The following is a 46,133-nucleotide window of genomic DNA, read 5'->3' on the forward strand; positions in this document are numbered from 1 at the left end:
TTGGTCCGCTTCAACAATGACTTTTTCCATGATAAGAGCGCCCAGCGCTTTCACCATCCGAAAGATCTCTTGCTCCAATTGGATGAAATTGATCTTGCCCTCAACGATTTGTTGCGCTAGACTGGAAATGTAATTGAATAATTCCATCGAAAAGAGACCTCCTTTGCTGAAGGGTGTGACAGGTCTCTTTTCGCTTTTTATAAGCGATTTTCCTGCCTGCTAGCCAATGATTATTTTACTCTAACCGATCACAATTCTTATCTTCTGAAAAGCGATCGTTTTCATTGCGGTTTTGAAAAGTGGCCGGCTTGCTTATTCCACCGTCAGGCTCTTCGCCAGGTTCCGCGGGCGGTCAACGTCGTATCCGCGTACAGAACCAGCATAATAAGCCAGCAATTGCAACGGAATCGCCGCAAGAACCGGCATCAAAAAACGATGCGCCTTCGGAATATACAACACCCCGTCCACCACGTCACCCACATCATCGTCACCAACGGTGGTAATGCCGACGACAAATGCGTCGCGCGCCTTGATTTCCTTGATGTTGCTAATCGTCTTGTCCTTCACCGCTTCCTGTGTCACGAGGGCGATGACGGGAACGCCTGGAGTGATCAGCGCCATCGTCCCGTGCTTCATCTCCCCTGCCGCATAGGCGTCGGCGTGAAGGTAAGCCACTTCCTGCAGTTTGAGCGCCCCCTCCAGCGCCAACACGTAATCCAGCCCGCGTCCGATCAAAAAGAGATGCTTTTGATCATCGGTCACTTGCGCGAATTCATCAATCGCATCATGGGTCATGACGAGCGTCTTCTCCACATCCTCCGGCAACCGGCGCAAAGCTGTCAAAAGATCCGCAATCATTGCCATGCCCGGACCTTTCCGCTTTTCTGTCAACCAGATCGCCAGCAAGATGAGTGCCGTGATTTGCGTTGTGTAAGCTTTGGTTGCAGCCACCGCCAGTTCGGGTCCCGCTTCCGTGTAAATCGTACAATCCGCTTTGCGCGAAACGTTGCTCTGCCTCTTGTTGGTAATCGCGATGACGGGACACCCGTTTGCCTTTGCTTCCTTTAACGCCGACAAGGTGTCTGCCGATTCTCCCGATTGACTCAAGACGATCACAAGATGACGGTCGTCCAGCGGACCGTGGCCGTACCGAAACTCGGAAGAAATGGATGCTTCCGCGGGGATCCCGACCATTTGTTCAATGATTTTCTTCCCGATCATCCCGGAATGATAGGAAGTGCCGCTGCCGACAATTTCAATCTTGTACATATGGTTTAACTTTTCCTCATCGAAAAACGCATCCAACTCCGGCATGCGGACGCCATTTTCCGTCAGGCGCCCCGCGAGTGTCTTTTCGATCGCCTTGGGCTGTTCAAATATCTCTTTCAACATATAATGAGGGTAATCTTGCAAGAATACATCCTCTTCATTCCATTCCACACGCGTACGTTGTGGTTGAACCGTTTCCCCTTCCAACGTCTCCACCCTGATTTTTCCTGGCGTCAAAATGACAATCTCCCCGTTTTTAATCGGGTGGATCTCACGGGTGTAGGGAACGAGCGCCGGAATGTCAGAAGCAAGAAATGCTTCGCCTTTGCCAAATCCCAAGACGAGCGGATTGTCCTGGGACACCGCGATGATCGTGTCCGGCTGCTCCCGGGACATGATGGCCAGGGCAAACGATCCCTTTAACATCGGCAACACTTTGCGCACGGTCTCTGCAAAATCGCCGGTGTCGTAATGGGATAAAAGATGGGGGATCACCTCTGTATCCGTTTCCGTTTGAAATGTGTGCCCTGCGGCCATCAGTTGCTTCCGCAGCTGTGGATAATTTTCAATGATCCCATTGTGCACCACAAAAAATCGTCCCTTTTCGTCGCTTAACGGATGGGAATTGACAGCGGTCGGCTTGCCGTGGGTCGCCCAACGTGTATGTCCGATCCCGAGGCATCCGTCCGTGATCGGTTCCAGCATCAGCAAAGCTTGCAGATCCTCAATCCGGCCTTTTTCCTTGCGCACTTCGATGGTCCGCAAATTTGAAATCGCTACCCCGGCAGAATCATAACCGCGGTAATCGAGACGCATCAGACAATCCAAAAGGATAGGCAACGCATTGCGCTTGCCGATATAACCTACAATACCGCTCATCCCACACACACCTCACTGTCGCGCATGACACCGGCCAATGGTTCATCCCGCAACGCCGCTGCCGGTGTCATGTGGATGCCTTATCGGTGTCATGATGGTACCTAAGTCGTCATCCAAAACAAACAGAAAACCCCTGTGAGAAAGAACTATCCCACAGGGGCACCGTTGCCTAGAAATATACTACGTTACAGTGCCAAGCGTGTCAATAGCGCCCGATCGCTCGATCGCCTTACCGAAAAGGATACGGAATCACCAAGGCTATGGATTCACTCACGTCAAAAATCTTGCCGGGGGGATGCAAAGCCCCATCTCCTGCAAGACACGCAGCAACATGACCTGCATATGCAGCGGCAAAGCGCCGATTTCATCCGGGAAAATGGTGCCGCCATCCGCCAATCGTAATAGATTTGAACAACTTTGAACAAGGATGTCATGGAATCATCCGGCTCACCGGCATTATGATATAATCGATACAATCAATCTATAAAAATCGTTTCAACGCAGGAGGATCAGATGGCTGTCTCCATTTCTGCAAGTGACATCGCGGAACTGGTGGATTTTTTAAAAAAATTGCCCGACACGACGGAACGGGCTTTTGAAGAAAGAATCGGGAAAAAAATCTCGCAGAGCGGACCAGGCATCAAAGAACAGCTCCAATATATTCTAAACCATGAAAACGATCCCGAGATCCGGTTTCGCGCCTTTTTCGGCTTGACTTTTTACCTGCGAAGACAAAACAACTTCAGCGAATTTAAACGAACGGTGGATCAGTACTTAGATGAATTTACCCATTTCAAGCTTCACTTACATATCCTGGCATTGTTGCACAAATCCATGGGGGATGAAAACTCCCTCAAACAGGCTATCGAGTATTCAAGACAAGCGATTGAAGCGCTCCCGGATCATATCGGCGTCCTGCACTGCTTTTGCGACTGCGTGGTGACGGCGCAAGAAGAGGGAATCGAAATCAACGAGCAGTATATTCGGGAAGCCAGCCGCTTCATCGACAAAATCCTGGCCAAATCACCCGATTACGCCAAGTTTTACTGCACCAAAGGAAGAATCTGCGCCCAAAACGGCAATTTTTCAGACGCCAAAAAATACATCATGAAGGCCATTGATATGGAAAACGACCAAACCAACGATTACTCCATCCGCATCAGCGATTATAAAAACTACCTGGCCCAGATCAAGTCGTTTGAATTGTTCAAAAAAGTGGAAGAGGGAATCAAGAAGACGGAAGAGACATTGAAAGCCGCACAGCATAAGATTGAGGACCAGGCGGAACAGACCACCCAAAAGCTGGAAGACCTCAAGACGCAAAACCTGCAAATTCTGGGCTTTTTCACAGCCCTGATCAGTTTTATCCTGACATCCATCAACATCCTCGGCAATCATTCGTTTGCCGAGGCGGCACAATTAATCCTGATCCTGAATGGTTCTATGATATTGGCATATGTAGCGTTCAGCATTCTCTTTATCCATATCGAAAAAATACTGAAGAAGTTGATCGTGGCCAGTATCTTCGGACTCGCCATGATTGCTGCCGGATTGATCTCCCACATGACGCTCTCTTAGGAGGAAAAGCATGAAGATAGACATCGTGTATCTGAAAGGTGTCAATGAAGTCAATGAAGATGCCTACGTAGCGGATGAACAAAAAGGCGTCTATGCGGTCATTGACGGCGCAACCGGCCTGGACGGCTTATCCGGGAAGCTGGCGGCAGAGACGATCCAAAACGCTTTGCAAAAGATGTGCGCAACTGACTCATTGCTCGAATCGGTTCTAAAGGGAAATCAAACGTTGGGCGCGCTTGCAGCCAACGAATACGGTGTTTCTTCCATCAGCGAAATCCCAAAAGAGAAAAGAAGTTCTTGTGGCATGGCAGCCATCCGAATAAGGGACGGGAGGATGGATTATGTCCATGCCGGCGATTGCATGTTGTTCCTCCAATATGAAGACGGCACGATTCGCCATTTGACCCACGACCATCTTTTCCGCTTGGATGCCTGTTCGATTGCCGAATTGAAAAAACGCTGGGACAGCAAGCTGCAACCAGGGGAAAATCCTAATCATTGGGAACCCGAAAAAATGAGCAGCGCATTTAAAAAAATTCGCGAAGAGATTAAACCCGTTTTGAAAGAAAACCGGAACAAACTGAACACCCCGCAGGGCTACTGTGCGTTGGACGGCAGTGACGAGGTGCCGCGCCATATTGAATACGGATCTGTCAATCTGTTCCACGTAAAAAAGATCTTGCTTTTATCTGACGGGCTTCAACTGATCCACATTGAAGGAAGCGGGTTCAAGGTTTGGGATGAAACGGCACGGTTTGCGTTTCAACACGGACTCCGCCAGCTGGAAAAGACAGTGACAGCCATGGAACTGGACGATCCGGCCTGTTTTACCTACCCGCGGCTTAAGCCTGCGGACGATAAAACCGGCATCTTGATTCATTTTCATGACGATGAAACAGCCCACAAATGAAAAACCTCGCCTCCGGCATTCTGGAGATCCAGAATCCCATCGGCGAGGTTTCCTGACTGCCTGCCGCCACATGGCGGAAGGCGGCATGCTTCATGCCAGGACTTTTGCCAGTTTTTCCTTCGATTGCACCCCGACAAAACGCTCTTTCTCTTCCCCGTTCTCAAACAGGATGAGCGTTGGAATGCTCATCACGCCGAAACGGCTGGCCAGTGTCGCTTCTTCATCCACGTTGACCTTGGCGATGGTGACCTCCTGCAGTTCATTCGACAATTCCTCCAGGATCGGCAACTGCATCCGGCAAGGTCCACACCATGGCGCCCAAAAATCGACCAATACCTTTCCCTCACGGATGGCATCGTCAAAGGTTTGCGTAGTTAACTCCTTCATGAACAGCCCCTCCTTTTCTCCTTATTATCAATAATATCGATACCGACTTATGCTTGCAATGCGGGTTCTCCCGGTTTCCAGTTGGCACCGCACAGATGGGTCGCCGGTTGCCGTGAAGATAGAAATGGTGCAGGAACTTCTGCCAAAAGCTCCTGCACTTGGGTATTGGCGTTGACACCCTCATCATATTTGAATAACGAAAAATAATCAAGATCATAAGGTTTTTTTATAAGCATCCCCGCAAAAGAAAAAAATATCCCGCTCACCGCGGGAAAAAATCCTTCCGGATCACTGCTGGTAAACCGGATCACTGCCGGTAAAGATGGAAAAACTCGGTGCCGTCGGCCTGGCGCACATAAATGGCCTGAGGCTGGTTCAACGAACGGATGTACAGGTTCACCTGCGTTTGATTGGGGATCACATCAGGAAGCTTGGCAATCACAAACTGCGCCAACTGGGTAATTTGTTCCTGGGAATCGTACTCGGCATTGATCTCCACTGTCAACTCAACCAGCTGCTGTTTTTGGAAGCGGGCCATTCCAGACACGCTCGCAAAACGCGGGAAATAGTCCTCGATTTGTTCTTGCAGCTGCTTAAACGAAGTATTGATGGCTGTCTGGTGATCCCCTGAACCGCCCCGCGGATGTGGGAGCAACATCCATTCCTCCGCCACCTCATTCCACTGGGTGACCTTTTGGCTCCCTTCTTTGGCAACACTTTCCATCAGCATGCCGCCAGGTACAAAAGCTTCGTCAGGATCATGGAGCACGATCAAGACGACAATCGGCGCATTGGCTTTCTGGCGAAGACGGCCGACCAAATCGTCAGCTACGGTTTGACTCATTTGCCGGATTTGATTTTCGGAAAAACGAACCGGCGACTGGGGAGCCCCTTTGACCACCGGCGTGTAACCGCTCGTCACGGCAACGCCAAGCACCATCCCCCCCAACTCTCCCTGTTCGGTCAAATAATCATGCTCCAGAAAGCCGAGCACAAACGGATGTCCCAGCATCCTTTCCCATTCCTTCAGCCAGGATGAGCCCTCCTCCCGGCTGATGAGCTGCCCCTCCTGAAAAAGGTACTTATCCGGCGGGAAATGGGCGGTGGCTCTCGTCATCATCGTCCGCTCAAGCTGGGATTTTTGCAAATCATTCAATTTGGATAACCCGGCAAAGGCGACCGGGGTGTAGGGCAACACGCCGCGATAGGCAATTTCATTGACATTGGCAGCCGGTGAAATGATCCGGGGAGTAGCTTCAGGCTCTTCTGCCTCATTCGGCAAGAGGTTGACCTGGCACCCTGTCAAAAGCGATAAGCACCAGAAAAAAACGGCGAACGGAATAAGGCGTCTGCGCAAGCTATTCATCGCTCTTCTTCCTTCATTACTCGTCTTCTTTTTTCGCATAACCAATCGTTTTCAGGAATGTTTCCTCATCCATCAAGGGGATGCCCAGCTCCTGGGCGCGTTGCAGCTTTGAGCCGGCCTGCTCGCCGTAGATCACCCAATCCGTCTTGCGGCTGACCGAACCGCTCACCTTCCCCCCCAACGACTCGATGAGACGGGTCGCTTCCTGACGCGTCAACGAGGAAAGCGTACCGGTCAGGACGACCGTCTTGCCGGCCAGCGGACTCTCTTCGGCGCTGGGCTGGACTGTCTGCGGCTGCCGCATGTTGACGCCGGCCGCGCGCAATTTTTCCAGCATTTCCTGCACACTGGGCTGCGAGAAATAGGAACAAATGCTTTGCGCAATCTTGGGGCCGATCTCCTCGAGCGCGAGCAGCTCCTCCTCACTGGCCTGCTGCAGCCGCTCCATCGTGCCGAAATGCTCGGCCAAAGTCCGGGCGGCTTTCTCGCCCACGTGCCTAATCCCGAGCGCAAAGATGAGGCGGGAGAGCGGATTGGATTTGCTGCGTTCGATCGCCGCCAGGAGATTGGCCACGGACTTTTTGCCCATGCGCTCCAGTTTGAGAAGCTCTTCCTCCTTCAGCGTGTACAGGTCGGCGGGCGAGCGCAAGAGTCCGGCATCGAACAACTGGGTGATCACCTTCTCACCCAATCCGCCAATATCCATCGCATTCCGCGAGGCAAAGTGGATCAACCCCTCCCGCAGGTGGGCGTGGCATTCGGGGTTGATACACCGCCAGGCCACTTCTCCTTCCAGTTTCACCAGCGGGCTGCGACACTCCGGACAATGGCTGGGCATGCGGAAGGGCCTTTCTTCTCCCGTCCGCTTCTCCGGCACCGAACGCACCACTTCCGGGATGATGTCGCCCGCTTTCTTGACCACCACCACGTCGCCAATCCGGATATCTTTTTCACGAATCAAATCTTCATTGTGCAGGCTGGCCCGGCGGACGGTCGTGCCCGCCAGTTTGACGGGCTCCAGAATGGCTGTTGGCGTCACCACTCCGGTGCGGCCGACATTCAGCTCAATCTCGACGAGCCGCGTCATCGCTTCCTCTTCCGGGAACTTGTAGGCAATGGCCCACCTGGGGCTGCGGGCGGTCCAACCCAGCCGCTCCTGCCAGTCGAGACGGTCCACCTTAACGACCATGCCGTCAATCTCATAGGGCAACTCGTGGCGCCTTCCCGTCCATTCCTGGACATAACGCAGGACCTCATCGATGCCGCGGCACAACCGCCGCTCCCGGTTGACGCGGAAGCCCAACCGCTGCAGCTCCTCTAGGGACTGGCTGTGACGGGACAAGGTGGATCCTTCCCAATATCCAACCCCGTAAATGAAACAGTCCAGCGATCGTTTGGCGGTAATCCGCGGATCCAGCTGACGCACGGAACCGGCCGCCGCGTTTCGCGGATTGGCAAACAGCGGTTCACCGAGGCTTTCCCTTTCCTCGTTCAGCCGCAAAAACTCGTGCTTAGGCAGGTACACCTCTCCGCGGACCTCCAGGCTGACGGGCTCTGTCAAGCGCAGCGGGATGGAGCGGATGGTGCGCAAGTTTAGCGTAATATCCTCCCCCACCATCCCGTCGCCACGGGTCGCCCCCTGAATGAACACGCCCTCCTCGTAACGAAGGGAGATGGCCAGGCCGTCCACTTTCAACTCCACCATATAATCGATCTCGGGCTCATGCAGCAGGTTCCGGACACGCCGGTCAAAATCCCGCAACTCCGCCTCCTGAAAGGCATTGCTCAGGCTGAGCATCGGCGTCCGGTGCGTGACCTTGGCGAATCCGCTGAGCGGGGCCGCACCGACCCGTTGCGTGGGGGAATCAGGGGTGATCAGTTCCGGATACTTCTGTTCCAGCTCCAGCAGTTCCTGCATCAGCGCATCATACGCCTGATCGCTGATCTGGGGATTGTCGTGGACGTAGTAGTGAATGTTGTGTTTGTGTATTTCCTCGCGCAACTGGTTGATTCGTTCTGCCGCCATCTCTCGATTCATGGTTCATCGCTCCCGCACCGCATCTTCAGACTTGACCTTTTGCAAGGGGGCATATCGGGCCATCAGCCGCTTCATGCCGATCGGCTCCCCGAACACCACCATCAGTTCCGTATCCTCCCCTTCACCGTGGACGGAAACGACAAGTCCCTGACCCCACTTGTGATGGATCACCTTCTCCCCGGCCCGCCAATTCTCCCCTGCGCCGCTTTCGCCTCCCTGCCGGACAGAAAGACCAGGTGCGACCCGGGACCGAAAGCGGGCGGACGGCTCCGCTTTTGAGCGGCCATCATCCGAACGATCATGCAGCAAATGGGCCGGGATCTCCGCAAAAAAGCGGGAAGGCAGATGGTGCATGACCTGCCCGTAGATCATCCGCCTGCGGGCGGCGGTCAGGTAGAGCCGTTCTTCCGCCCGTGTAATGCCGACATAAGCCAGGCGCCGTTCCTCTTCCAGTTCCTCCTCGTCATCCAGCGCCCGCTTGTGGGGAAAGATCCCTTCTTCCATGCCGCAGAGAAAAACGACCGGAAACTCCAGTCCCTTTGCGCTGTGGAGCGTCATCAAGACGACAGCGTCCTGCACATCCTGTTCCTCCAGCGTGTCCAGATCGGTCATGAGCGACAGTTCCGTGAGAAAATCAAGCAACGTTCGCGTTTCGTTACGGGCCTCAAACTCCACAGCCACCGAGATAAATTCCTGGATATTCTCCAGCCGTCCTTCCGCCTCAATGGTGTTTTGCTGCGCGAGACTTTCCCGGTATCCGCTTCGCGCAAGCACTTCCTCGATCATCTCGGAGGCGCTCAAATACTCGGACATCTGCCGCCATTCGGCGATCAAAGCGGCGAACTGGGCTGCCGCGCGGGCAGCCTTTCCGCTTAAACCCGCCCGCTCCGGTTCCTTTAACGCTTCGTACAAGGAGACCTGACGCTCCGCTGCATACGACTTCAACCGCTCCAGGCTGGTAGCGCCGATCCCCCGTTTCGGAACGTTGATCACCCGTTCCAGACTCCACTCATCCTCAGGATTGACCACCAGGCGAAGATAGGCGATCAGGTCTTTGATCTCCATTCGTTCATAAAACCGCATCCCGCCCACCATCCGGTACGGCAGCCCTTCCCGCATCAGCGTCTCCTCGAGGACGCGCGATTGGGCATTGGTCCGGTAAAGGACGGCAAAATCGCCGTATTTCCGGCCCGCGCCCACCTGCCGCCTGATCTCCTCGACGATAAACGAAGCCTCCTGATGTTCATCTTCTGCAATGAGCCGATGGATCAATTCTCCCTTGGGATTGGCCGTCCAGAGCCGCTTCTCCTGGCGCTGGCGGTTGTTGGCGATGACATGGTTGGCCGCATCCAGGATGTGCTGTGTCGAACGGTAGTTTTGCTCCAGCTTGATCACAGTGGCCTGCGGGTAGTCTTCCTGGAAGTTGAGGATGTTGCCCATATCCGCCCCGCGCCAGCGGTAGATGGACTGATCGGCATCTCCCACCACACAAATATTCTGATGCCGCTCGGCCAGCATTCGCACCAGCAGGTACTGGGCCCGGTTGGTATCCTGGTATTCATCGATATGGATGTACTGGAAGCGGCGCTGGTACGCCTCCAGCACCTCAGGATTTTCCTGGAAAAGGCGGACCGTCAGCAAAATCAGGTCGTCAAAGTCCATCGCCTGGTTTGCTGCCAGGCGGCGTTGGTACAACTGGTATACACGGGAAACCGTTTTTTGAAAAAGGTTGCCTGCCTGCGCCTCATAACGTTCCGCCGTCAGCAGCTCGTTTTTGGCATGGCTGATCGCCGCCAGGAGGCTTCGCGGCTCGAAACGGTTGGGATCCAGGTTCAGTTCCCGCAGGACTTGTTTGACCACCGCAAGCTGGTCCTGGGTGTCAAGAATGGAAAAGGCAGGAGCATACCCCAGATGGTGGCTTTCGCGGCGCAAAATCCGCACACACACACTGTGGAACGTCCCAATCCACATCTCCTCAGCCATGGGGCCCACCAGCTGTCCGACCCTTTCGCGCATCTCGCGCGCCGCCTTGTTCGTAAAGGTAACGGCCAGGATATTCCAAGGCAGGATCTTCTTCACTTCCATGAGGTAGGCCACCCGGTGAGTGAGCACGCGCGTCTTGCCACTGCCGGCACCTGCCAGGACCAGCAAAGGGCCTTCCGTCGTCTGGACCGCCTGCCGCTGCTCCTCGTTCAACCCTTGCAACAGCCGGTGCATCTTTCCATCCTGATCAGCAGAGCCGCGCTCTTCTGCCTGAGATCGTTGCCTCATCTCACCCTTCTTCCTTTCCAGCAATCCCTTTCAGTACTATGCTACCTCTTGAAAGGCCGCAGTGTCGACAGGGCTGCTTGAAGATCATCATAAATGGCGTTGCCGACCACAATCGTGTCGGCCCACTGAGCCAATCGCGCCGCCGCCTCTGCCGTGCGTATTCCGCCGCCATAAAACAGGCGGCTCCGCCGCAAAATGGGCCGGGCGGCTTCCAGCCAGGCCTGACTGCCCAATTTCCCGCTGAACTCGATGTAAAAAACCGGCAATTGGAACAGGTGTTCGGCCAGCCTGGCATACGCCTGAACTTCCTCAGGCGAGAGGGCGGTTCGGCTTTCCGTCAACCGCCCTACCGCCGAGTCCGGATTGCCGACGAGATACCCCTCCACCACCACCAAATCCCAAGGAATGAGACTTCCATACTTTTTCAAGCCAGCCAGGTGAGCGTCAATGAGCCAATGACGGTCACCGGCATTGAGAACCATCGGCAGCAGGTATAGATCAAAACCGGGAACGACCGCTTCGCTGGAGGAAACCTCCAGAACGCAAGGGATTTCATACCGGCGGACCCGGGCAAGCAATTCCACCGTATTCTCATAAGTGACATTCTGGGTGCCGCCGACAATCACGGCATCCGTACCCGAGGTACAAATCGCATCCAACGCTTCCTCTGAGAGGAAACGGTCCGGATCCAACTTGAACACGTGCCGCCACGACTGGATCATCTGTTTCAACCGCTCCGACGCCCCAATCTACTTCCCGATTCGTTCCAGTACCAATTTATACCCGTCATTTCCGTAATTCAGGCACCGTTTCACGCGGGAGATGGTGGCAGTACTGGCTCCCGTTTCCCGTTCTATCTGATTATAAGTATGTCCTTTGCGCAACATGCGAGCCACTTCCAGGCGCTGTGCCAGAGATTTCAATTCATTCACGGTGCAGAGATCATCAAAAAAGAGATAACATTCCTCCAGGTTTTTCAATGTGAGAACCGATTGGAACAACTGATCGATCAATGGGTCTTTCAATTTCTCGAGTGGCATGCGAGATCCCTCCTAAGACGGAGTGCTTTGATCCATTATAACATCACTGCGTTAAATTTTCGCTGCCATCCACAATGTTAACCGACGCCTGCATGCCGGGCTTGTCTGGAATGATGTTGACCCAAGTATTTCCAGGAAGAAGCCGGATCGGTTCTCCAGCTGCATCGGTGAAGACAAAAAACTCTCCCTGCTTCCTGTGCCACTGGATCGGGGTGGCCATTCCGCGCTGAAACAGCATCCCCTCCCCCTGGCCGGTCAGGATGACCTCGCGCCGTCCTTCCTTGTCCACGATCCGATGCGGCGCTTCCATCACAATCAGATTGGTGACCGCCAATTGCTCCTCTGTCTCCATGTCACGGTGCGGTTTTCCCTTTGTCTCCCGCATGTACTGACGACGCCCGGAATCATATGCGTAAGCTAGATCATAAGTGCGATGGTAGGTGATCTCTACGCGGGTTGCAGGCTGCCCATCCCGAACCTCCTCATCTTGGAGAAAATGGAACTGTGGCAGCGCGCCTGCCTTGGTTTCCCATCCCTTGTCTGCAATCGCCTCGCGCAAGCGGGTCATGTCGGTGTATAAATTGTGCGGCATACGGCGAAACTTTTCCCGCCAGAAGTAGCGTCCCGCATTATAAATCTCATCCAGGTGCTCGTAATTGGTCTGCTTCAACCGTGCCAGCGCTTCTGTTGAACCGCCCGCATGAACCAACACCGCATTCATTCCCTCGGCGATGTCAATAAAATAGGGGCGTACGCTCCGAACCGGTCCCAACCGTTCCGGCTTCTGGCTCTGATAGATGGCGACAAAACGCGTGATCCATCCTTCGGCCAGGACCTCAAATACCCAATCCGCCTTGTCCAACCCGGATTGCGGCCGGGCCTGGTTATGGTTTTCGATCATCACCGCCACCACCCGTTCATCGACCGGCGCATCGGCCGGCAGACCCGTTAGCGGCGCGGTGATGGGCTGCTCTTGCGGACTCTTGTCTTCCGGCAGGGGTGCCGGGGGCGGCGTTTTCGGTTCCGGCTGCACATACCCGCAACCTGCCGTCAAAGCGATGAGGAACGCTATCATGCCCCATTTCAGGCAGCGGACGATCCGCTCATTCCCATTACAAATCATCGTTCTCACCTTCATGGTCAAGAGAAATGGACGGGTACAGAACCTGCCGTTCCTTCACCGAATAGATGCCTTGCGGCGTCAGCCGCACATAGGGGAGATGGGTGGCCGGCAGGAACATCAAGGAATACACCGGGTCGAGATGGACATACCCGGCCTCGCGCAAGTGCCGGTACAACTGGCCTGCCGCCGCTGCAATCACGTCATACGGTTCCGGACTCATCGAGGAATAAATCGGCAGCTGGATTTCAAAGCTCACCTGCTGGCGATCCACCAGGACGACGCCGCCCTTCAGTTCCAGCAGGCGGCGGAGGGCCTTGGCCATGGCTGCTGTATCCTGGCCGAGCACCAGCAAATCGCCGCCCACTGCCACGGAAGCGGCCAGGCCGTCCAGTTGGCGGGCAAATCCCCGCAATAAGCCGTTGCAGACCCAACGGCCTTGCCGGTCAATGAGACTGGCCAGGACGAGCCCTTCATTGGACGTCCAATCCAGCTGGCCAGACCGGACCGGAAAAGTTTCCATGTGAACGGTGGTGATTACGGCATCGCGAAGCTGAATGACCGGAAATTCCATCTGTTCCTGAGCCGTCCGGACAGGCAATCGGAACAGGGACTCCTCCACCTTCCTTGGGCCATATTTCCCGCTGCTGGCGACACGGATAACTTCCGGCAACAGAAGTTCCACGTTGAGTTTGTCCGACTCGGCGACCATCTTCCCTTCTGCCATGACCTTTTGCGGCCGCGGCTGGCGGAGATCCCGAAGAAACAGAATGTCAGCCAACCGGCCGGGGGCAATGCCGCCCAACTCGCCGTCCAATCCATAATACGTGGCCGGATTGAGCGTGACAAGCCGGTACGCAGTAATGGGTTCCAGGCCGGCCTCCATCGCCTCCCGCAACAGATAATCCGTCAGCCCTTTTTCAAGCATCGGCGGTGTCGGGCCATCCGTGGTCATCATCAGCCGGTTGCTCCAGCAAATGTTCTCCTTCAACAGCCCCTTAACCAATTCGGGCAAATCGGGCCGGATGGGACTGAGCCGCAGCGTGGCATACATCCCCAAACGCAGCCGTTGAATGACGTCATCGCTCCGGATGCTTTCGTGACAGGCCCGTACCCCTGCGGCCGCAGCTGCATTCAAGGTCCCCCCGGAGGCGCCGGGAAAATGTCCTTCCACCCGCTTCCCGAACGATTGGGCCGAAAGGACATTTTCAATCATCTGTTCATCCCCGGCAAGCAGCCTGGGCCAATCGGTCAGCTCGCCCACCTGCAGGACGAAGGGGTGAGCAAGCAGCCGCCTGATCCTTTCAGGGGCAAAACGCCGAACCATTTCATCGTTGGCCGTCTGGGCATCCAGACGGGCTCCCCAGAACATTTTTACAGGGAATTTGGCGAATGCATCAAGGGCTTCAAGATACTGCTCCTCATCGAGGCGCATGAACAGCTCCAGATTGTCATGCACAATCGCCGTCGTCCCATGCCTGAGCGCCTTCTCGGCAAAGGTTGCCGGATTGAAGAACAGGGTGGAATGTGCATGCGGCTCAAAATAACCGGGACTCAAGACATACCCCCGGCCGTCAATGACCAACGTATGGTCTGAACAGGGAGGCAGCTCGCTTCCCACATAGGCGATATGCTTGCCGCTGATGGCAATATGGGCCTCCATCAGTTCATTGGTATAGACGTTGATCAAGGTGGCGTGTTGAATCACCACATCCCCCGCCTGTTCCCGCTTGGCTACCGCGATCAGTTTTTGCATCTCGGATCCGCTCAATGGCCGAATCTGCTGTGTCAATCGGGAACCCTCCTGTCATCCACTGTTTCTTATTTTCTGGTTTCAATCATCTTACCACAGGATTTTACGGTCCGTATAGACAACCTTCCGCCGTGTCGGACGGCAATAGAAACGTATAAAGCGGATATACTAAAGCTTGTCATTGTTCCGCTCCTGCCGCCTATGACATTTTGCCGATGACATTTTCATATGGAAAGAGGTGATATGGCTTGAGAAAAAACGTCGGCACCTGGGATGCCCTGTTTCGGATCACCTTGGGCCTGGCCGGGCTTGCCTGGTCGATCAGCCGGATGGCCCGCTTGCCGTACCGATCCAGCGGCTTTACCCGCTTCATTCTCTGGATGAGCGCCATGAAAGTGGCCGAGGGCATAACCCGTTTCTGCCCGATGCTGTTCGCCTTCAACATGAATTCGGAGGGAATCACCATCCGCTGGAAAAATCCCGGAAAACAGCAGGCCTCGTTGCTGTTCGGCGAAGAGGTTCAAGAAGAACAGCGCCAATCTGCGCAACACCAGGGTGCGCCTCGCCCCCTCGGGCACAGCGCCGGCAAGTCGATTCGGGCAAGACAACTTGGAAAACCACGCCCATTGCAATGAACGGCCCTTCCGCGAAAAAAAACACCCCGGCCAGGTCGGCACGGGGTGTTCGTTCATCTCAACTGATAAACCACACGGATCTGGGTCTCGTATTCCAACTCACCCGCCGGCACAGGGGTTGCCGCATCGCTGGCCGGCTGCTGCGCCATCTCGTACTTAGCCATCTCTCGATAGACGACCGGCGGCTTTTGTCCCGGTTCCTCATCCACCGCCAGCACTTTTCCCAGTTTGCCTCCGGCACGTTCCGCCAGCAATTGCGCTTTTGCGCCTGCCTGGCTCAGGGCTTTCTCCAGCGCTTGTTGTGCCACAACCTTTTCTTTCTCCCCGCTCATGCGAAAAAGAACGCCTCCCGCCTCATTGGCGCCTGCCCGGGTGGCCGCGTCAATCACCGCCCCCACCCGATCCGCCTGCCTGACCACCACCTTCAGGCGGTTGACGGCCGCATATCCATTGGGACGGGGATTACCCTCTTTTGGATAATCAAACTCTTGCTGAATCTCGTAACCCTGCGTCTGGATATCGGCCGGGGCAATGCCTTGCTTTTTGAGCGCCTCGATCACCGCCTGCATTTTCCGGGCATTCTCCTTCACCGCTTGATCGGCAGAAGAGGCGCGGGTCCGCACCCCGATCGTGAAAACAGCCTCGTCCGGTACCGCCGTCACCTTGCCCGTCCCGATCACCCGAATAAAAGGCTGATCCAGCAGTTGCTCTTCCGCCGCCTCCACATGGCTTACATCCCTCTTGCCGCTCCATAAACCCGTCAACGACAGACTGGCCAGGAACATGGCAAGGATTCCCAGAAAAAGGACAGGCCACCTGATTTTGAATCTTTCGTCCATCCTGTTCATCCTTTCTCAAATCGTGGATTTCTCCGAAAAGTCGATATCCATATCTGCCAAATTAGACGATAGGTTGCATCCCAGGGTTTCTGACAAAAATAAGTTTCCCGCCTCCGGAAAATGGGTCTCTATACGATTTCACAGCTCAGTGACCGTCATACAATGAAGGTACAACCATCAGAAAGGAGGGAAATATAATGTCGGATTACAGTGGCGGCTACGGTGGTGGCTTTTTCAAAAGCAATATCGGGATAATTCTCGTGATTTTCGTGTTGCTGGTTATCATCGCCGAGCATCGTTTTTGGTGGTAACCCTCGCCAGACAGCATCCCGTACGGGGCGTCAAAGCACCAAGTGTTTGGCGCCCTGATTTTTTGTAAAAATGCTCGAAAAAGTAAACCGATCGTAAGAACAGCCTCGTCAGGTACCGCCGTCACCTTGCCCGTCCCGATAACACGAATAAAAGGCTGATCCAGCAGCTTCTCTTCCGCCGCCTCCACATGGCTCACATCCCTCTTGCCGCTCCATAAACCCGTCAACGACAGACTGGCCATGAACATGGAAAGGATTCCCAGAAAAGAACGGGCCACCTGATTTTGAATTTATCTTTCATCCTGTTCATCCTTTTTCAAATCGTGGATACCTTTCTCAAATTGCGGATATCTCTGAGACGATGGGATGCATCCCAGGGTTTCTAATAAAATAAGTTTGCCGCCTTCGGCAAATGGGTATCTATACGATTCCACAGCTCACTGACCGGCATACAATGAAGATACAACCATCAGAAAGGAGGGAAACACAAATGTCGGATTACAGTGGTGGCCATTGTGGTGGCTTTTTCAGAAGCAATATCGGGATAATTCTCGTGATTTTCGTGTTGCTGGTTGTCATCGCCGAGCATCGTCCATGGTAACCCTTGCCAGATAGCATCCCGTACGGGGTGTCAGCACCAAGTGTTTGGCGTCCTGTTTTTTTGTAAAAATGCTCGAAAAAGTAAACAGTTTTTTAAGAAGAACTACGCAACAGGATGTTTCCGTGATATGATCGTCATGAAACAGCGCACATGGCAAAGAAAGGAGAAGTTGGACGTGTACCAAACGGTGCAGGGACATCCTGTTTTTTGCGAAGTTCGCCACGCGGAAGCAAACGCCACCCCGGCGGTTTTTGTCCACGGAGCAGGCGGATCACACCAGATCTGGCGACATCAGTTTGATCTTTTGAAGGATCGTCCGGCATATTTCGTGGATCTTCCAGGTCATGGACAATCAGGCGGCCAAGCGTTGACAAGCGTCAAGGAGATGGCCGATTGGTTGAGCGAGTGGTTAAAGCAAGCGGTGGGTGAGAAACCCGTCATTCTCGTCGGCCACTCCATGGGCGGTGCCATCGCCCAGTGGATGGCGCTCCACTATCCGCAGCAGATCAAGGCCATCATCCTGGTCACCACCGGTTCCCGTCTGAAGGTCAATCCCCAATTCCTGCAAGATCTGGAACAAGGCATCTACGATCCGTCCAGCATGCGCCGCTCCTTCTCTCCACATACGGACGCGGAGCTTATCGAGGCGGAAATCGAACGACGGAAAGGGAACATCTCCGTCGAAGTAATCCGGAACGACTATCTTGCGTGCAACGCTTTTGACCTGAGAAACGACATCCATCAGATCTCTTGTCCGGCGTTGATCATTGCGGGCGAGGATGATCAATCCACTCCGCCTTTCTATTCCACGTACATGGCAGAGCAGATCCCTGGCGCCCAACTGGTCATTTTGCCCAAGGCGGGACATTACGTGATGCTGGAACAGACCGATCGTTTCAATCAGGAGCTGCTATCCTTTATCAACCGGTACTGACCACCCAAGTTGCTTTACCCAAGCCGCCATGAGCTGTCAACCAGCCGTCATCCTCTTCATGTCATCCCCCTTCATTAACGGGTGCGAAAAAACCCGTGGACGCCGCTTTAACGGTTCCCACGGGGTTTTTCTTCCAAATCAGCCTTGCGATCAGACTTGCGGCAACGCCTCAAGGCTTTTCTTTAGTTCCTCTTCCGGATAGGCAATATCTTTCAGTTCGCCTGTCAGGTAATCTTCATAAGCAGCCAGATCGAAGTGGCCGTGGCCGCTCAGTCCGAAAAGAATCGTCTTCGCCTCGCCAGACTCCTTACAGCGCAGCGCTTCGTCAATGGCGGCGCGGATGGCATGGCTGGACTCAGGAGCCGGCAGAAGTCCTTCCGTTTGCGCAAACTGCAGGGCTGCGCTGAACACCTCATTCTGTCCGTAAGCCCGCGCTTCGATCAGCCCCTCCTTATACAGGTGGCTGACCAGCGGCGCCATTCCGTGATAGCGCAACCCGCCCGCATGAATGCCCGGCGGCATGAAATCCTTGCCCAGCGTATACATCGGCAACAAAGGCGTAAGGCCCGCCACATCGCCAAAATCATAGGCAAACGCGCCGCGCGTCAGTGTCGGGCAAGCTGCCGGTTCGACTGCGATGAACCGCACAGGCTTTCCTTCCACCAATTTGTCATGGAGAAAAGGAAAACTCAGGCCTGCAAAGTTGCTGCCCCCGCCTGAACAGCCGATCACCACGTCCGGATAAGCATCCGCCTTCTCCAACTGCTTGCGGGCCTCGAGCCCGATGATCGTCTGGTGCAGGCATACGTGATTCAGCACACTGCCCAGCGCATAATTGGTATCCTCATGCGTGGCTGCATCCTCCACCGCCTCGCTGATGGCAATCCCCAGGCTGCCCAGAGAATCCGGATTGGCCTTGAGCACCGCACGCCCTGCCTCCGTCCGGTCACTGGGGCTGGCGATCACCTGGCCGCCAAAGCTATTCATCAGGATGCGCCGGTATGGTTTTTGCTGGTAACTGACTTTTACCATGTACACCGTGCATTCCAGACCAAAAAATTTGCAGGCCATGCTCAAGGCACTGCCCCATTGTCCGGCTCCCGTCTCGGTGGCGATACGCCGAATCCCGGCTTCACGGTTGTAATACACCTGGGGAATGGCGGTATTCAGTTTATGGCTGCCCGCCGGGCTGGTCCCCTCATACTTGTAGTAAATCCTGGCCGGCGTATCCAGCAGCTTCTCCAGGCGGCGGGCCCGATACAACGGGCTGGGACGCCACAACCGGTAAAGCTCCCGCACTTCGTCCGGGATTTCAATCCAGCGCTCCCGGCTGGCCTCCTGCTCAATCAGGGCCATCGGGAAGATAGCCTGCAGATCGGAAGGCTCAAGCGGCCGTTTGGTCGCAGGATGCAAGGGCGGCTGAAGATTCTTCAAATCAGCCTGAATATTGTACCAATGCGTAGGTATCTCCGCCTCGCTCAGCAAAATCTTGTTTTCCTCAAAACTCATCTCTTCTCATCTCCTTTGCAATCTCCTGGCACTGCCTTACAAGCTTATCTTACAGGGCATCCCGCAGCTTGTCCACATCTTCCCTTAGCCCAGAAATTGTTCCACTACCTGGCAAAACTTCTCCGGAAACTGGCCGGTGAAGCCGTGACCACCCCCTGGAAAAATCTCCAACCTCGCACCCGGGATCCGTTCGGCCAGAATTTCCGAATTCCTCGGTGGTACCAGGATATCCTCACTTCCCGTCATGACGAGAGTCGGAGACGTGATCCGGTCAAGGCGATCATATGTCCCAAACCGCTGAATCGCCCCCAGCTGTCTCTGAAACGCCTCCAATGGGATCGGCGCTCGGCTGACTCTCTCCCAAAATCGTTCCACTTTGTCCGGTTGTTCAGCGACAAAACTGTCCGGAAACAAGAGCTTCAGCTGACGCTGCTTCAATTCATCCGGCGAGACGTTGCGATTGGCCAGCCATCCCAGCACCTCCGGCGAGGCAGGGACGGACTGCGCGCCGCCGCAATTGGTGCAGACGAGCACCAGCTTGTCGACTCGCTCAGGATAATGAAGCGCAAATTCTTGGGCGATCATCCCGCCCATGGAGACACCGAGAATATGCGCCTTCTCTATCCCGACCTGGCTCATCAGAGCAGCCGTATCTTGCGCAAACATGGGAATCGAATATTCCACGGCCGGCTTTTCCGTCCGTCCCGCTCCCCGGTTGTCAAACAATAGAAGGCGGTAACGTTTGGACAATCGTTCGATCATTTCAGGTTCCCACCAGTCCAGGTTGGCCGACAGACCCATGATCATGACCAGCGGTGTCCCTTGTCCGTGAATCTCGTAGTACATCTCGATACCATTGGCTTGAATGGTAGGCATGACCTATCCTCTCCTTGCAATATTTATTGTTTTGAATATATTGATATATTTACCGATTGAATCTCCTTCTGTCAATCTCTGCTTTTAAAAGTAGGGCAGCCATACGCATTTGTGAAACGAAACATCAACACAAAAGGATCGGGATGTCCATGCCCCCCGATCTCTGAACCCGGTCGCCCCTATGGCGGTTTAGTCATCATCCAACGGGATGCCGTATTTCTTTGCCAGATCGAGAAATCGTTGGTTTTCCGGGTAATCTTCTTCTGATGTGGCTAATCCCTGCTGCAGGGCGTGTTTCGCTTTTTCCGCCTGTCCAGATTTGGCGGCCGCATCGGCCAGGTAATACCAGTACACACGATATGGCGTTTGTGCGACGAGATGCTCGTAGTACTTGACCACTTTTGGAAAATAAGCCGGGTAGGCTGTTGGATCCGGAGCAAACCTGTTTCCCTTGTCAGCCTCTTGAAACTGGAAAACCTCCACTTGATAGGCATTTCCAGTGTCTTTCGTCCAGGTTGCGATTTCGATGAAGCCATCCTTGTCAAAGTCGCCTATTTCTAAATGATGATACGCAAGGGTATCGATGATCCGGATATCGGGACGTTACAGAAAAAATGCCAACAAAAAAAGCCCGGCTCCACGCGCGCGCCGGCTTCCAGAGCGGGGCACAAACAAAAAAAAGTCCGTCAAAACGACGGAACAAACATCATCAAGGCTATCAACATAAGGCTATATTGTTCAACCCTGAAACCTTGCCAACTGCGCCAGTCGCCAAGAACCCCCTCAAAAAGCTCAACCATGAAAGCGGGGTGGACGTTTTTCCACAAAAGCCCGGATGCCTTCCTGGCCCACCGGCGACGCGGCCATCCTGGCGATGCTCTGGCTCTCGTACTCCATCTGCGTCTCCAGAGTTTCGTTCCATCCGTTATACAGCAGATGCTTGGCCGCCCCCAACGCCTCGGTCGGGCCGTTGGCAAGCTGAACCGCCAATTTCTTGGCTTCTTCCATCAGTTGCTCGCCGGGAACCACCTGATTGATCAGTCCCCACTCCAACGCCTCCTGGGCCGACAGCATCCGGTTGGTCAGCGTCAGTTCCATCGCCCGCCGCAAACCAACCAGCCGCGTGAGGAAATAGGAGCCGGAGCCATCCGGAGTCAACCCCGCACGCGTATAGGCCATGGTAAAACGGGCCGAGTCGGCGGCAATCGCCAGGTCGCAGGCGCAAACCAGGCTCAGGCCTGCTCCCGCCGCCACGCCATTTACCGCGACAATGACCGGCGGATCCATTCGATTCATCCGGGATACGGCGGCATGAAGATACGTGGTGGTTTCCTTGAAACGATATTCAATCTCAGATGGCGCAAACTGGGCAAACCCCTTCAGATCGCCTCCGGCGCAAAACATGCTCCCCGAGCCGGTCAGAATCACGGCGCGAATCGCCGGATCGGTGTCGCAACGCATCACCGCGTCCAGCAATTCCTTTCCCATCTGATCGTTAAACGCATTGGCCGCCTCCGGCCGGTGAATGGTAATGGTGGCCACATGGTCCTCGACATGAAAAAGCAAGGTGCTGTATGTCAACCGTTTCTCCCCCTTAAACACTTTGCGTTCGCATATCTATTTTATCAATCTTATCACAATAAAACAAAATCTCCCTTTTTCACGCTCCTTATTTATGGCATGAAATTTTCGGCGACAATTCAATCGGTTTCATTCCTGATGGCGCTCCTGATACATCTGATACTGGTGATACATGTCTTTGGCGGCAGCCAGCAGGGCTTGCTGCGCTTTTCCTTGATAAGCCTGGCGAATCTCTTCCAGAATCGGTTCAATGCCGTCTTGTAAACTGTACCCTTTCAGCAACCGGCTGATGAACTGCTGTGCGTGAGCAGTGGCCAAGGTGCATGAAGCGTCGACAATCACGCCGTATTTTGTGTCCACTTCCACCGTGATGGTCAACATTTCATACACGCTTTTCGCCGCCATCCCCTGCGGCAGTTTGGCGTGACCCGCCAGCATGACCGTTCTTGCCATCCTCATTTCCCCTTTGCCATGAACTGAAACGAATCGTGGATCTGATCAATTAATAAGATAACTCAACTTTCCCGCCTGGAGAAACCCTCCCGATCCCGACGCGCAACTTTTTTGGCCGCTCCGTTTTGCCGCCGGCACATTGCCGCCAGCAAATAAAAAAGCCGCCCGGTTGCAACATTCCAGGCGGCTGGAAAGCGTTCATTCCTCAATCACGATTTTCTCCAATTTCAGGTTTACTGGATTGGCCAGCGAATCGCCGACTGGGCATTGCCGTTCCAGATAGGCGACAAATTGTTCCACCTGCTCTTTGGGTGCATCGGTTTTGATGTGAAACGTATAACGGATTTCCGAATACCCGCGGCGGACATCCGACTTATCGAAAAATCCGTCGAGATCAATGTCGCCTTCTGTCTCCACCCAAAATTCGTCCAGTTCCCCCCATCCATGAACATAGGCTGTTACCCTGACACCAACGGCAAAGACGGATCGGAAGCCCACTCAATGCGGGAACCGTCGTAAACCGCCACATCATCCCGGCCCAACTGGGCCAGTGCCAGCGCCACCCAAGTGGCCGCAATGCCGCCGCCACAGTAGGTGATGACTTTGCGCGACGGGTCCAGGGCCCCGGTGGGGCCGAAAATCTCTTTGAGCATTTCAGGAGCGAGAAAATGCTGCGTCCTGGGATCGGTAAGGTTGCCGAAAAATACATTGACACTTCCCGGGATATGCCCGTTCCGGGGATAAACATGCCGCTTGCCGAGATGATCTTCCGGTGACAAGCTGTCAATCAGCACCACCGACGGGTCACCCAAAGCTTCCTTCACCTCTTCTTTGGTGGCCAGCAGCCCGGGGCGGCGCTTCCCGGTAAAACGGGCCGACGGATAAGAGGAAGGCTCCGACGTAACCGGCCTGCCTTCTTCCTTCCACTTGGACAGGCCTCCCGCCAGCACGGCTACATCATCGAATCCTTCCAGACGCAACTGCCACCACAGCCGGGATGCCCACATGGAACTGGCCTCGGGAGAACCGCTCGGAGCCCCCTGGTCGTAAACGACCACATACGTGCCGTCACCGACGCCAAGAGCGCCCATGGCTTCCGCAAATCGTTCATGGGAAGGCACTGTACAGTGAAACGGGGAGTCGGGATCGGACAGCTCGGTGATCAAATCGGCGAAAACGGCCCCCGGAATATGTTCTTTTTCATACACGGAACGGCCGGAAACCAGTTCCGCGCCGCCTTCCCGGATCTTGAGGAACGTCGTCGCATCCAGCAAACGCAACCGCGGATCATCCAGACGTTGTGCCAGCCATTCCGTATCGACCACATGGGGAATAGACGCCATTGAAGACACCTCCTTAAACAACATGTCAAAAACGCGATTCGTTTTCAAACAGCCTGCGAAGGCTCTTGCTGTAGCCTTCCTTTGGATCCGGGCGGATGATTCCTTTTTCCGTCACAATAGCCGTAATCAGCGAATGAGGCGTGACATCAAAAGCCGGATTGTACACGCGGACGCCTTCCGGCGCCGTCCGTTTGCCGAATCCATGGGTTACTTCCTCGGCCGGCCGTTCTTCGATGGGAATTTCCGCCCCTGCAGGAGTGTTCAAATCGATGGACGACAGTGGCGCGGCGACGTAAAAGGGAATCTGGTGCGCCTTGGCCAGCACGGCGAGGCCGTAGGTGCCGATTTTGTTGGCGACATCGCCGTTGGCGGCGACCCGGTCCGTTCCCACAATCACCGCCTGTACCCAGCCGTTGGCCATCACGGCCGCCGCCATGTTGTCGCAAATCAGCGTCACGTCGATGCCCGCCTGTTGCAGTTCCCAGGCTGTCAGGCGGGAGCCTTGCAAAACAGGGCGCGTTTCACCGGCGTACACTTTCAGGTTCCATCCCCGTTCCTTCGCCAGATAAAAGGGCGCGGTGGCCGTTCCGTACCGGGCGGTGGCCAGGCTCCCCGGATTGCAATGGGTCAGAATCCCCATCCCGTCGGAAAACAGGGTCAGCGCATGTTCACCGATTTGGCGGCATACCTGTTCATCCTCCTGTTGGATAAGCCGGGCCTCCTCCAGCAGCGCCTGCTTGATCCCGGCCACGTCGGCCCCCTGGCGCCGCTCCTGCTCCGCCCGCCGCTTCAGCCGTTCCAGCGCCCAAAAAAGATTGATGGCCGTCGGACGCGCCGAAGACAGGAATGTCACCTGTTCGTCCAGCAGGTCAAAAAAAGCGTCCACATCTCCTTCTTCCGCCTGCCGCACGCCCAGGAAAAGCCCGTACGCCGCGCTGATGCCGATGGCAGGGGCGCCGCGAACCTTTAGCGACCTGATGGCGTGCCACACCTCCTGGCTGGTGGACAACCGCAGAAAAACGGTTTCTTCCGGCAGACTGGTCTGATCCAGCAAAATGAGGCTGTCGTCTTGAAATTCCACCGATTTGATCAAGCCCCCGCTCATTTCACCAGCTCCTGCGCTTTCGCCGAAAGCACTCGCGAAATCAGATCGCCGATTTCTTGCACCTTGGCCCGTTCCAAAATCAGCGCTTGCCCGATGGCCAGCGCCAGCCTTTCCGCCCTTGCCCGCTGGAAATCGTCCTCAATCGTCTCCAAATCCGCCACGGGCGCCAGGCCGATCACCCGGCGGATCATCTTGCAACCGGCAAACCCGGCGGCATCTTGCAAAACCCGCAACAAGTAATCATCCACATAGCCTGGAACCGCAGCAAAATGCTCTTTGCCCTCTTTTTCCCACAACGCTTTAAATTCCTGAGCAAATACGTGCCAAAGTTCCTCAATGGTATCCAGCAAGTACTGCTGGTTCCTCTCCCGTTCCCCGGCATCCTCGATGCGCACTTCCTGCGCCGCATAGTTGAGCAGCAGATTGGCGATCACCGCGCCGACATCAAAGCCCATCGGACCGTAAAAAGCAAACTCCGCATCGATCACCCGCGTATCCTCTTCGGTCACCATGATGCTGCCGGTGTGCAAATCGCCATGGATCAGCGCCTGCGCCTGGGTCAGGAATTTTTCTTTCAGCTTGGCCACTTCCAGCTTCAACGCGTCGTTTTGCCAAATCGCCTGGATCGTTTCTCTCAGCAGCGGGTTGAAGCTGTTGGTGGGCGCATCGTAATACGGATCGGTAAACACCAGATCCTCGGTGATCTTGCACAGCTCCGGATTGATAAACTTGGCCACCCTTCGTTTTTTCTCCTGCGGATCCAGAGCCAAATCCGATGTCAGGAAAAGCGTTCTCGCCAAAAACCTGCCGATGTGGCGGGCAAAATGCGGGTACCGCCGGCGTTCGATCAAGCCTTTGCGCAACACCTGGTACGAGGACAAATCCTCCATCACCGTCAACGCCAAATCCTGATCGTAATGGTAAATTTTCGGCACCGAACCGGGGCACAATTGGTCCTCCAGGCGAATGGCCTCACTCTCAATCCGGGCACGATCCAGCGTCAGCGGCCACGACTCGCCGACCACCCGGGCGTAAGGCAACGCCTGTTTGATGATGACGCTTTTTCCGGATGGTCCTTCCTCCTGAATGCGAAATACGAGATTGAGATTGCCGTCCCCGATTTCTTTGCTGACAAGCCGGGCGCCTTCCGTAAACAAACCAGGAATTTTGCGGACGTATTCCACCGCTTCCGCTTCCGTTAAAGCGCGATAACGGCCCATACACTCTCCCTCCCATGTCATCGTTGTGATTAATTTAAACCCGACCTCTTTACTTTGTCAACTAGGATTAGTAAAAATATAGTGTATGCACGTGGATGCATGCATGACCCATGGTGACTTACGTCTCACTGAACACATCATTTTTGACCGAAAAAACAAAAAAGGGTGGAGCGAGATGCGTCGATACAGCCGGTTTCCCATCGAACCTTCGGAACAAATCAAGCGGCTTCCTGAGCAGTTTTTTTCCAACTTGTACGCCAAAGTCGACAAGCATGCCGCCCAGGGGGATCTCATCAATCTGGCGACGGGCAGCCCGGATCTCCCGACGCCTTCCCATATCGTCCGGGCCCTGCAGCAAGCGGCAGAGAAGCCGGTCTATCACCGCTATTCCCCTTTTACCGGATTCCGTCATCTGAAAGAGGCGATTTGCCAATGGTACAAAACGGAACAGGGAGTGGATCTGGATCCGGAGACGGAAGTAGCCATTCTTTTTGGGACGAAGACGGGACTGGTGGAAATATCGCAAACGCTGTTGAATCCTGGAGATATCGCCCTCGTCCCCGATCCGGGGTATCCCGACTACTGGTCGGGAATCGCCATCGCCGGCGCCGAAATGGTGCCGATGCCGCTGCTGCGGGCAAACGATTTTCTGCCTGATTTCTCCGCCATTCCGCCTCATGCGCTGAAAAGGGCCAAACTGATGTTTCTCAATTATCCCGGAAACCCGACGGGCGCTTTCGCGCCGGCGGATTTTTTTGACGAGGCCATTCGCTTTGCTTCCGAACACCGGATTGTCATCGCCCACGATTTCGCCTATGGGGCCATCGGTTTTGACGGGAAAAAACCGCTCAGCTTCCTCACCAGACCGGGAGCCAAGGAAACGGGGGTTGAATTTTATACCTTGTCCAAAACGTACAACATGGCCGGATGGCGGGTCGGTTTCGCCTTGGGAAACCGGGATGTGATCCGTCTCATCAACTTGCTTCAGGATCACTACTTCGTCAGTCTCTTTGGCGCCATTCAAGAAGCCGCCGTCGCCGCCCTGACCTCCTCCCAGGAGTGCGTGCGGCGGCTGGTGGCCGTTTACGAATCCCGCCGGAATGCCCTGTTTGAGGAATTGGCCAAGATCGGCTGGCATGCGCTGAAACCTGCCGGTTCCTTTTTCGCCTGGCTGCCTGTGCCTGAAGGGTTCACTTCGGAACAATGGACCGGTCTGTTGGTCGAACAGGCGCACGTTCTCGTCGCTCCGGGCATCGGCTTTGGCAGGCACGGCGAAGGTTACGTGCGGGTGAGCCTGCTGGCGTCTGAAGACAGGATACGGGAAGCGGTGGCCCGCATCGGGGCATTGTCGCTTTTTTGAGTTGCCGCTTTCGATATAGAAAAACCCTCTTGACAGATAAGAATGGTTCCATTTATCATCTATCTAATCCTATAATTATAATTGGATTTATAAACTTTTATCTCAGCCATACATCAAGGCGGTGACTGAATGACGGCAGATAAGGATTATGTACTGGCTACATACCTGGTGCACGGAAACGAAGACTTTCACAAAAAAGCGGAAGGAATCGCGGTCGGTTTAACCGTCGGAACATGGACGGAATTGCCCCAGGAAAAAAAGGAAAAAATGGCCGCCCATCTGGGAAAGGTCTTTCAAATACAGGAACTGCCGCCCACCGGCGACGGCGTTCCGCGGGCTTTGCTGACCATCGGCTACCCGACGGCCAACGTGACGCCCGATTTTCCCGCCATCTTGACCACCGTTTTCGGCAAGTTGTCCATGGACGGGCAAATCAAACTGGTCGATTTGCAATTGCCGGAGTTCCTGTTGTCCCAGTTTCCCGGACCCCGTTTTGGGATTGAGGGGGTCCGCCGGTTGCTGGGAGTGCAAGACCGGCCTTTGTTGATGAGCATTTTCAAGCAATGTATCGGGCTTTCGCTGGACGAACTGGAAGAGGAGTACCAAAAACAAATCGACGGGGGCGTGGATCTGGTCAAAGACGATGAAATTTTCTTCCGCGACGAGCAGGCGCCGGACATTGAACGGGTGCGGGCGTTTGAAAGACGGAACCGGCAGCGGCAAGAACGGACGGGCAAAAAAACTCTTTATGCCGTCAACCTGACGGGGCCGGTCACCCGCCTGCTGGAAAAGGCGAAACGGCTGGTGGAAGCCGGGGCTTCTTGTTTGCTGTTGAACGTGACCCCGTACGGGCTGGACGTCCTGCACCGTCTGGCAGCCGATCCGGACATCAACGTGCCGATCATGGCCCACCCGGCTTTCAGCGGCGCACTGTACGCTTCACCTCGCCACGGCGTTTCGTCCCCCTTGCTGCTGGGCAAGCTGATGCGCTGGGCGGGGGCGGATATCGTGCTTTTCCCCTCTCCCTACGGATCGGTGGCCATGCCGCGGGAGGAATCGCTGCAAGTGGCCGATTATTTGCGGGAGGAATCTGTCCACCGCCCTGCTTTCCCGGCGCCGTCGGCAGGGATACATCCGGGGCTGGTGCCGCTCTTGTTCCGCGATTTCGGCATCCAGTCCGTCGTCAATGCCGGCGGCGGCATTCACGGCCATCCCCAAGGCTCGACAGCCGGCGGAAAAGCGTTTGTGGCGGCCATCTCCGCCGCAGTCGGCGGCCGTCCATTGCGGGAGGCGGCGGCAGATGCCCCCGAATTGCGGGCCGCCATCGAAAAATGGGGGGTGGCGGAAGGGTGAGCGGCGCCCCCTCCTGTGAACGGACCGTCAACGGCCAACGGCAAACGGTGATCTTTTGCGACTTTGACGGAACCATCACCAGCAATGACAACATCGTCAGCATCATGAAACATTTTGACCCGCCCGGATGGGAACAGATCAAGGACGATATCCTGGCGCAACGCATCAGCATCCGGGAAGGGGTGGGCCGCATGTTCGCCCTCCTGCCCACCTCGCGCAAAGAAGAAATCGTCCGGTACGCGGTGGAAAACGTGCAAATCCGTCCCGGATTTCAGGAGTTCGTGTCTTATTGCCGGGAAAACGGCATCCGGCTGCTCGTCACCAGCGGCGGCATCGGCTTCTTCGTCTATCCGGTCCTGGCCCGGTTTGCCATCCCCGTTTCCGACATTTATTGCAACGGGAGCGATTTTGGCGGCCAAAACATCCGCATTCTTTGGCCGCACCCGTGCGACGAGCATTGCCAATTGGACTGCGGCATGTGCAAAACCACCATCATCCGTTCGTATCCTTCCGAAACGTTCAAAAGGATCCTCATCGGGGACAGCATTACCGACCTGGCCGGGGCAACCTTGGCCGATCTGGTCATCGCCCGCGATTTTCTCCGGCAAAAATGCGCCGAACTGGGCATCCCGCACCGGCCGTTCGCCACGTTTTACGACGTCATCGAGATTCTCCGGCAGAGCGGACAACGGGCAGGGACGGCGGTTGGCGATGATGGTGATTGAAAAGGAGGTGGGCTCATGGGGACGGCAGAGAAAGCGGCTGTCTGGCGCGGAGCCATGAATGCCGTAAACGCGGAGGACGTCCAGCACGCCTTCGCCAAACTGCAAAGGATGAAGGAATGCTTTGCCGCCCGCGGCTGGTTTCCGGCGACCAGCGGCAATCTTTCGCTGTTGGTTGAACCGGCGCATCCCCCGCAGCGGATCATCGCCATCACCGCCAGCGGCAAAGACAAATCGGAACATACGCCGGAAGACTTTTTGCTCGTCGATGCCGATGGGCAACCGCTGGCCAAAACCAGACTGAAGCCATCGGCCGAAACGCTCATCCATACGGCCTTGTACGCCAAATTCAGCGATTGCCGGGCCGTCTTTCACATCCATACGGTGGCCAACAACATCATCTCCGAGCTCTATGCCCGCGACGGCCAAGTGACCTTTACGGGGCACGAGCTGCTCAAAGCGTTGGGAATCTGGGAAGAAGGCGGCACCATCGCGGTTCCCATCGTCGAAAATTACTCCGACATCCCCAAGCTGGCGGCTGAAGTGGAGAAAGTGGCGGACCGTCGGGTACCGGGCGTGTTGATTCGCAATCACGGCATCTACGTTTGGGGAAACAGCGATTTTGCCGCAAAGCGGCACTTGGAAGCTTTCGAGTTTTTGTTCGAGTATCAAATCCGGCTGCTGTCCCTGCAGAAAGAAAAGACGCGCCTGCAACATCCCCCATCGTGATCCGGCGTCCTCAGGGCGTTGTCAACGATGCGCTTTCCCTCAAACATTTTGCAAAAGGAGTGATGATTCATGGCAGTCATTCGTTTGCGCAACACCGGCGAAAGGATTGAAGGAGAAGAAAATGTCAAGGCCTTTCTTGACAGCATCGGCGTGCTGTACGAACACTGGGACACTTCCAAGCTTCCTGAACATCTGCGCGACAAATACTTGTTGACGGACGAAGAAAAAGAACAAATCCTCGCCGCCTACGATACGGAAATCCGCTCTCTGGCTGAACGCAGGGGCTACCAAAAATGGGACATCGTCAGCCTCAGCGAACAGACGCCCAATCTGGATGAGCTGCTGAAAAAATTTGAGCAAGTCCATACCCATTCGGAAGACGAAGTGCGGGCCATCACTGCCGGAAACGGCATCTTTACCATCAAGGGGCCAAAAGAAACCGGCTACTTCGATGCGATACTGGATGCCGGCGACGTCATCTCTGTGCCCGAAGGAACGCCCCATTTCTTTACTTTGACGGACACCCGCCGCGTCGTAGCGGTCCGCCTGTTTATCGACCCTGCGGGCTGGGTGGCTCAGCCTTATGAAGATCCCGAATTCCAGAAGTAGACGCACACTCACCACATAAAATGGAGGAATCACCCATCCGCCATTGACGGCACAGCCCATCACAACGGAAAAGCCTGAAACAAGCAACCGCATCCGCGGACAAGTAAATCAAGACGCAAACTTCCGCTGGCTCGGCCAGCGGTCTTCTTTTGTTTATCAGCCGATATGTTGCCCTGCTCAGCACGTTCTTGATTCTACGCACGATATCATCAAAGGCCCCGTTTTGGTCTGGGCGCCGGCGCGAAGCATGAAATGACAAAAGATCAACTTTGTTCAGTCTTCTCAAGCAATTGCTGGTGATGTAAGATGGAAATGTGGCTATTGTTTTGTCATTGTTCCGTTTGCCCCGGGTCGGTATGCGCGTTCATGCCCTTTGAAATGCCCGGACCGTTCAAACATACCCTGTCGTCGTTAGGGGGTCGGCCCGCCATGCGCAAGCATCTCACCATCGCCTTGTCCATGGCCGTCTTGCTCATCGCAGCCGCAGCAGCCGTCATATATGCCGTCAACAACCATTCGCCGGAACCACAAACGGGGGTCAAGTTGCTCGGCGTTGAGTCCGTCGGGCCGTTGAGGAACGATTTGTCAAAAGAACAAATCCAATCCTTCATCGATTCCGCGTACAAAGAATATGTGAAGAAAAAGGCGGAGAGTTTGCATAACGTGAACCCTGACGCCGTCTTGGTTCAAGGGAAAGATTTTGCGGTGACGGCAAGAGAATTCATTGAATACAAATATCAGAAGTTGTTTATAGAGCGCCTCAACGAGACCATCTTCGACCATACGGTCGTAGACGGCCAATTGAAAGACGCCTTTGGGACGCCGGAATCAAAGACCGGCAACCTCAGCAATCAAGAGCTTCTTCGGCATTTCCTGAGCCGCTATGTGCTCGCCAGCCATGCGAAAGAACGGGGAATCAGCGTCAGCCGACAAGAATTGGACGATTATATCGCCTTTACCAAGAATGCACTGTCCGGCATGGATGCCAATACTGACATGGAATCGGATTTCACTGGCAAAGCGTTTTTTGAAGCCCTGTTGAAAATGAACGGCTGGACGGAAGAAGAATATTGGGAGTTGCCCAAGGTAAGAGAAGGATATGAAAGGGACATGTTACAACAAAAACTGGAAAAACAACTGATAGAAACCGGAAAGGTCGGCAATCACCATGAGTTTCTGGCGTACGCAGACAAAATTCTGGACAGCGCAATCAAGAAACTGGATGTACGCTGGGATTTGCTCGACAACATTCCGTAACCCATCTCCGGGCACGATACATTGGTTCCCTGGGGCCAAACAGCAGGAGAGGGCAGGGGATATTCCCCTGCCCTTCTGGTGTCGGTGTCTCATCTTGCGGGAAAAAGATTACTCCTCAAACGGCCACTTCGGCAGCATCTTGCGAAGCGGTTTGTCCTGCCGGTAACCCAGCGCGTATTCTGCCTGCATAATCTGGTGAATCTCGCGCGTCCCCTCATAAATCACCGGCGCCTTGGCATTTCTCATGTAACGTTCTACTGGGAATTCATGGGAATATCCGTTGGCGCCGTGAATCTGTACTGCATCCACTGCCGCCTGGAACGCCACGTCACAGGCAAACCATTTGGCCAGGGAGGTTTCCCGCGTGCAGCGCAGGCCTTGGTTTTTCATCCAACCTACACGGTATACAAGGAGCTGTGAGGCTTCATAGCCGGCCACCATCTTGGCGATCATCTGCTGCACCAGCTGGTGCTTGCCGATCGGCTGGCCAAAGGTGTACCGCTCATTGGCATACTTCACACTGGCTTCAATACAGGCATCCGTCAGGCCGACAGCGCCTGCTGCCACCGTGAACCGCCCGTTGTCCAGCGCCGACATGGCGATTTTAAAGCCTTCCCCTTCTTCCCCAAGGAGATTTTCCTTGGGCACGCGGACATCCTCGAGGAAAATCTCTCCCGTGTTGCCCGCCCGAATCCCCAACTTATCTTTAAACCCGCGCGTCGTCACGCCAGGAAAAGTGCGCTCCACGATAAAGGCGGAAATCCCGCGGTGCTTCTTGTCGGGATCCGTCTTTGCAAAAATCAGAAAGTGGTCCGCCACATCACAGAGGGAAATCCACGTCTTGCTGCCGTTGAGGATGTAATAATCCCCATCCTTCACCGCACGCGTCTGAATGGAAGCCACATCGGAACCGGCGTTGGGTTCTGTCAGTCCAAAAGCGCCGATTTTTTCACCCTTGGCTTGCGGGATCAGATATTTTTCCTTCTGATATTCCGTCCCCCATTGCAACAGGGTCATGCTGTTAAGCCCCGTATGCACCGAGACGGCGGTCCGGAAAGCCGTATCCCCCCGCTCCAGCTCGGCGCAGACAATGGCCAGCGTATTATAATCCATCCCCTGTCCGCCGTACTTCTCAGGGATACAAACGCCCATCAAGCCAAGATCAGCCAATTTGTCGATGATGCTCATTTCAAAATGCTGCTTGGCATCCCACTCCTGGATATAGGGCATGATCTCCTTGTCCACAAACTGGCGGACCATTTTCTTGACCGCCTGTTGTTCTTCAGAAAGCGCAAAATTCATCATCCTGCATTCCTCCTGTTCGATGATCGATTCATTGGGTCGGATGGTTTCGCATGGATAGGATGTCAGCAAGATCAAAAAAACCGGAACACGAAGGGTGACGATGGCCTTTCCTTATTGTTCGGAAAGTCTCCACCGTCTTACCTTCGTCATTCCGGCTCACGCCTGCGGCTCCTTGATCGGAGACGATCAATGGACACAAGCTGTGATCTTCATTTATGCAGGTAACAGTCCAATGTTTGTTAATTTTATAGTATGTCTTGAAAGCGCTTTTGTCAATAGTTGCTGTTCCTCAAGCACAATCATCCATTTTAAGAAAAAGCACAGACCACTTCTCCATTCCTTCATAAACTATAAACAACACGTACAGGAGGAAAAATATGGATGTCACTGTTAAAAGACGGGAGGAGAATGGGAATCAGTGCCTGCTCTCAGCTGATCTGTTTGAAGCACTGGAACTCGTTGAAAACAAAAAGTACACCTTACATGTTGGGCATTCCAATGCAACGGTCACATTTAAAAAGCGTCAGGGAAAAATTAGCCGGTTGTCGCTCCCACACACCATTTTTGAGCAACTTCATCTCCTGCATGGGATGAAACTGAACATCTGGAAAGCAGGCGATGCGATCTATTTGGGTCCCGTCGTCGGGATCTTCGTAAATCCCACATATATTACAAACCTTTCCAAGGGAAACATCCCGCTGACAGCGAAAAAAGATATCCAGGCCAATGCGGTTGCAAAATGTCTGATCTACTTTTTTTCGACGGATCATATCGACTGGAAAGCGAAAACCATCCAAGGATATACCGTTGCCCCCCAATCGAATCAGTGGACCTCTCAAACCTGTCCCTTCCCCAATGTTATCTATGACTGTGGAGTCCATTTCCCCACCGATCAAAAAGGAAAAGTAAAACGGATCCGGCAACGATTTCGCGAAGATCCTGGCATCCAGTTTATCAACAACAGTGACTACCTGGGCAAATGGGCGTTGTACACCAAGTTAAGCAAGTACAAAGAAATGCGGCCATACCTGCCCGAGACGATCCGTTATCAGTCCGTTGAAGATCTTCACACCATGCTGGCCAAACATCCGCTGGTCTACGTCAAATCGTTTTATGGCAGCCGCGGAAGAGAAGTGATGACAGTCAGAAAAACAGAAAACGGTTATGTCATCAAATTCTATCATGGCGTCCTGAAAAGCACCTTCGTCAAACGTTTTGATCAGATCGTACATCTGATCAACCGCTTCTTTGGCGACAAACCTCTGATTTTGCAAGAAGGGATTAATGTCCTCACCTATAAAGGGAGGAGACTGGATTTTCGCCTGTTGATTTGCAAAAACGGGTCGGGCCAATGGCAAGTCATTTACAACCAGGCCAACGTGGCAAAGCCTGGCGCGACGATTACAACGATCGGGAAAAACTATAAAAATTATGATCAAGTTTATCGCTACTTCCAAAAGACAGGACAATGCAATTCGATGCCTACCGATAAAAAGTTACGGAAGGAAACCATCAAAATCGCCCAATATATCGAAAAAGAATTTGGCCCGCACGGGGAAATCGGAATGGATATGGCTGTCGACCGAAACGGGAAAATATGGTTTATCGAAGCAAACGCAAAACCGGAGAAGTTACCCATACCTGGTCTTGAAGACACCAAAGGCGTCTCCCCTCAGTTCCTTTCCACCTTTCAGTACGCAACATTCTTGACAAAAAAAGCCTGTGGGGCCTTGTGAATCGTATTTCATTGTTAGGAGGTAAAAAAAATCAGTAACCGAATAATCAACCCGTTAGTTGGTGTTTTTGTCTCCAGAAGCACCATTCACAAATTGACAAATGACAGCGACAGATTTGATAGGAACAAATTCAATTCCAAATTCCGGTTTGTCGAACTGAACCAAGCCAGTCATCAAACAGGAATCCCTTTGTATTATTTTTCGGATAATGATATTAATTTCAAGAATTTGACAGTCAGGGGAACGTACTATAACAAACTGAAAATGACATGGGAAAGAAAAACCTTTCCCTTACCGGATGTGTTATATGACCGTTGCGGCTCCGTCAGGTGGCACACTCAGGAAATAAGGAAGCTTTTTTCGAAACTGGGGATTCCGTCGATCAATGCACAAAATTACTTTGACAAATGGGATATCCATTTAAATTTACTGGAGATGGAAGAAACCCGCGCCCATTTGCCAATGACCATTCGTTACTGTTGTCAAGATGATCTGAAAGCTTTCATCATGATGTACGGTAAAGTCTATATCAAATCGGTAAACGGAAGACGCGGAAAAAAAGTGATGCGTGTCACAAGAATCCCGAACAGGGGATATCAATACAGTTATTACGTAAATGGCCTGGTCGTCGGCACTGTAAGACGGTTTCAAGATTTTATCAAAACGGCGCGTCCATTCTTTCATGACAACGATCATGTGATCATCCAGCAGGCCATTCCTCTCATGCAAATCGGCGACCGCTCTGTCGATTTCCGGGCTGAGGTGCAACGGAACGGACAAGGTGAGCTTGAAATCGTAGGCATCTGCGCGCGCATCGGTCATCCAAACTCTCCCATCACCACCCATTCCGAAGCTTATCGGTTTGAGGAATTCTTTCAGGACCATCTGAATTATAGCGAGGAGAAAACGGTACGCTTGCGGAAGAAGGTGGAGGATTTTCTTCTAAATGTCTATGATTGCATGGAAAAAAACTATGGTCCGTTTGGCGAAATCGGAATTGACTTTGGATTGGACGAACACGAAAAAATTTGGTTTATCGAATGCAATGCAAAATCGGCGAAAGTATCGCTCAAAAAAGCGTATGATGACAAGACCCTGCAACGGGCATTTATCAACCCGCTGGAATATGCCAGGTATATTTACAACTACGAGTAACGTCATCTCCTCCCATTACCCAAAAGATCAAAAAGGAGGCCATCTTGGTGATGAAGACCAAGTATGTGACCAATATCGAAAAGATCCCCCACTTATCAGAAGGTGAGAAGAAAGCATTAAAACAGGTAACCGAAAAGTTTGTGTTCCGTATCAATGACTATTATTTAAATCTGATTGATTGGTCCGACCCTAACGATCCAATTCGAAAAATCGTCATTCCCAATGTAGATGAATTGGAAGAGTACGGCAGTTGGGACGCTTCGGACGAAGAAACCAATTATGTCGCAAAAGGCTGCCAGCACAAGTATAAAACAACCGCTCTCCTATTGGTCTCAGAAGTATGCGGAGCCTATTGCCGCTACTGCTTTCGGAAACGGTTGTTCCGTGCCGATGTGAAGGAAGTAACTTCCGATGTCAACGATGGCATCGATTATATAGCGAGAACTCCCGAGATCAACAACGTGCTGCTAACCGGCGGCGATCCGCTCATTTTGGCAACCAAAAAACTGCAGCTCATCCTTGAGAAGTTGAGGGCTATTGAACATGTCAAAATCATCCGCATCGGCTCAAAAATGCCGGTGTTCAATCCCATGAGAATTTATGAGGACCAGGAGCTGCTGGATGTGATTCGCCAGCATTCTACTGTGGATCAGCGGATCTATATCATGGCACACGTCAACCACCCGAGTGAACTGACGGAAGAGGCAAAAAGGGCTTTCCAGTCTTTACATGATGCAGGAGCCATTGTGGTCAATCAGACCCCGGTATTAAAAGGGATAAATGACGACCCGGTTGTCCTCGGCGCATTGCTGGATCGGTTGTCCTGGGCGGGAGTCACTCCGTATTATTTCTTTGTCAACCGGCCGGTGGCCGGAAACCGTTCCTTTGTCCTGACCCTGGAAGAGGTGTACAAAATCGTCGAAGAGGCCAAAGCCAGGACGTCGGGATTGGGGAAAAGGGTCAGGCTGTGCATGAGCCACAGTTCCGGAAAGATCGAAATCCTGGCGATCGAAAACGGCAAGGCATATCTCAAATATCATCAATCCCGAGACGGGGAATACGGCAAATTCATGGTTTTGGATTGTCCGAAAGAGGCAACCTGGTTTGATGACTTGCCAGGAAACGAACAATATTGGAAAAAAACGCAAGAATCAACAAACGAAGTATGATTTTTAAATACAGAGAAAAGGGGAAAGGTACATGTGAATCAAAATCGTACACCCTTGTTCTCAGGATTGGCAGAACATGCGAATCGGAAGCCCATCCAGTTTCATATCCCAGGCCACAAAAGAGGCGCCTGGATAGAGCCGGAGTTCAGGCGTTTTATCGGGGATAACGCGCTGTCTATCGATTTGATCAATATTGCACCCCTCGACGATCTTCACGCTCCATCCGGCATCATTCGCGAAGCGCAAGAGCTGGCGGCGAATGCGTTCGGCGCGGACGGTACGTTATTCTCCGTACAAGGAACGAGCGGCGCCATCATGACCATGATCCTGTCCGTCTGTTCTCCCGGAGACAAAATCATTGTTCCACGCAATGTGCACAAATCGGTCCTGACCGCCATGATCCTGGCCGGAGCACAACCGGTTTTTGTTGCTCCGGCGATGGATCGCCGGCTCGGGATTACGCACGGAATCCCGATCAGTTCGCTTATTGAAGCGCTCAATCATCATCCCGACACAAAAGCGGTTCTGGTGATCAACCCGACCTATTTCGGCGTTTGCACCGATCTGAAACAGATCGTTCAATTGGCGCATGCCCACAACATTCCTGTGCTGGTCGATGAAGCCCACGGCGCGCACATTCACTTTCACCACCTGCTTCCCTTGTCCGCCATGCAGGCCGGTGCCGACATGGCGGCCACCAGTATCCACAAGCTGGGAGGGTCGCTGACCCAAAGCTCCATCTTGAATATCCAAAAGGGACGGATCGACCCCAAACGGGTCCAGGTGGTCCACAGCTTGCTGACGACAACCTCCACCTCTTACATTTTGTTGGCTTCTCTGGATGCCGCCCGCAAACAGCTGGCGCTTCACGGACAACAGCTGCTCGGAAAAGCTATCCATCTGGCCCAGTACGCACGTCAAAAAATCAATGAAATCCCAGGCCTGTACTGTTTTGGCGAAGAAATTCTCGGAACGGAGGCAACCTACGCTTTTGATCCGACCAAATTGACCATCCATGTTCGCGGGCTCGGTATCACCGGTTATGAAACGGAGAAATGGCTGCGGAAAACTCACAACATCGAGGTCGAATTCAGCGATTTGTATAACATCTTATGCATCATCACACCGGCTGACACCCAAGAAACCGTTCATCGGTTGATTTCTGCCCTGAGACAGTTGGCTGCACAACGAGCGAACCAGCAACATGTTGAACGTCCGGAGATCAAACTGCCGGAAATTCCCCGCTTGGCCATCCCGCCGCGAGAGGCTTTTTATGCGGACACGGAAATGGTGCCACTTGAGAAAGCGGCAGGGCGAATCATTGCTGAATTCATTTACATGTATCCTCCCGGGATCCCGGTTTTACTGCCGGGAGAAGTGATCTCTCCGAAGAACATCTCCTATATCAGAGAGCATCTGAAAGCAGGTTTGCCGGTGAAAGGCCCGGAAGACAGTTCCATTCACCATGTGAAGGTGATCAAGGAATAGTCCGCGACGGACAATCCTCCTACACTTCGCGAGCGTTTCACCCTTGCCTGCGGCGGAGATAGCTGTTATGCTATCCGAGAATCACCAGCAAATGCCATGTCAAGGCTGCACATACATGACATGGGTTTACGCAAGATACGAGACAGCGATCAGTCGACAGGAGGATGTTCACCATGTTGCCATCCGTATTCATCTGTCACGGCGCGCCCACTCTGGTTCTGGAAGACAACCGGTATACCCGCTTTCTCAGCCAGTTAGCTCATGAATGGGAAAGGCCGCAAGGCATCATCGTATTCACGGCGCACTGGGAGAGCCCGGTCATTTCAATCACTCACACCGATCAACCCTATGAAACCATTCACGATTTCTACGGGTTCCCAAGGGAAATGTATCACATCCGCTATCCCGCCAAAGGGTCAACCGGATTATCCCAACGCATCCAGCAACTGCTGGCAAACGAGGGATTGCACGCAGAGCTGGATGCCCATCGCGGATTGGACCATGGCGTGTGGGTCCCTTTGAGACTGCTCTATCCGCAAGCAGATATTCCCGTGGTGGCCATCTCCGTCAATCCGGCACGGCCACCGGCGGAACAGTACCGCATAGGAAGGGCATTGGCCCCCTTGCGCAGGGAGGACATCCTGATCCTCGGCAGCGGCGCCACGGTTCACAATCTGCGGGCGCTGGAATGGAACCGGCGCCTTCCGGAGGATGTCGTCCCCTGGGCCGCCTCCTTTGACGACTGGCTCATCCGGCACGTGACGGCCTGGGATCGGGAGACCTTGTTTGACTATGCGCAGCAGGCCCCGTACGCCAAACTGGCCGTCCCGACCGCAGAGCACTTGATGCCCCTTTTCCTGGCCATGGGCGCTGCCGATGACAAGCGCGAAGCCCGCCTGCTGCACCGCAGTTACGATTACGGGACGCTCAGCATGATTGCGCTGCAGTTTGGCGGCAACAGCGTCCACAAGGAATCGCCAATCCTCGGCGCTTGATAAACAGGCAAGGGCAGGTCAATTTGGCTGGAGGAAGGTCAGCTTGACGCCTTCCTCTTCCAGGATTTCCATGATTCTCAAGTTGCAGTCCTCTTTGACGCGCAGCCATTCTCCCCAGGCCGTGGTTTTGGTAAAAAAGTGCAAAAAAATGTCCAGGCTGCTCTCGTTCATCCTTTCAAAATGGACGAGGACGGTTTCCGGGTGAATGTCCGGATGCTCCTGAAGCATCGTCCGGATTTTATCGACGCACTGCTGGATTTTCTCGCGCGGCGTCAGTGGGCTGATCCCCAGGTGGCATGTGACCCTCCGCTTTCCCATTTTGCTCCAGTTCTTGATCGCCTCGTTGGCCAACACCGAGTTGGGGATCGTCACCAGCGCCTGATCAAAGGTCCGGATCAGCGTGCTCCGGAACGTGATCTCCTCCACCGTCCCTTCGACACTGGGGGTCTGGATCCAGTCACCGATGGAAAAAGGTTTCTCCGTAATGATCGCGATGCCCCCGAACAGGTTGGCCAGCGTATCCTTGGCGGCCAAAGAAATGGCCAAGCCCCCCAGTCCCAACCCTGCGATCAGGCCATCGATCCGGTATCCCCACTCCTGCGCCAGCACGGTAAAGGCCAGGGCAATCAGCAAAAAACGAAACACTCGGGAGAGAAAAGGGATGAGAATTTGGTCAAATTGCAGGCCATACCGTTCCCCGAGCCGGACAAGCCATGACGACGACACGCCCGACAGGTTGAACAGCCCCCAGGCAATGAGCAAAATCACCACAGAACGAAACAGTTTGTTGATGAAACCCTCCATGCCTGAGACGGGCAGGTATAAAAGCGCCAAATACAGCCCGATGACAATCCAGAACATCCGCAAGGGACGTTGATAAGCCTGCAGCAAAGAATGGACAAATTCCGCCCTTGTATTCCCGGTCCACCGCAACACCCTGTGGAACACGGTTTTGGTAAAAATGTTTCGCAGCAACAAAAAACCAAAAAAAATCAAGAGAGCGATCAACAGGTTGGTCCACTCATCCATCCATGACGCAAAAAAGGTCTGCAGACTGGCTATGATTGTCTCCATCATCGCTCCCTTCCTGTCTCCCTATGCCCTGATTGATCGATTTCAACAAACGGCTTGACTTGATCCGTCACTTCATTCCGAAAGCGGCTATACCGCCTTGATCTCAATGCCCCCCATAATGGACTGGCAACGGAATCGCACCCGCCTCGGCGCCTCATGAAGTTCTCCCTGGCTGGCCTCCAGATTGGCGAAAATCCCGCCGTTGCTTCTTCCAAGCAGTTCCATGCCGCCCATAATAACAGACCCTTCACAGATGACGGGCAAGTCGCGTGGAACCCTGATCTCTGCGCCGCCCATCAGGGTGGTGACATCAATCACCGTCTCCCCTTCCGGGATGATCGCCTGGCGCAAATCCAGCTCGATCCCCCCCATAATGGCCGTATAACCTCCGCTTTCCAATTTCCAAGGCCCGTTTTCAAACGTTTTCTGGATGCTGCCCATGATGGCCCAGCGGGAGTTGCCTCTTTGCGATGCCCCGAAAAGGATGCGGATGCCGATTAATATGATCACCAGCGGCCAGAACACTTTCCACAACCAGGAAAGATCAATCGTCCACCAACCGAGATTCCGCGCCAAAAAGAGGACTCCCAGCAGCGCAATGATCCCGCCGGCCAGCATTCCCCCTCCTTTTTGCGAAACCATCATCGAGACGCCCACCACAATCAAAATCACAGGCCAAAAATGGCTGAAAATCCATCCCAGACTGATTTCTGCAAAACCCAGATTATCGAGCAGAAGGGTTACCCCTATCACCAACAGGATAATCCCTGCCAACCATCTGCCACCCATACTAACCCTCCCCATTTCGCGATGAACCCATTTTATCAAACTGCGGAACGAAGTGGAACGGACCGCGCTGCAATGTGTACAATTCTTTGTAACGCCCTCCTTTAGCCAGCAGCGCTTCATGCGTCCCCATTTCAACAATCCGCCCCCGCTCCAGCAGAATGATCTTGTCCGCATGCCGGATGGTTGACAGGCGATGAGCCACGATCAGCATCGTCCGCCCTTGGGAAATCCGGCGGAGCGCAACCTGGACCGCCTGCTCCGTCTCCGAATCAATGTGGGCGGTCGCCTCATCAAGCACCAGAATGTCCGGATCATCCACAATCGCACGCGCAAAGGCCAGCAGCTGGCGCTGCCCCATGGACAGGGTAACCCCCCGCTCGCCAAGCGGTGTCCGCAAGCCCAACGGAAGCGACTGGATAAACGCCTCCAAGCCCACCATGCGCACCACCTGGTGCAGCCGTTCTTCGCTGACGGCACGGTTTAACGCAATGTTGCCGGCGATGTCGCCGGAAAACAGAAACACATCCTGGGGGACAATCCCCATACGGGAGCGCAGCTCGGCCACCGGAATTTCCCGGATGTCCATCCCGTCCAGCCGGATGCTTCCCTTTTGACATTCATAAAACCGCGACAAGAGGCGGGTGATGGAGGTTTTCCCCGCCCCGGTCTCGCCCACCAGAGCCACCGTCTCTCCGGGACGCACCTGAAAACTGACCCCTTTTAGCACCCAGTCCTCTTCCTCGTAAGCGAACCAGACATTGTCGAAGACAATCTCGCCGCGCACCGGCCTGGGCAAGGCGGCTGCCCCGGCACGTCCTTTCGGCCCCACCGGCTCCTGCAAGAAGGCAAACAGCCGTTCAGCAGACGCCATCGCGCTTTGAATCTGCGCGAAGCGGTCAGCCAACGCAGACAAGGGGGCAAAAAACTGACGGACATACTGGGTAAAGGCAAACACCACGCCAAAGGTCACCTGGTCATCCAGCGCAGCCACTCCGCCGATCCAAAGCAACAGTGCCAGAGCCAGGTTGCCGAGCAGCACGATGACGGGCTGAAACACCGAGTTGACGGTCATGATCCGCATCCCCGCCCGGTAATAGGCGTCGTTGATTTCATCAAAAGCCTTTTGCTGCTGCGCTTCGCGGACAAACGCCTGAATCACCTGCATGCCGGCAAGATTCTCGCCCAAAAAAGCGTTCAGGCGGGACAACCACAGCCTCACATTCCGACGCGCTTCCCGCACCAGACGCCTGTACAACTGGGTGACGAGAAACAACAGCGGCATGACAGCCAGGCAGACCCCCGTCAAGAGGGGGCTCATCTGCCACATCACCAGGAAAATGGCGAGCAAAAGCAACACTTCTTTGACCAGATTGACCACGACCTGCGCGTACAGTTGGTTGAGCGCCTCGGTGTCATTGGTCACTCTCGTGACCAGGCGGCCGGCAGCGTTCCGATCAAAAAAGGACATCGGCATCCGGACAAGATGGGCAAACACCTCTTGGCGAAGGTTGTAAATGATGCGCTGTCCCGTCATTTCCAGCAAAAACTGTTGGGCATACTGAAGCAGCGACGAGAAAAGGACCAATCCGAGAAAGAGCGCGCCCAGCCCGAGCAACCCCCACCCGTCCGGAGACCGGGAAAGGATGTGGTTGTCAATCGCCACCTTGATCAGATAAGGTCGCGCCACATCGGCGGCCACCAACAGCAGGGACAAACACAAGGCCAGAAACATCACCGGCCAGAAGGGACGGGTATAGCCAAGCATCCACCGGAACAGGCGCCGATCTGACATGTTTTCCTGTCCCGCGTCCCGCCGCTTATCCGGATGTGTGACGCTTTCCATGAAACGACCTCCCTGCACCATCCAGCCTCTTCTCCGGCAAAGGCTCTTCCCGTTGCTGCCGGGCGGCCATCTGTGCATAGACACCGCCCGCCGCCAACAACGCGTCGTGTGTCCCCTGCTCCACGATTCTCCCCTCGTCCAACACAATGATCTGGTCGGCATCCTGCACCGAAGAGATGCGATGGCTGACGATAATGGTCGTCCGCCCGCTGCGATACCTTCGCAAATCCTGCAGGATGCGGGTCTCCGTATCGGCGTCCACAGCCGAGAGGCTGTCATCCAGAATTAAAATGGAAGGCTCCTTGAGCAGCGCCCGCGCCATGCAGACCCGCTGCCGCTGCCCGCCTGAAAGCGTGACCCCCCGTTCACCTAAAAGCGTGCCGTATTGCCGTGGGAATTGCATGATCTTCTCGTGGATATGAGCCAGTGACGCAGCGCCATGAATCTCTGCCTCCGTATGGGAAACGGGGTGAAAGTCGATATTGTCATAAATGGCCGTCGAAAACAAGAAATTGTCCTGTGGCACATAGCCAATCTGGCTCCTCAGTACGGCCAGGGGGATTCTCTCCAGCGGCATGCCATCCACCTGGATCGTCCCGGGAGGGGGATCAAACAACCGCAGCAGCAGCTGGACGAGCGTGCTTTTCCCGCTTCCCACCCTGCCGACCACCCCAAGCGTACTGCCTGCCGGAATGTCCAGGGTCACCCCGTGCAAGGCCGGCCGGCTGTTGCCAGGATAGAAAAAGGTCAGATCCCGAATGACGATGTGGCCTTTCAGCGTTCGGACAGGGAGCGCCTCCTCATCCCGGATGGACGGCTCCATGGCCAGAATGCCGGCGATCCGCTGCTCGGCAGCCGCCGCCCGCTGAAACACATTGATCACACGGCCGATGCTCTCAATCGGCCAGATCAGCTGTGCCAGGTAGGTATGAAAAGCGATGAATTGACCCAGCGTGATCCTCCCCTCCATCGCCAGCCAACCGCCGTAGGTCATGGCAATGAGAAAGCTGAGTCCGACAATGAGGCTGCTCATCGCGGCGAAGGCCGCACTGGATTGGATCAGCCGCCGGTTGGCCTCCACATTGGCCCGGTTGGCCTCCTCATAACGTGCCAGTTCGGCAGGTTCCTGGACAAACGCTTTGATCACCTGGATTCCGGAACAAAACTTCTGTACGCGTGTGTTCAGGTCGGCAAATGCCTCCTGGACGCCCCTGGAATGCCGCTGGATACGCCGGCGAAAAACATACGCAGCCAACGAAAGGAGAGGCAATGGGAGCAACACCCAAAAGGTCAGGAGCGGGTGGACGGTAACGCCCATCATGACCATCGACAGACTGACGAGAAAAATCGCCTCCACCAGCATCATGACGCCAAAGTTGGCTTTCTCCCGCAACAAGTTCATATCATTGGTGGCGTGCGCCATCAGATCGCCAATCCGCCGTCCTTGGTAATACTCCGCCGGCAGGCGAAGCCAGTGCGCAAACAAACGGCTGCGCACGGAGCGCTCAAATTGCCTTCCCAAGTAATACAGGCGCAGCCGCGACGCAATACGGATGGCCGCCATCAAGACGGCGACAAGCAGCAACCAGAAACCGTGCTCCAAAGCGGTGATGGGACTCAATGTCCCGGCGGCATACGCATCGGCGAACGATTCCAGCACCTTTGGAATCAATAGCTGCGTCAAGACCGCCCCGATGATCAGCACGAACGCGAACGCGTAACCCCCACGATTCTGCCGGAAGTGTTCGCGAAACAACCGTTCCCTCCTTGCCTCCGGTTTCAACACCTGCGCTTCCCCCCTCCCATCACGATAGATCCTGGCCTCATGTCCCCATCCATGCCATCTGCGCTTCCTCTTGCCCCTGTATTGTTCCATATGTAGTTCTATATCTAAAACAAAATACCCTTGATGGATGATCGGGTTCATCCAACAAGGGCTGTTGTTTGTTGGGAAAACTTCACAGACTTAATGGACCTGCCGGCTTTCCAACACTGGCTCCTGCCCGGAAGCGTTGTCAAAGCGAATCTGGAATTTCAACAAAAAGGGAAGGCACTTGGCGCAATGGGTCATTTGAAAATGACTGCTCTTCATGTATTCCTGAAAGTCCTGCTGCGATTTCCACATAGAACGGACGCAGATCTTGTCGCAATGTTCCGTCTGTTCCCCCGGAAGCACCTCGTAACTGAGCATGCCCGGAAACCCTGCCTGTGGCTTGAGAGATTGCAAGCGGTGGCGGATTTGCTCACCGTAACCTTTCTGTACCGAAAGCTGGTTCTCAAAAATAAACATGGCCGCTCACTCCGTTGGTTTTGTCATCACATCACATGATTTCCACCATGCGTCACTCCATATTCAATGATAATGATTCTCAGACTCATTTGTCAAGCGTCATTACCCTTAACATGTCAAGCGTCTGAGAAAATGTCAGGTTTATCGTTCTATGAAAATGTCAGGGAAGGTGCCTGACCGGGTATACGAGATTGTCCGAAACGTCTCCCCTCCTGTCAAGGGTTGCCGGTAAACCGGCGTC

Annotated in this window: 42 protein-coding genes and 1 pseudogene; 16 read left to right on the forward strand and 27 right to left on the reverse strand. The window is 54.2% G+C overall.

All coding sequences use genetic code 11. From position 1 onward, the window contains the following. Positions 1-312 precede the first annotated feature (312 nt). Positions 313-2,148, reverse strand: a complete 1,836-nt coding sequence (locus BAA01_00805; protein OUM84397.1) for a glutamine--fructose-6-phosphate aminotransferase — start codon at positions 2,146-2,148, stop codon at positions 313-315. A gap of 513 nt (positions 2,149-2,661) precedes the next feature. Between BAA01_00805 and BAA01_00810 the strand changes: the two genes are divergently transcribed. Together BAA01_00810 and BAA01_00815 are read left to right on the forward strand one after the other, a co-directional pair. Then, positions 2,662-3,726, forward strand: a complete 1,065-nt coding sequence (locus BAA01_00810) for a hypothetical protein (GenBank protein OUM84398.1) — start codon at positions 2,662-2,664, stop codon at positions 3,724-3,726. A 10-nt stretch (positions 3,727-3,736) separates the two neighbouring features. Then, on the forward strand, positions 3,737-4,636 hold the full coding sequence (locus tag BAA01_00815) for a hypothetical protein (GenBank protein ID OUM84399.1): 900 nt from the start codon (positions 3,737-3,739) through the stop codon (positions 4,634-4,636). A 90-nt stretch (positions 4,637-4,726) separates the two neighbouring features. Here BAA01_00815 and BAA01_00820 read toward each other — a convergent pair whose 3' ends face one another. From BAA01_00820 to BAA01_00860, 9 genes are all read right to left on the reverse strand, one after another. Continuing rightward, positions 4,727-5,029, reverse strand: a complete 303-nt coding sequence (locus tag BAA01_00820) for a thioredoxin (GenBank protein OUM84400.1) — start codon at positions 5,027-5,029, stop codon at positions 4,727-4,729. Positions 5,030-5,070: 41 nt separating this feature from the next. Next, positions 5,071-5,334 (reverse strand): hypothetical protein, encoded by a 264-nt coding sequence (locus BAA01_00825; GenBank protein ID OUM84401.1) that lies wholly within the window; start codon positions 5,332-5,334, stop codon positions 5,071-5,073. Further along, the gene (locus BAA01_00830) at positions 5,331-6,389 is read right to left on the reverse strand and encodes a hypothetical protein (protein OUM84402.1); all 1,059 of its coding nucleotides are present in this window, start codon (positions 6,387-6,389) and stop codon (positions 5,331-5,333) included. Before BAA01_00830 ends, BAA01_00825 begins: the two co-directional genes overlap by 4 nt. 16 nt (positions 6,390-6,405) lie before the next feature. Then, entirely contained in the window at positions 6,406-8,427 is a 2,022-nt protein-coding gene (locus tag BAA01_00835) for a DNA ligase (NAD(+)) LigA (GenBank protein OUM84403.1), read from the reverse strand. 3 nt (positions 8,428-8,430) lie between these two features. Continuing rightward, positions 8,431-10,644, reverse strand: coding sequence for an ATP-dependent DNA helicase PcrA (locus tag BAA01_00840; GenBank protein ID OUM84430.1), 2,214 nt, complete (start codon positions 10,642-10,644; stop codon positions 8,431-8,433). Positions 10,645-10,739: 95 nt separating this feature from the next. After that, complete coding sequence (locus BAA01_00845) at positions 10,740-11,420, reverse strand: geranylgeranylglyceryl/heptaprenylglyceryl phosphate synthase (GenBank protein ID OUM84431.1); 681 nt, start codon at positions 11,418-11,420, stop codon at positions 10,740-10,742. Between the two features lie 27 nt (positions 11,421-11,447). After that, on the reverse strand, positions 11,448-11,738 hold the full coding sequence (locus tag BAA01_00850; GenBank protein ID OUM84404.1) for a hypothetical protein: 291 nt from the start codon (positions 11,736-11,738) through the stop codon (positions 11,448-11,450). A gap of 43 nt (positions 11,739-11,781) precedes the next feature. Beyond that, positions 11,782-12,837: a hypothetical protein gene (locus BAA01_00855; GenBank protein OUM84432.1), complete on the reverse strand. Its 1,056-nt coding sequence runs from the start codon at positions 12,835-12,837 to the stop codon at positions 11,782-11,784. A 13-nt stretch (positions 12,838-12,850) separates the two neighbouring features. Beyond that, entirely contained in the window at positions 12,851-14,614 is a 1,764-nt protein-coding gene (locus BAA01_00860; protein OUM84433.1) for a hypothetical protein, read from the reverse strand. A 245-nt stretch (positions 14,615-14,859) separates the two neighbouring features. On the opposite strand from BAA01_00860, the gene BAA01_00865 reads away from it, so the two are divergent. Next, positions 14,860-15,246, forward strand: coding sequence for a hypothetical protein (locus BAA01_00865; protein ID OUM84405.1), 387 nt, complete (start codon positions 14,860-14,862; stop codon positions 15,244-15,246). Between the two features lie 53 nt (positions 15,247-15,299). Here BAA01_00865 and BAA01_00870 read toward each other — a convergent pair whose 3' ends face one another. Both BAA01_00870 and BAA01_00875 read right to left on the reverse strand, forming a co-directional pair. Next, the gene (locus BAA01_00870; protein OUM84406.1) at positions 15,300-16,085 is read right to left on the reverse strand and encodes a hypothetical protein; all 786 of its coding nucleotides are present in this window, start codon (positions 16,083-16,085) and stop codon (positions 15,300-15,302) included. A gap of 217 nt (positions 16,086-16,302) precedes the next feature. Continuing rightward, on the reverse strand, positions 16,303-16,674 hold the full coding sequence (locus BAA01_00875; GenBank protein OUM84407.1) for a hypothetical protein: 372 nt from the start codon (positions 16,672-16,674) through the stop codon (positions 16,303-16,305). A 450-nt stretch (positions 16,675-17,124) separates the two neighbouring features. On the opposite strand from BAA01_00875, the gene BAA01_00880 reads away from it, so the two are divergent. Then, positions 17,125-17,931 carry a hypothetical protein gene (locus BAA01_00880; protein OUM84408.1) on the forward strand — a complete coding sequence of 269 codons (807 nt, stop codon included), beginning with the start codon at positions 17,125-17,127 and terminating at the stop codon, positions 17,929-17,931. Positions 17,932-18,081: 150 nt separating this feature from the next. On the opposite strand, the gene BAA01_00885 is transcribed toward BAA01_00880, so the two are convergent. The 9 genes and pseudogenes from BAA01_00885 to BAA01_00925 all read right to left on the reverse strand — a co-directional run bounded on the left by BAA01_00885 (position 18,082) and on the right by BAA01_00925 (position 26,018). After that, on the reverse strand, positions 18,082-19,440 hold the full coding sequence (locus BAA01_00885) for a TrpB-like pyridoxal-phosphate dependent enzyme (GenBank protein OUM84409.1): 1,359 nt from the start codon (positions 19,438-19,440) through the stop codon (positions 18,082-18,084). An 84-nt stretch (positions 19,441-19,524) separates the two neighbouring features. Further along, positions 19,525-20,316, reverse strand: coding sequence for a hypothetical protein (locus tag BAA01_00890; GenBank protein ID OUM84410.1), 792 nt, complete (start codon positions 20,314-20,316; stop codon positions 19,525-19,527). 189 nt (positions 20,317-20,505) lie between these two features. Next, on the reverse strand, positions 20,506-20,799 hold the full coding sequence (locus BAA01_00895) for a hypothetical protein (protein ID OUM84411.1): 294 nt from the start codon (positions 20,797-20,799) through the stop codon (positions 20,506-20,508). Positions 20,800-21,108: 309 nt separating this feature from the next. Further along, positions 21,109-21,897: an enoyl-CoA hydratase gene (locus BAA01_00900; protein OUM84412.1), complete on the reverse strand. Its 789-nt coding sequence runs from the start codon at positions 21,895-21,897 to the stop codon at positions 21,109-21,111. A 129-nt stretch (positions 21,898-22,026) separates the two neighbouring features. Further along, complete coding sequence (locus BAA01_00905) at positions 22,027-22,356, reverse strand: hypothetical protein (protein ID OUM84413.1); 330 nt, start codon at positions 22,354-22,356, stop codon at positions 22,027-22,029. 192 nt (positions 22,357-22,548) lie between these two features. Then, positions 22,549-22,785: pseudogene (locus tag BAA01_00910) on the reverse strand (peroxiredoxin). Between the two features lie 23 nt (positions 22,786-22,808). After that, the gene (locus BAA01_00915) at positions 22,809-23,693 is read right to left on the reverse strand and encodes a thiosulfate sulfurtransferase (GenBank protein ID OUM84414.1); all 885 of its coding nucleotides are present in this window, start codon (positions 23,691-23,693) and stop codon (positions 22,809-22,811) included. Positions 23,694-23,718: 25 nt separating this feature from the next. After that, positions 23,719-24,798 (reverse strand): S-methyl-5-thioribose-1-phosphate isomerase, encoded by a 1,080-nt coding sequence (gene mtnA, locus BAA01_00920; protein OUM84415.1) that lies wholly within the window; start codon positions 24,796-24,798, stop codon positions 23,719-23,721. Beyond that, positions 24,795-26,018, reverse strand: coding sequence for an S-methyl-5-thioribose kinase (locus tag BAA01_00925; protein ID OUM84416.1), 1,224 nt, complete (start codon positions 26,016-26,018; stop codon positions 24,795-24,797). Before BAA01_00925 ends, mtnA begins: the two co-directional genes overlap by 4 nt. A gap of 175 nt (positions 26,019-26,193) precedes the next feature. Between BAA01_00925 and BAA01_00930 the strand changes: the two genes are divergently transcribed. From BAA01_00930 to BAA01_00960, 7 genes are all read left to right on the forward strand, one after another. Continuing rightward, complete coding sequence (locus BAA01_00930; GenBank protein ID OUM84434.1) at positions 26,194-27,378, forward strand: LL-diaminopimelate aminotransferase; 1,185 nt, start codon at positions 26,194-26,196, stop codon at positions 27,376-27,378. A 129-nt stretch (positions 27,379-27,507) separates the two neighbouring features. Beyond that, entirely contained in the window at positions 27,508-28,731 is a 1,224-nt protein-coding gene (locus BAA01_00935; protein ID OUM84417.1) for a 2,3-diketo-5-methylthiopentyl-1-phosphate enolase, read from the forward strand. Continuing rightward, complete coding sequence (locus tag BAA01_00940; GenBank protein OUM84418.1) at positions 28,710-29,456, forward strand: 2-hydroxy-3-keto-5-methylthiopentenyl-1-phosphate phosphatase; 747 nt, start codon at positions 28,710-28,712, stop codon at positions 29,454-29,456. The genes BAA01_00935 and BAA01_00940 overlap by 22 nt, the downstream gene beginning before the upstream one ends. Before the next feature lie 54 nt (positions 29,457-29,510). Continuing rightward, a complete protein-coding gene (locus BAA01_00945) occupies positions 29,511-30,182 on the forward strand; it encodes a methylthioribulose-1-phosphate dehydratase (GenBank protein ID OUM84435.1) in 672 nt (223 codons plus the stop codon). 69 nt (positions 30,183-30,251) lie between these two features. Beyond that, positions 30,252-30,791 carry an acireductone dioxygenase gene (locus tag BAA01_00950; GenBank protein OUM84419.1) on the forward strand — a complete coding sequence of 180 codons (540 nt, stop codon included), beginning with the start codon at positions 30,252-30,254 and terminating at the stop codon, positions 30,789-30,791. Between the two features lie 43 nt (positions 30,792-30,834). After that, positions 30,835-31,047 (forward strand): hypothetical protein, encoded by a 213-nt coding sequence (locus tag BAA01_00955; protein OUM84420.1) that lies wholly within the window; start codon positions 30,835-30,837, stop codon positions 31,045-31,047. A 173-nt stretch (positions 31,048-31,220) separates the two neighbouring features. After that, entirely contained in the window at positions 31,221-32,048 is an 828-nt protein-coding gene (locus tag BAA01_00960) for a hypothetical protein (protein ID OUM84421.1), read from the forward strand. Positions 32,049-32,156: 108 nt separating this feature from the next. On the opposite strand, the gene BAA01_00965 is transcribed toward BAA01_00960, so the two are convergent. Next, a complete protein-coding gene (locus BAA01_00965) occupies positions 32,157-33,350 on the reverse strand; it encodes a butyryl-CoA dehydrogenase (GenBank protein OUM84436.1) in 1,194 nt (397 codons plus the stop codon). A gap of 380 nt (positions 33,351-33,730) precedes the next feature. Between BAA01_00965 and BAA01_00970 the strand changes: the two genes are divergently transcribed. The 5 genes from BAA01_00970 to BAA01_00990 all read left to right on the forward strand — a co-directional run bounded on the left by BAA01_00970 (position 33,731) and on the right by BAA01_00990 (position 39,896). Next, positions 33,731-35,089, forward strand: coding sequence for a hypothetical protein (locus tag BAA01_00970; protein OUM84422.1), 1,359 nt, complete (start codon positions 33,731-33,733; stop codon positions 35,087-35,089). Between the two features lie 93 nt (positions 35,090-35,182). Then, on the forward strand, positions 35,183-36,244 hold the full coding sequence (locus tag BAA01_00975) for a hypothetical protein (GenBank protein ID OUM84423.1): 1,062 nt from the start codon (positions 35,183-35,185) through the stop codon (positions 36,242-36,244). Positions 36,245-36,291: 47 nt separating this feature from the next. After that, positions 36,292-37,413 carry a KamA family radical SAM protein gene (locus BAA01_00980; GenBank protein ID OUM84437.1) on the forward strand — a complete coding sequence of 374 codons (1,122 nt, stop codon included), beginning with the start codon at positions 36,292-36,294 and terminating at the stop codon, positions 37,411-37,413. A gap of 33 nt (positions 37,414-37,446) precedes the next feature. Next, positions 37,447-38,901 (forward strand): arginine decarboxylase, encoded by a 1,455-nt coding sequence (locus BAA01_00985; GenBank protein ID OUM84424.1) that lies wholly within the window; start codon positions 37,447-37,449, stop codon positions 38,899-38,901. 173 nt (positions 38,902-39,074) lie between these two features. Continuing rightward, entirely contained in the window at positions 39,075-39,896 is an 822-nt protein-coding gene (locus tag BAA01_00990; protein ID OUM84425.1) for a dioxygenase, read from the forward strand. An 18-nt stretch (positions 39,897-39,914) separates the two neighbouring features. On the opposite strand, the gene BAA01_00995 is transcribed toward BAA01_00990, so the two are convergent. The 5 genes from BAA01_00995 to BAA01_01015 all read right to left on the reverse strand — a co-directional run bounded on the left by BAA01_00995 (position 39,915) and on the right by BAA01_01015 (position 45,892). Further along, positions 39,915-40,973, reverse strand: a complete 1,059-nt coding sequence (locus tag BAA01_00995) for a mechanosensitive ion channel protein (protein OUM84426.1) — start codon at positions 40,971-40,973, stop codon at positions 39,915-39,917. A gap of 84 nt (positions 40,974-41,057) precedes the next feature. Next, complete coding sequence (locus BAA01_01000) at positions 41,058-41,759, reverse strand: hypothetical protein (protein ID OUM84427.1); 702 nt, start codon at positions 41,757-41,759, stop codon at positions 41,058-41,060. A 1-nt stretch (position 41,760) separates the two neighbouring features. Beyond that, complete coding sequence (locus BAA01_01005; protein ID OUM84428.1) at positions 41,761-43,602, reverse strand: hypothetical protein; 1,842 nt, start codon at positions 43,600-43,602, stop codon at positions 41,761-41,763. Next, positions 43,577-45,385 (reverse strand): hypothetical protein, encoded by a 1,809-nt coding sequence (locus BAA01_01010; GenBank protein ID OUM84438.1) that lies wholly within the window; start codon positions 45,383-45,385, stop codon positions 43,577-43,579. Before BAA01_01010 ends, BAA01_01005 begins: the two co-directional genes overlap by 26 nt. Before the next feature lie 183 nt (positions 45,386-45,568). Beyond that, positions 45,569-45,892 carry a hypothetical protein gene (locus tag BAA01_01015; GenBank protein ID OUM84429.1) on the reverse strand — a complete coding sequence of 108 codons (324 nt, stop codon included), beginning with the start codon at positions 45,890-45,892 and terminating at the stop codon, positions 45,569-45,571. Positions 45,893-46,133: the final 241 nt, after the last annotated feature.

It is taken from the genome of Bacillus thermozeamaize (genome assembly GCA_002159075.1).
Taxonomy (GTDB): domain Bacteria; phylum Bacillota; class Bacilli; order ZCTH02-B2; family ZCTH02-B2; genus Bacillus_BB; species Bacillus_BB thermozeamaize.

What these genes read in the sequence shown, in the direction of transcription:
- BAA01_00805 (OUM84397.1), bottom strand. Translation starts at nt 2,148, where the DNA reads ATGAGCGGTATTGTAGGTTATATCGGCAAGCGCAATGCGTTGCCTATC.
- BAA01_00810 (OUM84398.1), top strand. Translation starts at nt 2,662, where the DNA reads ATGGCTGTCTCCATTTCTGCAAGTGACATCGCGGAACTGGTGGATTTT.
- BAA01_00815 (OUM84399.1), top strand. Translation starts at nt 3,737, where the DNA reads ATGAAGATAGACATCGTGTATCTGAAAGGTGTCAATGAAGTCAATGAA.
- BAA01_00830 (OUM84402.1), bottom strand. Translation starts at nt 6,389, where the DNA reads ATGAATAGCTTGCGCAGACGCCTTATTCCGTTCGCCGTTTTTTTCTGG.
- BAA01_00835 (OUM84403.1), bottom strand. Translation starts at nt 8,427, where the DNA reads ATGAATCGAGAGATGGCGGCAGAACGAATCAACCAGTTGCGCGAGGAA.
- BAA01_00840 (OUM84430.1), bottom strand. Translation starts at nt 10,644, where the DNA reads ATGCACCGGCTGTTGCAAGGGTTGAACGAGGAGCAGCGGCAGGCGGTC.
- BAA01_00845 (OUM84431.1), bottom strand. Translation starts at nt 11,420, where the DNA reads ATGATCCAGTCGTGGCGGCACGTGTTCAAGTTGGATCCGGACCGTTTC.
- BAA01_00850 (OUM84404.1), bottom strand. Translation starts at nt 11,738, where the DNA reads ATGCCACTCGAGAAATTGAAAGACCCATTGATCGATCAGTTGTTCCAA.
- BAA01_00860 (OUM84433.1), bottom strand. Translation starts at nt 14,614, where the DNA reads ATGCAAAAACTGATCGCGGTAGCCAAGCGGGAACAGGCGGGGGATGTG.
- BAA01_00870 (OUM84406.1), bottom strand. Translation starts at nt 16,085, where the DNA reads ATGGACGAAAGATTCAAAATCAGGTGGCCTGTCCTTTTTCTGGGAATC.
- BAA01_00880 (OUM84408.1), top strand. Translation starts at nt 17,125, where the DNA reads ATGATCGTCATGAAACAGCGCACATGGCAAAGAAAGGAGAAGTTGGAC.
- BAA01_00885 (OUM84409.1), bottom strand. Translation starts at nt 19,440, where the DNA reads ATGAGTTTTGAGGAAAACAAGATTTTGCTGAGCGAGGCGGAGATACCT.
- BAA01_00890 (OUM84410.1), bottom strand. Translation starts at nt 20,316, where the DNA reads ATGCCTACCATTCAAGCCAATGGTATCGAGATGTACTACGAGATTCAC.
- BAA01_00905 (OUM84413.1), bottom strand. Translation starts at nt 22,356, where the DNA reads ATGAGGATGGCAAGAACGGTCATGCTGGCGGGTCACGCCAAACTGCCG.
- BAA01_00915 (OUM84414.1), bottom strand. Translation starts at nt 23,693, where the DNA reads ATGGCGTCTATTCCCCATGTGGTCGATACGGAATGGCTGGCACAACGT.
- mtnA (OUM84415.1), bottom strand. Translation starts at nt 24,798, where the DNA reads ATGAGCGGGGGCTTGATCAAATCGGTGGAATTTCAAGACGACAGCCTC.
- BAA01_00925 (OUM84416.1), bottom strand. Translation starts at nt 26,018, where the DNA reads ATGGGCCGTTATCGCGCTTTAACGGAAGCGGAAGCGGTGGAATACGTC.
- BAA01_00930 (OUM84434.1), top strand. Translation starts at nt 26,194, where the DNA reads ATGCGTCGATACAGCCGGTTTCCCATCGAACCTTCGGAACAAATCAAG.
- BAA01_00935 (OUM84417.1), top strand. Translation starts at nt 27,508, where the DNA reads ATGACGGCAGATAAGGATTATGTACTGGCTACATACCTGGTGCACGGA.
- BAA01_00940 (OUM84418.1), top strand. Translation starts at nt 28,710, where the DNA reads ATGGGGGGTGGCGGAAGGGTGAGCGGCGCCCCCTCCTGTGAACGGACC.
- BAA01_00945 (OUM84435.1), top strand. Translation starts at nt 29,511, where the DNA reads ATGAATGCCGTAAACGCGGAGGACGTCCAGCACGCCTTCGCCAAACTG.
- BAA01_00950 (OUM84419.1), top strand. Translation starts at nt 30,252, where the DNA reads ATGGCAGTCATTCGTTTGCGCAACACCGGCGAAAGGATTGAAGGAGAA.
- BAA01_00960 (OUM84421.1), top strand. Translation starts at nt 31,221, where the DNA reads ATGCGCAAGCATCTCACCATCGCCTTGTCCATGGCCGTCTTGCTCATC.
- BAA01_00965 (OUM84436.1), bottom strand. Translation starts at nt 33,350, where the DNA reads ATGAATTTTGCGCTTTCTGAAGAACAACAGGCGGTCAAGAAAATGGTC.
- BAA01_00970 (OUM84422.1), top strand. Translation starts at nt 33,731, where the DNA reads ATGGATGTCACTGTTAAAAGACGGGAGGAGAATGGGAATCAGTGCCTG.
- BAA01_00990 (OUM84425.1), top strand. Translation starts at nt 39,075, where the DNA reads ATGTTGCCATCCGTATTCATCTGTCACGGCGCGCCCACTCTGGTTCTG.
- BAA01_00995 (OUM84426.1), bottom strand. Translation starts at nt 40,973, where the DNA reads ATGATGGAGACAATCATAGCCAGTCTGCAGACCTTTTTTGCGTCATGG.
- BAA01_01000 (OUM84427.1), bottom strand. Translation starts at nt 41,759, where the DNA reads ATGGGTGGCAGATGGTTGGCAGGGATTATCCTGTTGGTGATAGGGGTA.
- BAA01_01005 (OUM84428.1), bottom strand. Translation starts at nt 43,602, where the DNA reads ATGGAAAGCGTCACACATCCGGATAAGCGGCGGGACGCGGGACAGGAA.
- BAA01_01015 (OUM84429.1), bottom strand. Translation starts at nt 45,892, where the DNA reads ATGTTTATTTTTGAGAACCAGCTTTCGGTACAGAAAGGTTACGGTGAG.